The organism is Microbacterium sp. NPDC089987, assembly GCF_044748505.1.
GTDB lineage: Bacteria > Actinomycetota > Actinomycetes > Actinomycetales > Microbacteriaceae > Microbacterium.
Window position 1 is genome coordinate 222,574 of sequence record NZ_JBIVGE010000002.1, and the last position, 56,924, is coordinate 279,497.

Below are 56,924 nucleotides of genomic sequence, written 5' to 3' on the forward strand. Positions count from 1 at the left end.
CGTTGCCGCACTTCAGGCTCCCCAGATCCGGCAGACCGCCCGAGATCCGGACGCCCCAACCGCAGGCATCCGGATCTCGGCACGTCCTCCGGATCTCAGTCAACCGCTCCCCGCGAGCGAACCCCGCGCCGCATACCCGGCAGCGCCGGCCCGGCGAGCATCGCAGGCGTCCATCGTGCCGCACTTCAGGCTCCCCAGATCCGGCAGACCGCCCGAGATCCGGACGCCCCAACCGCAGGCATCCGGATCTCGGCACGTCCTCCGGATCTCAGGCGACGGGATGAGAGCCCGCAGGCCCCGCCCCGCAGCGCAGAACCGCTCGACTCAGTCCTGCTCGATGTTCTTGTACGCCCGCATCGCCGCCTTCTGGGCGTCCTTCAGAGCGTCCTCGGGCGACTTGTCACCGAGCAGCGCCGCGGTGATCGCGTTGTTGAGCTCGTTCTGGATCTCCTGACCGGCGGGCGACGAACCGAACGACTGCCCGTAGTCGACCACGTCGTAGTACGTCGAGATCACCTGATCGAACCCGGCGTTGCCGCTCTCGGTCACCCACTCCTCGCGGATCGCCTTGTCGGCGGCCGGCGAGCCGGTGAACAGGCCGGTGTTCACGCCGCCGTCCTTCTTGCGGGTCTCACCTCGCGCCTTGCCGGCGGCCGCCCACGCGTCGTCCGAGGTGAGGTCGACCATCCAGGCGCACGCCGCGGCCGGGTTCTTCGCACCGGCCGGCACGACGAACGCGGTTCCGGATGCCACCGAGAAGGGGTCGCCGTCCGCACCGCGGAACGGCACGGCCTCGAGCTGCAGCTCGTCCATGTAGGGCGAGAGCACGTTCGGGTACCACTGCGCGTTCACCTGCGCGCCGACCTGCCCTGCGACGAACTGGTTGTTGTCGCCGAAGGTGTCGAACGAATCGGTGAAGCTCTTCACAGCGGCGTAGCCGCCCTGGGCATCCGTGATCTGCTTGAGCATCTCGATGCCGGCGACGTTCTTCGGGTCGTCGAGGGTCGGCTTGCCGTCGTCGTCGTTGAGCTGTCCGCCCATGCCGAGGATCCACAGTCCGCTCTGCCCGGTGGCCTGCGGATCGAAGCCCAGTCGGGTGGGAACGCCGTTCTGCTCCTGGTAGATCTTGCCGACCGCATCGAGCAGCACGTCCGGCTTCGAGGTGTCGATCTGGTCGGCGGTGACCCCGGCCTCGTCGAGCACCTTCTTGTTCACCAGGATCGCCGGCGGCTGGTAGAACTGCGGCACGGCCCAGATCTCATTGTCGTAGGTGACGTCATCGACGACGAAGGGGTACCACTGGTCGCGCGGCGAGACGTCCTGCTCCTTCAGGCACTCGTCGAGCGGCATGATCAGCCCCTGAGCGGCGTAGGTGGTGACGTAGCGACGGTCCATCTGCACGACGTCGGGCACGTTGCCACCGGCCAGTCGCGTGGTGAACTTCTGCGCGTCGAAGGCGGTGGCGTCGAGGTCGACCTTGACGTCCTTCAGCTGTCCCTCGGCGTAGTCGAGGCGGGACTGGCCGACATCGTCGGCGTTCTCGAAGCCCCACGCCTTCAGATCGCCGGTCGCCTTCGCGCCCCAGTCGATGTCTTCAGCCATGTCGGATGCGTCCTTGCCGCCTCCGCAGCCGGTCAGCACGACAGCGGATGCCGCGACGACGGCCGCGACTCCCAGAATGCGCTTGTGCATCTCTCTTCCTCTCGTTCGAGCCGCGACGCCGAAGCGCCGCTGCTGTTCTGTTGTGCAAGTCGTCGATTCCGGATGCCTGGCCCCAGGCATCCGGGATCAGCCCTTCCGCCCCTGGGTGGCGACGCCCTCGATGAAGTACCGCTGCCCGAAGGCGAACAGGATGAGCATCGGCACGGTGACGATGAGCGAGGCGACCATGACGTACTGGTAGTCGCCGTGGCCGCCGGCCGTGGGGCTGTACTTCGTCATGGCGTAGGCGATGCCCAGCGGTGCGGTGAAGTCGTCGACCGACCCGGCGTTCAGGTAGATCAGCGCGGAGTACAGGTTGTTCCAGCTCGCCTGGAACTCGAAGAGGAAGACGATGACGAAAGACGGCACCGACAGCGGCATCGCGATCCGCCAGAAGAGTCCCCAGTAGCTCGCGCCGTCCAGGCGCGCCGCCTCGAACAGCTCCCGCGGCAGTCCGAGATAGAACTGGCGCTGCAGGAAGATGTAGAACGCCGAGCCGAACAGGTTCATGCCCCACAGCGGCACCCACGTGCCGAGCAGCCCGGTCTCCTTCCAGATCAGGTAGATCGGGATCATCGTCACTGCGCCCGGGAGCATCATCGTCGCGAGCACCAGGCCGAAGAGCAGCCCGCGTCCGGGAAACTTGAAGTACGCGAACCCGAACGCGACGATCGAGCTCGACACGGCTACGGCGGTGGCCGCCAGCACGGCGATCGCCACGCTGTTCCAGAGCCAGCTCATGAGCGGCAGCTGGTTCCACACCTCGACGTAGTTCTCGGGCACGAACGTCTTAGGGATGAGCGCGTTGTCGAACACCTCGCCCCGCGGCTTGAAACTCGCCGCCACCAGCCACGCGAAGGGGTAGAGGAAGAGAAGACCGAACCCGATCAGGATGACCGTGAGCACGATCCGCGCGGCGAAGCTGCGCGGCTGGCTGAGAGCCCTACGCCACTTCGAGCGCTTCGGCACGGTGGCGACGACCGTCGACGGGTCGCGGCGCTCAGGATCCTGACGCCGTGGAGTCTGTTGCAGCGACGTCGCCATCAGCGATCTCCCTCGTAGTAGACGAAGCGGTTGCCGAACTTCACCTGGATCACGGTGATCACCATGATGATGACGAACAGCAGCCAGGCCATGGCGGCGGCGAATCCGAAGTTGAACTGGCGGAACGCCTGCTGGAACAGGTAGATCGCGTAGAACAGCGACGCCTCGGGCGACGAGTTGCTCTGATCGCGCCAGAACAGCAGATACGCCTGATCGAAGATCTGGAACGCGGCGATCGAGAGCACGATGACGTTGAAGAACATCGCCCCCGAGATCATCGGCAGGGTGATCGAGAAGAACTTGCGCACGCTGCCCGCGCCGTCGAGCGATGCCACCTCGTAGAGCTCGGTCGGCACGTTCTTCAGCGCCGCGAGGAAGATCACCATGGTGCCCGCGACCGTCCACAGCGTCATGATCACGATGCTCGGCTTCACCCACGCCGGGTCCACCAGCCACTGCGGGCCGTCGATGCCGAACAGGCGAAGGAACTCGTTGATCACTCCGCTGTTGCCGTTCAGCAGCAGGAAGAACACGGCGGCTGTGGCGACGGCCGGCGTCATCTTCGGCAGGTAGTACAGCGTGCGGAAGATGCCGGCGCCCCGGCCGACGCGGTTGAGCAGCATGGCCAGCACGAGCGCGAAGATGATCTCGAGCGGCACGGCCATCACGACGTAGAAGAGCGTGTTGGCCAGAGACACCATCACCCGCGGGTCGTCGAAGAGCTCGGCGTAGTTGTCGAGGCCGACCGGACGTGCGCTGTTGGTGGCGAGGTTGTAGTTGCTGAACGAGATGTACAGGCTGTAGATCATCGCCCCGGCGGTGAACACGAGGAACCCGATGATCCACGGCGTGATGAACAGGTACCCGGCGATCGCCTCGCGCTTGTTGTAGTGGTCACGCGCCGGCTTCGGGCGGCGGCGGAACCATCGCCTCTTCTTCCCGGCCTTCTTCTCGGCCTCCTGCTCGGCGGGCACGAGTGCCTCGGGCGTCGACGTGATGCTCATCTGGCGCCTCCTTCCGGTTGGCGCTCGGGCACCGCGTCGGCGGGACCGTTCGCGTCGACGTGCCTGCGCATCGGTGCAGCGCAGAGAGGGAGCCACTTTCGCATGTCCCTGACACTAGTGACGAAACTCGCCCCGCGAAGCACCCTTGCCAGGGGCCGAGAAGGAGTGCATTATTAGCGGAGTAGCGCCCGGGTGACTTCTTCTCGGGGCTGATCAGACGGCAATACCGTGTCGAGCCCGGTGGCCGGATCAGCAGACGTCAGTCGGTTCGCACCTCGAACCCGGCATCCGCCAGCGCTGCGCGCTGATCTTCCGTGACTGCCGGGTCGGTGATGACGAGCGGGAAGAGGTCGGCGCCGCCCACGTGAGCGAACGCGGTGCAGCCGATCTTCGAGGCATCCGCGACGACCACGGCTTGGTCGGATCGCTGGGCCATCATGCGGTTCACCGCAGCCTCCGCCTCATCGTGCGTGCTGGCGCCGGAATCGGCCGAGAGCCCGTTCACACCGATGAAGGCGACGTCGAGCCGGATGCCGCCGAGCAGCTGCTCGACGAACGGGCCGACCAGCTCGAAGCTGCGCGCGTGGATCACCCCGCCGGTGACGACGACCTTGAACTCGGGGCGCATGGCCAGCTGCGCGGCGATGTTGACGGCGTTGGTGACGACCGTGATGCCCCGGTCGGCGAGGTCGTCGCGGGCCGCGAGCGCCGTGGCGATCGCGTTGGTGGTGGTGCCGCCGGAGAGACCGACGACCTGTCCCGGTTCGACGAGGGACGCGGCGACGGCCGCGATCTGCTCTTTCGCGCCTGTGGCGTGGTGGCTGCGGAAGCGAATCGGCAGCTCGTACGCCACCGACTGCGCCACCGCGCCGCCGTGCGTGCGGGTGAGCAGCCGGCGCTCGGCGAGACTGTCGAGGTCGCGCCGGGTGGTCGCGGCCGATGCGCCGAAGCGCTCGACGAGGTCTTCGACGCTCACCTCGCCCCGAGCGGCCAGCAGGTCGAGGATCGCGGCGAGTCGGGCGGCGCGTTTCATGTCGGGCTCCGTCTGTCAGTCGCGCGGCGGTCAGGCGGATTCGAGGGCGAACAGGCGCAGCATCCGCGCCGCCTCGTCGGCGACCGCTTCGCGGGCGGGAGAGAAGTACTTGCGCGAGTCGACGAGGTTCTCGTCGGCGGCGAGCGTCTCGCGGATCGCGCGTGTGAAGAATCCGTTCAGGTGCGTCGACACGTTGATCTTGGTCATCCCGGCGCGGACCGCCTGCACGATCACGTCGTCGGCGACGCCCGACGAGCCGTGCAGCACGAGCGGGATGTCGCAGCCCGTGCGGCCGATGCCGCGCAGGGCGCTCTTGAGACGGCCGATGAGGTCGATGTCGAGCGATGCCGAGCGGTCGAGCATCGCGTGCGACGAGCCGACGGCCACGGCGAGGGAGTCGACCCCGGTCGCCTCGACGAACGCCCGCGCCTCATCGGGGTCGGTGCGCACACCGGGGGCGTGGGCGCCGTCCTTCCCGCCGATCTCGCCGAGCTCCGCCTCGATGTAGACGCCGGCGGCACGGGCGCGCGATGCGACGTCGGCGGTGAGCTCGACGTTCTGCTCGTAGTCGAGCCTGCCGCCGTCGAACATCACCGAGCCGAAGCCGAGCGCGATGGCCTCGTCGACGAGCTCGGGCCGCTCGGCATGGTCGAGGTGCACCGCGACCGGCGTGCTCGCGCGCCGCGCGATGGCGAGCGTCGCCCAGCCGATGGGCTCGAGACCGCCGTGGTAGTCGGCGCAGTTCTGAGAGATCTGCAGGATGACCGGGAGATTCGCGTGCTCGGACGCGGCGACCAGCGCCTCGGCCGTCTCGAGGTGGATGACGTTGAACGCGCCGATCCCGGTGCCGGCCGACGCGGCCGCCCGCATCAGTTCGCGTGCGGATGCGAGGGTCATCGGGTCTCCTTGGGGTCGGATGCAGGTGAGACATCGGCTTCGACGTGAGAAACCTCGCCGGTGCGGGTGTCTCGTGCCGGAAGTGGTTTCTCGGCGAAGGTCAGTGCGGACTCGAGCTCGGGCCAAGACGGGTGGATCTCGCCGGCGAGGGGCATCAGCACCGCCGCGGCGGACCACGCGGTCGCGCGACGCAGGATCTGCTCGGGGTCGTGGATGCCGGCATCCATCAGCACGGCGCACGCCGCGACCGCGGCATCCCCCGCACCGGTGGGGTTGCCGGCGAGCACCTCGCCCAGCCGTGCGTGGAGGACGTGGACATCTCCGGATGCCGTGGGCGTGACCGCCAGCATCCCGTCGGCTCCGAGCGAGAGCAGCACCAGCTCGGCGCCGCGTCGGATGAGCTCGCGTGCGCCGTCGACGGGGTCATCGAGGCCGGTCGCGTCGCGCAGCTCGTGTTCGTTGGGTTTCAGGACGGATGCCCCGGCATCCGCCGCCGCGAGCAGCGCGGGGCCGGACGTGTCGACGATCACGGTCGCGCCGGCGTTGCGACCGAGTCCGATCAGGGAGGGCAGCACGTCATCCGGGGTGTCCGGCGGGAAGCTGCCGGAGATCACCAGCACACCCGCCCCCGGGACTGCGGTCTTCCCCGATGAGAAACCAGCACCCCCCATCCCGTCGAGTGCACGGTATCTCGCCGGATGCACGGGCTCTTCACGCGAACGAGCCGTGCGCTCGGCGAGGTCCCGTGCTCTCGACGATAAGAGTCGCGCTGGTTTCTCGCCGAGCCCGGCAGCGCGGCCGGCGGCGAGCGCGGCCCGAGTGACACGCCGCAGGACGTCCCACTCCACTTCCTCGAGCGCGGCACCGCGCTCGTTCACGATCGTCGTGTCACCGGCCGTCTCATCCACGAGGGCGATGCTGCGCCGGGTCGCACCGTGCACCGGCACGGTCACGTGGGGGACTCCGGAGGCGACCAGCTCGGCGAAGAACTCCTCGCCGGTCGCACCGCCGTGCGTCACGACCGCGCATGCGGAAGCGCCCTCGGCGTGGGCCACTCGTGCGACGTTCACGCCCTTGCCACCCGCCCGAGCCTGCCCGGTGTCGGCGCGATGCGTGGAACCCGGCTGCAGCGCGGCGACGTGCCAGGTGAGATCCAGCGCCGGGTTCGGCGTGACGGTGACGATCATGCCGGCGCCACCTGCCGTGCGCGCAGCGCCGAGCCCAGGATGCCCGCGTTGCCGGACAGCTCGGCCGGGACCAGGGCCGGGATGCGATGGAAGCTCAGCCGGTCGGCGAGGCGCGCGCGCAGCTCGTCGAACAGCGCGCCGCCCGCGCGCGACAGCCCGCCGCCGATGACCACGGCCTGCGGGGCGATAACGGCGGTGAGCTGGGCGATGGACATCGTCAGCGCATCGAGCGCCTCGTTCCAGACACGCGCCGCGATCTCATCTCCCGCGGCAGCACGGGCGATGACTTCGCGAGCACCGTCGACCACGTCGCCGGTGGCGTCGGTGTAGCGGCGCGAGATGGCGCCGGCCGAGGCGATCGCCTCCAGGCATCCGCGTGCTCCGCACGGGCAGGGCCACTCGCCCAGCGGCGAATGGCCGATCTCGCCGGCGTAGCCACCGGCGGTGTACGGGCGGCCGTCGACCAGCAGCGCACCGGCGATACCGGTGCCGATGATCAGCACGACCGAGTTCGCGTAGTCGCGCGCGCCACCGAGCACGTGCTCGGCCCAGCTGGCCATCCGCACATCGTGGTCGAAGGCCACGGGCATCCCGAATCGGGCGGCCATCAGGTCGCGCATGGGCGCATCGCGCCAGCCGAGGTTGCTGCTGAACACGCCGATACCGCGGTCGGAGTCGACGATGCCGGGCACGACGAGTCCTACGGCCTGCGGTTCCACATCGGGATGCTGGGCACGCAGCTCGGCGGCGAGCTCGGCGAGCCGTTCGATCAGCCGGCCAGGAGTGCCGTCGTCACTGGCCGGGGTCGGAGTGCGGCGCAGCCCGAGGGCGGTGCCGTCGGCGTCGAACAGCGCGGACTTGATGTCGGTGCCGCCCACGTCGAAGGCGAGCACGGGCGCACCGGCGCCGATCGAGACCGCTCGCGCGAGCCGTTCACCGGACTCGTCGCTGACCACCTCGGGGATGTCGCTCTGCTCGGACATGCGCTCTCCGTCGCCCGTCGTCGGTCGTCAGCCGTCAGCCGTCGAGGACCACCGAGCGGGTGAGGTTGCGCGGCTGATCCGGGTCGAGGCCCTTCGCCAGCGCGCGGTCGAGGGCGACACGGTGCAGGCGCACGAGGTCGGCCATCGGGTCGATCGCATGCTGCACGAAGCGAGCGCCGGTGGCCTCCACCTGGGCCTGCAGGCCCTCGGGAGCGGCGCCGAGCTGCCAGGTGATCCGCCCGGGGGCGGCGATCGCGATCGGCCCGTGGCGGTACTCCATCGAGCTGTACGACTCAGTCCACGACTGGGAGGACTCGCGCATCTTCAGGGCCGCCTCGTGGGCGAGGCCCATCGCCCAGCCCATGCCGAGGAAGCTGTACTGCTCGGCCTCGGCGAGGGCGGCGTCATCGTCACCGTCGAGCACGCTCTGGGCGTCGGCGATCGCCGCATCGAGATTCTCGCCGACGGAGGCGCGGAACAGCGCCAGCGCCGTGGTCGCGAAGCGGGTCTGCACCACGGACTGCTCGTCGGCGAACGGGAGGCCGATCACCTCGTCGGCCAGGTCGACGAGCGGCGAGGTCGTGTCGCCCACAACGGCGATCACGGGCGTCGTGCCCTTCACGCGCTCGGTCAGCTCGAGCACCTCGGTGGTCGTGCCGGAGCGGGTGAGGGCGACGATCGCGTCGTAGCCGCGCGCGAAGGGGAACTCGGATGCCGTGAACGCGTCGGTCTCGCCGTGGCCGGCGCTCTCGCGCAGCGCGGCGTACGACTGCGCCATGAACCAGGAGGTGCCGCAGCCGACGACGGCGATGCGGGCGCCGGATGCCGGCAGCACGGCCTGCTCATCGCGCATGGCAGCCGCGCGGGTCCAGGTCTCAGGCTGCGAGGTGAGCTCTGCGCGCATGTGCGCGCCGGCGGTGGTGTGCATGGCAACTCCTGAATGCGTGTTTCTGACGTTTCAAACCGGATATCGCTCACATTCTGGCACATATCCCGGGCATGCTGAAGTCCTCCTCGCCACCCGCCGAGTGGTGAACGCGGCGCTGCGGGCAGAGGCTCAGCGGCCCTCGGCAGCCTCGGTGTGGTGGCGGATGACCTCGGCGACGACGAAGTTGAACCACTTCTCGGCGAACTCCGGGTCGAGGTGCGCCTCTTCGGCCAGCGCCCGCAGCCGTGCGGTCTGCTGCTCTTCGCGCCCCGGGTCCGAGGCGGGCATGTCGTGCTCGGCCTTCAGCCGTCCGACCTGCTGCGTGCAGCGGAAGCGCTCGGCGAGCATGAAGATCAGCGCGGCGTCGATGTTGTCGATGCTGGCGCGCAGGCGCAGCAGTTCAGCGCGCGCATCGCGCGCGTCGGCGTCACTCACGGCGTCAGCTGTGCCGGCGATCGGCGCGCCCTGCATCGCCGTCGTCGGGGTAGCGTCCGTCGGTGTACTCGCCCTCGTCTTCCACGGCGTAAGTCTCTGCTTCCACGGCGTGGGTCTCTGCTTCCACGGCGTGGGCACCGGATGCCTCTGCCCGAGCGCCACCGGAGTGGTCGTCATGACCGCTCCCGTGGTCGGCGTCGGTGTACGTGCCTTCGCCGTGATGCGGCAGATGCTGCTCACGCCCGTCGGCGGAGTAGACACCGTCGGTGTACTCGCCTTCAACCTCGCCGGCATGCCCGGCGTGGTGGCGGCCGGTCGTCGTGCCGTCGCCGTGATCGGCATCCGTGTACTCGCCCTCGGCGGGCTCGGCTGCGTCGTATGCGTGTTCGTCGGGCATGAGATCCTCCAGGGGGTGGTCGCACCTCTCACGATAGTCAAGCCATGGCCGAGAAGGTAGGGTCATGTCAGCGCAGCCGTAGAGTGATCGCCATGAGCACCGAAGACCCCACGTCGCCCGCGCCCTCCGGCCGCGGCGACTCCCGCGCGACAGCCAGGGCGACTCGCGCCGCAGACGCCGCGGAGGCCGCAGAGATCGGTGCGGCCATCCAAGCAGATGCCGCAGCCGACGAGGCCGATGCCGCAGCCGACGAAGCGGATGCCGCGGCCTCATCCGCCGAAGCCGCCGAGGCGGCGGAGCACCCCTCCCCGGCGGATGCCCCCACGCCGCGTCGATCGATGTGGACACGCGTGGACCGTCCGTTCCGGCTCGGCTTCCTGCTCACCCTGGGCGGTCTGTCGGCATTTCTCGTGGCGCTCGCCCTCACCAGCCTCTCCACGGTGCTCATCTACGTCGCCATCGCCCTGTTCGCCGCGCTCGGCCTGAACCCGGCGGTACGGCTGCTCGAACGGCGCGGGCTCTCGCGCGGAATCAGCGTCGCGATCGTCATCGTCGCCCTGGTCGTCGCCGTGGGGCTCGTGCTCGTGATGATCGTGCCGGTGGTCGTCGAGCAGGTGGCGTCGTTCGTGAAGTCGGTGCCCGATGTGGTCGACGACTTCATGCACACCGACCTCTACCTCCTGCTCGAGAAGCAGTTCGGCGACCAGATCAACTCGCTGCTCGCCGACGGGCAGAAGCTGCTCACCGACGGCAAGACGCTCACCGCGCTGGGTGGTGGCGCTCTGAAGGTCGGCACCTCGATCGCGGAAGGGGTCTCTGCCTTCGTCATCGTGTTCGTGCTCACGCTGTACTTCGTGGTGGGCCTGCCCGGCATCATCGCCTCGATGCTGCGCCTGGCCCCGGCCCGCAAGCGCCGGCAGGCCCGCAGCATCATCGATCAGATCGCCGAGTCCGTCGGCGGCTACGTGCAGGGCATGGTCATCCTCGCGTTCGCGAACTCGATGGTGGCACTCGTGCTCTACCTGCTGCTGGGGCTGCCGTTCCCGCCGCTGATGGCGGTCGTCGCTTTCCTCGTGACGCTCATCCCACTGATCGGCCCGCTGCTCTTCCTCGCCATCGGCACGGTCGTCGCGCTGCTCGCCGACCCCCTGCACGCGCTGATCTTCGGCGTCGTCTACCTGATCTACATTCAGATCGAGGCATACGTCCTCACGCCGAAGGTCATGAACCGCACCCTCGAGGTCCCCGGTCTGCTGGTCGTGCTCGGCGCTCTGGCCGGCGGCACCCTGCTCGGGCTGCTCGGTGCGCTCGTGGCGGTGCCGGCCACGGCATCCATCCTCATCATCCTGAACCGGATCTTCATCCCGCGGCAGGACGAGCGGGTCTGAGCCGCCGGGACGCGAACGCGGCCGGGTGGGGGAACCCACCCGGCCGCGCCGGTGTCGCGAGAGGGGTCAGATCAGACCCTTGTCCTTCAGCCACGCCTTGGCGATGTCGGCCGACGACTTCTGGTCGACGGTGCTCTGCACGTTCATGGCGACGAGGTTCTCGGCGCTCAGCTCGGCGCTGATCGAGTCGATGACCTCGCTGACGTCGTCGGCGATGTCGCTCGAGACGAGCGGCACGACGTTCGATGCCAGGATCATGTTCTCGGGATCGTCCAGGGCCACGATGTCCTCGGTCTGGAAGGCGGGGTCGGCGGAGTAGATGTCGGCCACCTGCACCGTGCCGGCCAGCAGCGCGTCGAGCGTGCCCTGCCCGGTGGCCGAGAACTCCAGGTCGATGCCGTATGCGTCCTTCGCACCCGCGGGGCCGTAGGGGCGCTGCTCGAACTCGGGCGCGGCGCCGATCGTGGCCGGCTCGCTGAGCTTCGACAGGTCGGCGATCGAGGTGAGGTCGTTCTCGTCGGCGAACGACTTCAGCACCGTGTAGGTGTCCTGGTCGCTCGCGTCGGCGAACTGCAGCACGGTGAGCCCGTCGGGAAGCGCGTCCTTCAGGGCGGCGTACACGTCGTCGGGGCTGGTGGCCGTGGCCTCCTTGTCGAGGTACTCGAGAAGGTTGCCGGTGTACTCGGGGAAGACGTCGATGCTCCCCGACTCGACCTCGGGCATGTAGGCGTCGCGTTGGCCGATGTTGAACTTGCGGTCGACGGTGAAGCCGGCCTCTTCCAGCCCCTGCGCGTAGATCTCGGCGATGATCTCGTTCGAGTAGTACGCCTGCGAGCCGACGACGATCGTGTCGCCGCCCTTGTCGCCGCTGTCGGCGCTGGGCTTGTCGAGCGGGTTCGAGTCGGATGCGCAGCTGGCCAGCGACAGGGCGGCGACGATGGCGATACCGGCGGTGAGCGCGGTGCGGGTTCTGCTGTGGGTGGACATGGCGGGGCCTTTCGGTGGGGGTCAGGCTGGAGCGGATGCCACGCGGCGAGCGCGCGGCGCAGAGGTCGGTGTTCCGGATGCCGGGGTGCGCAGCCCCCGGGGGACGGCGGCTCGCTGCGCGAGCGCCATCAGCAGGTCGACGACGAGGGCGAGGGCGGCGACGAGGATCGCCCCGCCGAGCACCTGGTCGAAGCGACCGAGCGGGATGCCCTGGATGATGGGCCATCCGAGTCCGCCGAGGTTCACGTAGGCGGCGATCGTGACGGTGGCGATCACCTGCAGCAGAGCCGATCGCAGACCGCCGACGAGCAGCGGCAGACCGAGTCGCAGCTCTACCCTGGTGAAGATCTGCCACTCGGTCATTCCCATCGCCCGCGCCGCATCGATGACCCGGCGGTCGATGGCCTCGAGCCCGGTGTAGGCGCCGGCGAGCAGCGAGGGGATCGCGAGCAGCACGAACGTGATCACCGCGGCGAGTGGCGTCTGCAGGATGCCGAGCACGAGCACCAGAAGCACGAGCAGCCCGAACGAGGGGATCGCGCGCGCGGCGCCCGAGATGGCGACCGCGATCTCGCGCCCGCGCCCGGTGTGTCCGATCAGCCAGCCCGCGGGAAGCGCGATCACTGCGGCGACGGCGACCGAGACGATCGCGTAGATCAGGTGCTGGGCGAGCAGGGTGGGCAGGGCGTAGGTGCCGACCAGCCGGTCGGGCGAGAACAGCCAGGCGAACGCGTCGACGAAGAGGTTCATGCGCTGACCGCCTTGGCCTGTCCCCTGGGTCCCTGAGCCTGCCCCCTGGGTCCCTGAGCCTGCCCCCTGGGTCCCTGAGCCTGTCCCCTGGGTCCCTGAGCCTGCCCCCTGGGTCCCTGAGCCGGTCCCTCCTTGGGTCCCTGAGCCTGCCGAATGGTCGCCCTGCGGGTCCACGGCATGAGCGCCCGCCCCGCGAGGACCAGCAGCACATCGACGAGCAGGGCGATGACGACGACGGCGACGACGCCGGCGAGCACCTCGGGGATGATCCGGCGCTGCTGCCCGTTCGTGAAGAGGTAGCCCAGGTTCTCCACGCCGATCAGGATGCCGACGGTCGCGAGCGAGATCGTCGACACTGCGGTGACCCGCAGCCCCGCGAGGATCACGGGGCCGGCAAGCGGCAGCTCGACGGTGAGGAAGCGCCGCCGAGCGGCGAAGCCCATGGCGGTCGATGCCTGCAGCACATCGGCATCCACCGAGTCGAGTCCGTCGGCGACGGCTCGCACCAGGATGGCGACGGCGTAGATCGTCAGCGCGGCGACGAGGTTCTCCTCGCTGATCACCGAGTACCCGAAGGCCGCGGGCATGAGGATCAGCAGCGCCAGCGAGGGGATCGTGTACAGCAGGCCAGTGAGCACGATGACCGGTCCGCGCACGAGCCGGTAGCGCCAGGCCACCCAGCCGAGCGGCACCGACAGCACGAGGCCGAGCGCGATCGGGATGAGGCTCTGACGCAGGTGGATCACCGTGAGCTCGACGATGAGCCCGAGGTTGTCCACCACCCAGTTCATGCGGTGTCCTCCACGAGGCGGCCCTGCGTGCGGCCCTCCGAGTCGACGAGAACAGCGCCGTTCGGGGTCTGCTTCACGCTCAGGGCCCGGCGGCCGCGCTCAGCGCCGATGAACGCCGCGACGAAGGCATCCGCGGGGTTCTCGATGATCTCGCTGGGGCTGCCGACCTGCACGATCTGCGCTCCGCGATCGAGGATGACGACCTGGTCGCCGAGCAGGAACGCCTCGTCGATGTCGTGCGTCACGAACACGACGGTCTTGTCGAGCTCGTTCTGCAGGCGGATGAGCTCCTGCTGCAGGTCCGCGCGCACGATCGGATCGACGGCGCCGAACGGCTCATCCATGAGCAGGATGTTCGGATCGGCGGCGAGCCCGCGCGCGACGCCCACGCGCTGCTGCTGACCACCCGAGAGCTGGCTCGGGTAGCGATCGGCGAGCGAGTGGTCGAGACCGACCGTGGTGAGCATCTCGCGTGCTCGCGCATGCGCGTCACGACGTGAGACCCCCGTGAGACGCAGCACGGTCGCGACGTTGTCGAGCACGGTGAAATGCGGCATCAGGCCGGAGTTCTGCATGACGTAGCCGATGCGGCGCCGGAGCGTCACCGGGTCGCCGCCCAGCACGCTCTTCCCGTCGATCTCCACCTCTCCGGACGTGGGCTCCACCATGCGGTTGATCATGCGCAGGAGCGTCGTCTTGCCGCATCCGGACGAGCCGACGAAGACCGTCGTCTTCCGTGACGGGATGACCAGGCTGAAATCGTCGACGGCGCGCGTGCCATCGGGGAACGTCTTCGTGACCGACCGGAACTCGATCATCGGCTCACGCCTCCTGCGGGGACAGCTCTCATGCACGTGCCTCCTGGCATCTCTTCGAGGGTAGGCGAGGATCCGGACATTCCGGCGGAATCATCTCACCCACGATCCCGGTTCGGAGCAGCGGCCGCAGCGGATTGGCGGCCGGCGGTCATGCGGACTGCCTGCCGTACTCCTCGAGGAATCGCAGCCAGATCTCGCTCATGGTCGGGTAGGCGGGAACCGCATGCCAGAGCCTGCTGATCGGCACCTCGCCGACGACCGCGATCGTCGCCGCCTGCAGCATCTCGGCGACGTCAGCGCCGACGAAGGTCACCCCGAGGATCACCTCGCGTTCGGTGTCGACCACCATGCGCGCCTGCCCCTGGTAGCCGTCGGCATGCAGCGCCGCGCCGGCCACCGAGCCCAGGTCGTAGTCGACGACGGCGATCTCCCGTCCGGCCTCGCGCGCGGCATCCGCGGTCATCCCCACCGAGGCGACTTCGGGCTCGCTGAACACCACCTGAGGCACCGCGGCGTGATCGGCCGTCGCGACATGGCGACCCCACGCGCCGTCGGCGATCACTTCGCCGCGCGAGCGGGCCGCGATGACGTCGCCGGCAGCACGGGCCTGGTACTTGCCCTGGTGCGTGAGGAGCGCGCGTCCGTTGACGTCGCCGACGGCGTACAGCCAGTCGCTGCCCGGCACGCGCATCGTGTCGTCGACCTCGATGGGGCGACCCGCCGGCAGACCCACCGTCTCGAGGCCGATGTCCGCGCTGCGCGGCGTCCTTCCGGTCGCCACAAGCACCTCGGCCGCCGTGATCTCATGACCGTCGTCGAGCGTCAGCGTCACCCGGTCGCCCTCGCGGCGCACGGCGGTCGTCTGCTTGTTCAGTCGCACCTCGACGCCCAAGCCGCGCAGCCCCTCGACGACCTGCTCGCCGGCGAACGGCTCCATCCGCTCGAGCAGGCCGTGCCTGGCGATCAGCGTGACCGACGAGCCCAGTCCGGCGAAGGCCGTCGCCATCTCGACGCCGACGACTCCGCCGCCGATGACGGCCAGCGAGTCGGGCACCTGCTCGGCGCCGGTCGCCTCGCGGCTGGTCCACGGGCTCACCTCGGCAAGGCCAGGGATGCCGGGGATCGTGGCATCCGATCCGGTCGCCACCGCGACGGCATGCCGTGCCCGCAGCACCCGCTCGCCGTCGCCGGTGGTCACCGTGACCTCACGTTCGCCGGTCAGCCGTCCGTGCCCGCGCACCAGGTCGATGCCGGCGTTCTGCAGCCACGTCACCTGGCCGTCGTCCGACCAGTGCGAGACGAAGTCGTCACGACGGGCGAGCACCTCGGCTTCGGCGATGCTGCCGCCTTCGACTCCCCGCACGTGCTGCGCGGCGCGCAGCGCCTGCATGGGCCGAAGCAGGGCCTTCGACGGCATGCACGCCCAGTACGAGCATTCGCCGCCGACCAGTTCGCTCTCGACGATGACGGCGGTGAGCCCGCCCTGCACCGCTCGGTCGGCCACGTTCTCGCCGACCGGGCCCGCGCCCAGCACGATGACGTCGTATTCGTCGCTCATGCCGTCAGTCTTGCTGAGCGGGGCTCTCGATTCCACTGCTTGACATCGGCGCGCGCCGTGCGCGACGGCGGTCAGGATCAGCGCACGGGCAGGATCACGGTCGGCGTCGGCGCCTCGGTGACGTGGCGCACATCGCGCGGCGCGCCGGTGCGCGCGTCCAGGTCGACGACGCTCACCGTGCCCGACCGCTGGCCGGCCACGAGCAGTGTGCCGTCGTAGACCACGTGGTGGCGCGGCCAGTCGACGCCGGAGTCGGCGAGCGCGAACGGTTCGACCGCGTCGCCGCTTCCGCGCACGCGCAGCGCCGCGAGGGTGTTGCTGCCGCGCAGCGCCGTGTAGAGGGTGTCGCCGTCGCGGGAGACGGCCAGCTCGGCGGGGAAGTCGACACCGACCTGGGCGACGGGCGACGCGATCGTAGCCGAGACGACTCCCCACGCTCCGTCGCGGGCGGATGCCAGGGTGAACACCTCGCAGGAGTACTCGGTGACCACGTGCAGGTGCCCGCTGGGGTGCATCACCATGTGGCGGGGACCCGTGCCGCGCGGCAGCACGACCTCGTGATCCAGCGCCAGGCCCGAGCCCGCCTGGGGCCCTGAGCCCGCCTGGGGCCCTGAGCCCGTCTGGGTCCCTGAGCCCCGCTGGGTCCCTGAGCCCGAGCCCGTCTGGGTCCCTGAGCCCGTCGAAGGGCGCCAGATGCGCACCAGGTCGAACCCGAGGTCGGTGGTGGCGATGCGCCCGTCCGGCAGGAACACCGCGGCGTGGGCGTGCGGTGCGCGTGGCTCCTCGCCCGCCGGGGTCGGGTACGGGTCGCGGGCGGCATGCGGATCGGCGGCCGAGCTCGCATCCTGCTCGCCGAACAGCGCGGCACGGAGAGCTGCGGCCGTGTCGACGCCGGCCGGCACGAGCGCGCCGTCGGCTGCGATGCCGAAGCGCACGACCCGTCCGTCGCCGTAGCAGCTGGCGATCAGCATCCGTCCACCGGGTGCGACGGCGAGGTGACAGACCGAGTCTCCCGCGCGGAGCGGTTCGCCGAGCGGACGCAGCGTCGCCTCCCCTGCGCGGGCGAACGCCTGCACTGCGCCCTGGCCCTCCAGAGCGGCGTAGACGACGTCGAGCGTCGGATGCGCGGCCAGCCAGGACGGGGATGCCACCGGCGCAGCCGTGCCGCGATGGCGCAGTGTCGACGGCCCGCGGCCCTCATCGACGGACAGGAGGCCGATACCCTCGGCATCCCCCTCCATGTCGGCGCCGTAGCCACCCACCCAGAACCGCGTCATGCTGCTTCCTCTCCTCGCCCCCAGATCACCACATCCCGTCGAGTGCACGGGATCTCGCCGGATGCACGGGCTCTTCACGCGAACGAGCCGTGCGCTCGGCGAGGTCCCGTGCTCTCGACGATTAGGAGCCGCGCTCAGTCGATCAGGTCGTGGCGCACGATGACCTGATCACGGGCGGGGCCCACGCCGATCACCGAGATGCGGGTGTTGCTCATCCGCTCGAGGGTGAGCACGTAGTCCTTCGCGGTCTGCGGCAGGTCGTCGAAGGTGCGCGCGGTCGAGATGTCCTCGCTCCAGCCCGGGAAGTACTCGTAGATCGGCTTCGCGTGGTGGAAGTCGGTCTGGTTGACGGGCACCTCGTCGAAGCGGGTGCCGTCGACGTCGTAGGCCACGCACACGGGGATCTGCTCGAGCCCGGTCAGCACGTCGAGCTTGGTGAGCACGAGGTCGGTGATGCCATTCACCCGCGTCGCGTATCGGGTGATCGGGGCGTCGTACCAGCCCGTGCGACGGTCGCGACCGGTCGTGGTGCCGTACTCGAAGCCGGTCTTGCGCAGCCACTCGCCCATCTCGTCCTCGAGCTCCGTGGGGAACGGACCCGAGCCGACGCGAGTGGTGTACGCCTTGACGATGCCGACGATGCGGTCGAGTCGGTTGGGTCCCACACCCGATCCGGATGCCGCACCCGCAGCCGTCGCGGTCGACGACGTCACGAAGGGGTAGGTGCCGTGATCGACGTCGAGCATGGCGGCCTGGCCGGCCTCGAACACGACGACCTCGCCGCGCTTCAGTGCCTCGTCGACGAGGTGGCCGGTGTCGGCGACGAGCGGACGCAGCCGCTCGGTGTACGACAGCAGGTCTTCGACGATCTCGTCGACCGTGATCGAGCGGCGGTTGAACACCTTCACGAGCAGGTGGTTCTTCTGATCGAGAGCGCCCTCGACCTTCTGCCGCAGGATGTTCTCGTCGAACAGATCCTGCACGCGGATGCCGACGCGGTTGATCTTGTCGGCGTAGGCCGGGCCGATGCCGCGACCGGTCGTGCCGATGCGGCGCTTGCCGAGGAAGCGCTCGGTGACCTTGTCGAGCGTGCGGTGGTACGCGGTGATGATGTGCGCGTTGGCGCTGACCTTGAGGCGCGACGTGTCGACGCCGCGGGCCTGCAGCGCGTCGAGCTCCTGGAACAGCACGGCGAGGTCGATGACGACGCCGTTGCCGATCACGGGGTTGACGCCGGGGCTCAGGATGCCGGAGGGGAGCAGGTGCAGGGCGTACTTCTCGTCGCCGATGACGACGGTGTGGCCGGCGTTGTTGCCGCCGTTGAACTTGACCACCCAGTCGGTGCGCTCGCCGAGCAGGTCGGTGGCCTTGCCCTTGCCTTCATCGCCCCACTGGACGCCGACGATCACGATTCCTGGCATGCGTGTACCCCCTGGTGCTGCACGCTTTCGCCGGGTTTGCACCGGCCGATGAGCTGGCCCTGATCGGGCGGCTCCATCCTATCTGAGGCCCTCCGACGCCTTTTCGGATGGACGTCACGCGGCGACGCTCCCCTCCTCGGTCGGCGGCACCTGCGACGATCAGAGGATGCCTGCATCTTCCGAACCTGTGGACGGCGGCCCAGCCGCAGCCACGCCGCCGTCGAGCGGAACGCTCGTGCTGCTCGCAGCCCTCGTGACGGTCGTGCTCTGGGCGTCCGCCTTCATCGGCATCCGCGGCGCAGGACCGCACTACGACCCGGGTGCTCTCGCGCTGCTGCGCATGGCGGTCGGCACCGTCGCGCTCACGCTGATCGCGCTGAGGGCGGGCTTCCGGATGCCGGCCCGCCGTCACCTGCCGCTCGTCGCCCTGTGGGGCGTGGCATGGTTCTGCGTCTACAACCTGGCGCTGAACGCGGCCGAGCTCACACTCGACGCGGGCACCGCGGCGATGGTCGTGAACCTCGCGCCGCTCATGGTGGTGGTGTTCAGCGGGCTCTTCCTGCGCGAGGGCTTCCCCCGCCCGCTGCTCATCGGCGCGCCGATCGCCTTCTTCGGCGTCGTGCTGATCGGGATGACCTCCCGGACGGATGCCGGTCTCGACGTCACCGGGCTGCTGCTGGCGCTGCTCGCCGCCGTCATGTACGCCGGGTGCACCCTGCTGCAGAAGCATCTGCTCAGCGCGGGTGCCGACTCGACCACGCTCACCTGGCTCGGCGCGACGGCAGGGACCGTCGCACTGCTGCCGTGGACCGGGAGCCTCGTCGGAGCGCTGCAGACCGCACCGCTCGACGCGACGCTGTGGGTGGTCTACTTGGGCATCTTCCCCACCGCCATCGCGTTCACGACGTGGGCGTACGTGCTGCAGCGCAGCACGGCCGGTCAGACGTCGGCGACCACCTACGTCGTGCCGGCGATCGCGATCCTGCTGTCGTGGGTGATCCTCGGCGAAGTGCCGACCCCGCTCATGCTGCTCGGCGGTGCGCTGTGCCTGCTGGGAGTGCTGGTCACGCGTACGCGGTGGCGCCGTCAGGGCGCCGTGCGCTGACCCGCTGCCGGTGCAGGCCGGAACCTCGCGAGCACGGGCGAGGCCACATGCTCGGGTGTCGTGGCCACAGCTGCTCGGGCGTCGATGAGCCGCTCGGGCACACGGCCGCCGCGCAGCTCCTCGCGGGCAGACGGCTCGAGACGGTACAGGCGCAGTGCGAGCCAGAGAAGCGTGCCGTCGATTCCCAGCGCGACCGGGTCGACGTCGATCGCGCCCCGCCTGCGGAAGAACGGATGACGCCACTGCTCGCGGTACGACGGGGCGCCGGGCCGTACGCCGATCCGCAGAACCATGACGTTGTTCATGCCGACGCCGTAATCGATGCTGTCGATGTCGTCCCAGCGCACCTCAGCATCGAGATGGAAGGTTGCGGACCCCAGGCCGAGGGGATGCAGGAGAAGACGGCGCGGATGCCGCAGCGAGATGACATGGCTGACGATGGTGCCCAGCAGCAGAAGAGCACCCAGAGCACACACAATCCTCCAGCCGCCGTGGACGGTCACCGCCAACACGGTGAGCGTCAGCGCAGCAGCGACCGCCGCAGCGAGGGTCGTGGAGGGCACCAGCCTCGACCCGCGAAGAAGGATGCCGCCGGGAACCGTCGCGCTCGCTTCGCCGATGCTGGTGGCGCTGGCGCGGCGACGGGACATGGTCGTGAGCAGCAGCGTCAGGGCCATCACCCACCACATCACGGGAACCGCGATCAGCACCCCGAGAAGCGGATGCGGGTGTTCCACGCTCTGCGTCAGAGCTGATGCGCACAGCACTGTCGCCACCGCGGCGAGCAGCAGGTTGAGCACGACGATCGCCACCCACAGCGCACGCCCGAAGCTCTGCTCGGGGAAGCTGCGCGGCATCGTGCTGAGCTTTCTCATCGACGCTCCTGCTGCGGTGTGAACCGGATCGGGAACGGCGAGGTTCTCATGCCGGGAGCATATCCGCGGTCAGAGGACACGCGAGCAGGTGCCGGTCACCTCTCCCGTCACCGCGTTGCCGTCGCCGTTCGCCTGCACGCCGTCGGCGCACTGCAGGTCGCCGCCGACTCTGTTCTTCACCAGCGTCGCGCTGCGCACGCCGGCGATGTCGAGCGAGCCGCCGATCGTGGCGAGCTTGACGACGGCTCCGCCGCGGGCGTCCACGCGGACGCTGCCCCCGACAGTGGCCTCGGTGATCGTCACCTGCTCTGCTCCGGTGACCTCGATGGTCCCGTCGAAGGTGCCGCCGATGATCTTGACGATCCGGAACGATGAGAACGACAGGTCATCAGATGCGGCCGCGCCCTCGAGCACGCAGACATCGCCCTGTCCGGCTGCGGATGCCTGTGCGCAGAGCTCAACGGCAGCCTGCGCAGCGCCCGCCTCGTCGACAGCCTCGGTCGCGTCGGGCTCGTCCGTGGCATCCGGGCTCGCGGTCGCGGCGGACGCCGTCGGCGAGGCGGGCACCGGCGCAGGACCGGTGTCGGATGCCGGGGCCGAGCAGCCGACGAGGCCGAGACCGAGGAGGGCGGTGAGAGCGAGAGCAGCGGTGGTGCGGGACATCCTCCCATCCTCTCGTGCATCGGCTGGGCGGTTACTCTGTACCGGGGGTTCTCGGTCGTGGACGAGCGCCCGACGCGCGCGAGGAGTGAGAGATGTCTGAGTTCCCGAATCCCGGATCGACCTCGCAGGCTCCCCCCGCGGGGGCCGACGATCTGGCTCGAGCGCAGCGCATCCTGCGGGTCATCTCCGACTCCTACGCGACCAAGATGGTCGGGCAGGAGAACCTGCGCGTCAGCCTGCTCATCGCGCTCATCGCCGGTGGGCACATCCTGCTCGAGTCGGTGCCGGGCCTGGCGAAGACGACGGCGGCGAGCACCCTGGCCGACACCGTGAAGGCCAGCTTCAAGCGCATCCAGTGCACTCCCGACCTGCTGCCCAGCGACATCACCGGCAGCCAGATCTACGACGCGGCCACGGGCAGCTTCCGCACCGTCCTGGGGCCCGTGCACGCCCACTTCGTGCTGCTCGACGAGATCAACCGCTCGAGCGCGAAGACGCAGTCGGCGATGCTCGAGGCGATGCAGGAGCGGCAGACCACGATCGGCGGCGAGGTGCATCCGCTGCCGCGCCCATTCCTCGTGATCGCCACGCAGAACCCCATCGAGCAGGAGGGCACCTACGAGCTGCCCGAGGCGCAGATGGACCGCTTCCTGCTCAAGGCGATCGTCGAGTACCCGAGTCCGGCCGAGGAGTTCGAGATCCTCAACCGCATCGACTCCGGTGCGCTCGATCCCGACCGGCACGTGGCGGGAGCGATCAGCCTCGACGACGTGCACGACCTGCAGGACATCGCCTCGCGCGTCTACATCGACCCGGCGATCCGCAACTACATCGTGCAGATCGCCTACGTCACGCGAAATCCTGCGCCGTACATCGGTGAGGAGCGGGCCCGGTTCATCAAGTACGGCGCCAGCCCCCGCGCGAGCATCGCCTTCCTCCAGTCCGCGCGCGCCCTGGCGCTTCTGAACGGCCGCACCCACGTGCTGCCCGAGGACATCCGGTCGCTCCGCCACCTCGTGCTGCGGCACCGGGTGCTGCTGACCTTCGAGGCGGATGCCGAGGGCGTGCGCAGCGAGGACATCATCGACCAGATCTTCGCGTCGGTGCCGACGCCGTAGCGCTTCACTTCGACTCGCTTCGCTCGCTCAGTGCAAGCGACAGCCTCAGAGACCAGGAGATCATGACAAGTCTGATCACCCAGGTGAAGAGCAAGCTCTTCATCCGCTCGTCGCAGAAGTCGATGCACGCGCTGGATGGCGCGTACGCATCGCTGCTGCGCGGGCGCAGCCTCGACTTCGAGGACCTGCGCCCCTACGAGTTCGGCGATCAGGTGCGCGACATCGACTGGCGCGCCACCGCCCGTCACGGCGAGCCGCTGATCAAGCGCACGAAGGCCACCCGCAAGCACACGGTGCTGTTCCTGGTCGACACCGGGCGCGGGATGCGCGCCCTTGCCGAGGACGAGGGCGGCAAACGCGATCTCGCGGTGCTGCTGACCGGCGCCCTCGGCTTCCTCACCGTGCGCCACGGCGATGACTTCTCGGTCGTCTACGGCGACACGGCGCGGGTGCGCCGGCTGCCCCCGGGCAGCAGCGAGGGCGCCCTCGAGCACGCGCTGCGCACGATCAGCGCGGCGATCGACTCGAGCACGGCGGCAGGGGATCGGGATGCCCTGCTGCGCTACACCGCGCGCAACATCGCCCGACGCATGATCGTCGTGCTCGTGACCGACGAGGCGCCGCTGACGCCGGACACCGAGGGGCTGCTGCGCCGGCTCACGGTGCAGCACGATCTGCTGTGGCTGACAGTGCGCGACGCCGACCCGGTCATCCGGCCAGGCAGCGGCGGCACGCGCCGACGCGATGTCGACAGCGGCTGGGCGATCCCCGACTTCGTGCACGGCGATGACGACGTGATGGCCGAACTCGCCGCCGACGAGGCGGCGCACACCGCCGTGCGCGACGCGACGCTGCGGCGGCTGGAGATCACGCACGCCGAGTTCGGCGCGCAGAGCGCTGCGGTGCCGACGCTGCTCGCGATGCTCAACAGGAGGTCGCATGCCCGCTCCTGATGAGCTGTATCCGCCCGCTCAGTACGGCTGGGGGTGGATCGTCCTGGCGATCGGCATCCTGCTGCTGATCGCCGGGGCCGCGTGGCTGCTGATCGCCCTGACCAGGCCGAAGCAGAGCATCACGCTGCCCGGAGAGCCGGCCTACACGCCGCCGACCGCGTCCGTGCTCGATCAGCTGCGCGGCGAGTACCTGGCCGACGTGCAGCGCATCGAAGACGCATACCGTTCCGGGAATGTCTCCCCGCGGCAGGCGAACCTCGAGCTGAGCCGCACCGTGCGCGCGTTCGTCAACGAGTACTCCGGGCTCGAGGCGCCGGTGCTCTCGCTCGACGACCTCGTCGCCCGCGGCGTCGATCCGGCGCTCATCGACGCAATCCGCCGGCACTACTATCCGAGCATCTTCCAGCGGGGGCCCGCAATCGATCCGGTCTATGGCGCAGAGGCCGCGCGCGCCGTCGTCACGAGCTGGCACTGAGGGGTGACGACGTGACACTGAACATCTGGTGGATGCTGCTCGTCGCCGTCGGCGTGCTCGTCCTCGCCGTCGTCATCGGGGTTCTGCTCGGCGTCCGCTCGGGTCGGGGAGGCGAGGCCAGGCCGGCCGCGCTCGTCTCGCGGGCCGAGCGCCTGCGGTCGCTCCCGTCGTTCCGCGCCGCGGTGCGGCGGCGCATGGCGCTGCTGTCCGGCATCGTCGCGCTCGGGGCGATCGCCATGCTGCTCGGCGGTGTCGTCGCCGCGCGCCCGATGGCGCCGAAGACCGTGCAGCCCGTGAACGCCAGCCGCGACATCATGCTCTGCCTCGATGTGTCGGGCTCGATGTCGGACGTCGACGTCGAGGTGCTCGGCGTCTTCGAGAAGCTGCTCGAAGGGTTCGAGGGTGAGCGGATCGGACTGACGATCTTCAACAGCTCGCCCGTGCAGGTGTTCCCCCTCACCGACGACTACGCCTTCGTGAAAGAGCAGCTGCGCAGCGTGCGCAGCAGCTTCGACTTCGAGGACGAGACTCCCGAGCACTGGGTCGGCACGCTCAACGGCCCGGGCGCCTCGCTGATCGGCGACGGTCTCGCCGCATGCACCATGCGCTTCGACCATCACGACGACGAACGCAGCCGCTCGGTCATCCTGGCGACCGACAACGAGCTGGCCGGCGCCTCGATCCTCACGATCCAGGAGGCGGCACAGTACGCGCAGTCGCGGCAGGTTCGGGTGTTCGCCCTGAACCCGGTGGAAGGCAAGGACGCGCAGGTCAGCGCACAGCTGTCGGACGCCGCCGCGCTCACCGGCGGGCAGTCGTACGCGCTGCGCGAGACGACGACCGTGGGCGACATCATCGCCGAGATCCAGAAGCAGGAGGCCAGGACGCTGAAGGGCCAGGCGCAGGTGATCCTGGTCGACAGCCCGACCCTGTGGATCGCGCTGATGCTCATGGCCGTGCTCGGATTCGTGGTGCTGCTGACCGTCATTCGGGATACGGGAAGGGGCCGCTCATGATCTTCCAGCCCGTCCTGCATCCGATCCTGCTCGCACTGCTGTGCGCCGCGCCGGCCTTCTTCGTCGTGCGTGCACTGGTGACAGGGCCGTCCCGCGCGCTCTGGGTGCTGCGCCTGGGGATGATCGTCGTCGTGTTCGCCATGCTGCTGCGGCCCGGCATCCCGGGCGGGACGTCGCGGTCCCTCGCGACCGACACCGATGTCGTGATCGTCGTCGACACCACGGCCAGCATCGTCGCCGAGGACTGGGCGGGCGACCGACCGCGCATCGACGGCGTCCGTGACGACGTGCAGGCCGTCGTCGACGAGTATCCGGGGGCGCGTTTCGCGCTGATCAGCTTCGACGCGGCGGCGCAGCTGCGCCTGCCGCTGACGACGGATGCCACCGCGCTCATCTCGTCGCTCGATGTGATGCGCCCCGAGGTGACCGACCAGTCACGGGGGTCGTCGATCGGCATCGCCAACCGGATGCTCGGCGACACGCTCTCCGCGGCGGCGAAGGCGTCCCCCGAGCGCGCGCGCATGGTGTTCTACCTCGGTGACGGCGAACAGACCGCGTCCAGCGAGCCGGAGTCCTTCGCCTCGAGTGCGAAGTACGTCGACGGTGGCATGGTGCTCGGGTACGGCACCACCCAGGGCGGGCCGATGAGGAAGACGACCGGTCAGGGCAACGAGGGTGACGACTACATCGAGTATCAGGGGCAGCCGGCGATGTCGGTGCTCGATGAGGACAATCTGCGTCGGGTCTCCGAGCAGCTCGGCGTCGAGTATCAGCTGAGAAGCGCGGATGCCGCGATCGACCTGCCCGAGGCGCCGACGAGCACCACCGACTACGCCGCCTCGGGGGAGGTCGGCAACGTCATCGAGCTGTACTGGATCGCGGCGCTCGTGCTGATCGCTCTGTTGGCCGTCGAGGTCGCGCTCGCGACCGCCTCCGTCGTGCGGCTGCGCGGAGTCGCCCGGATCCGGCAGGCCCGAACTCCACGGGCACGGACGAAGCAGACCCGCATGCGGCAGAGCGGAGAGGCCAGATGACCATCCCCTCGCAGGCGGATGCCGCAGCAGCGCTGCTGGCCGTCAACCGCCGGCGCCGCCGCATCCGGCGCTGGGTCGCGATCGCGACCCTCCCTCTCACGCTCGCCGCGCTGCTGTTCGTCGCGAAGCTGCTGAGCATGTACGCGTTCGCGCATACGTCGATCAGCTCGTTCGTCTCGGGCGCGTACGCCGAGTCGGAGTCTGCCGCCCGCGGACAGGATCTGCTCAACTGGTTCGAACCCGTCATCGCGCCGTACAACATCGGCACTGCCCTGGGCGGTGCGGATGAGCTGGCCTCAGCTCGTGCGGAACTCGAGCGCGCGGTTCCGCTCGCCCTGGGTGTGCAGGTCTGCCCTGTGCTGATCAACCTGTCGCTGGTGATGGAGCGCCAGGGCGACGCCGCGCAGGCCGACGGCGATGCGGCGAAAGCCGCCGAGCTCTACGGCGAAGCTCTCGAGATCACCGTCGAGACGCCGGAGGAGTGCCGCAGCGACGAAGCCCAGCAGCAGTCGCCGCAGCCGGACCGCGATATGAGCGACACGCTCGATGAGAACCAGCAGCGTCAGCAGGAGAAGCAGCGCCAGAGCCAGCAGCCGCCTCCCGAACAGCCGCAGCAGCCCGACCAGGGCGAGCAGGGCGAGCAGCCCCAGACCCCGCAGGACAAGCTCGACGATGTCGAGGACCGGCTGAACCAGGGCGCGCAGGAGCGCGAGGACCAGCTCGGGGGCGGACAGGGCGACGACGGCTCCGGCGGCGGAACGGACAAGCCGTGGTAGATCGTCAGCGCAGCAGATACGTGGGCGGCTCCGAGGGAGCGCCTCCCCTTCCCCCGGCCGGCGGCTACGCGGGAGCTGCTCGCGCACGGGGCGGTCTTGATGCCGCGGCCGGCCTGCCCACGGCATCCGGGGTCACCTACACCGATCCGGCGACCGCAGCGAAGCAGGGCGTCAACGGGGTCGGGCTCACCGCCATCTCGGCGACGGTGATCTTCGCCGTGATCCTGCTGCTGCTCATGCTCGCCGGCGGCACGGATGCGCTGTACGGCGTGACGCTGCTCGTGCTGCAGCTGGCGATCGTCGGCGTGATCGTGGCGGCGATGCTGACCCGCCGCGGACGGATGCTGGGAGCGATCGCCCTCGCCGTCTCGCTCGTCTGCAACGTCGCGACCGTGGGCGCCGTGGGCGCCCTGTACTCCTCGGCGACGCAGGCGTACGACGGCACGAAATCTGAGCAGCAGCGGCATGAGGAGGCGTATCCCGGCGTGAAGGACTATTCGCCGCAGGATGCCCTGAGCGGTCCCTCCCTGGAGGGCGTGCAGGCCGAGGGCGACGCCCTGATGGCCGCGATCCGCGAGCGACTGAGCGATCGCTACGGCTACACGTGGGTGCAGAGCGGCGCGGTGGATGTCAGCCCCGAGCGCAACGGGTACGGCGGTGAGTCGATGCTGCGCAAGTACACGTCGACGGTGTGGACGACAGAGCAGCCCGTGCAGGACGACGCGCGCAAGCGGCAGGTCATGCAGGCGATCAGCGAGGTGCTCCTCGAGCGCGGCATGAGTTATCTATACCCGCTGAACGAGATCGACGCCGGCATCTCCCCCGACATGGTCGCGAAGCTGTACGGCTCCACCGAGCCTTCCAGGCAGCACACCTGGGAGTACTACGGCGACACCTACCCCGACCCGATGCGCTTCTACGCGTACGCGTACGACCTCTCCAACGACCCGACGGGGGAGTTCCGCACACAGCGCGAGGCCATCGCCGCGCAGACGGGTGAGCCGCTCGAGGGCATCCAGCTCGTCGTCTTCGCCCGCCGCGTGCTGCCGGACGCCGACCGCGCCGAGTTCGAGGAGCGGCTGCGGGAGTACCCGGGCTTCTGAGCAGCGGCGCCCGTGCCCCGGGCTCCCGGCGCCGGGCCCCGGGCTCCCGGCGCTGCTTCCGGCTCCCGAGATCCGGCGAAGCGCCCGAGATCCGGATGCGCTGGTCGCAGGCATCCGCATCTCGGCGCACCTTCCGGATCTCAGGCGCGCAGGCCGACCTGCAGCTGACCGGCCCTACGGCAGCTCGTCCACCGGCACGTGCTCGTCGCCCGGCAGTTCGGGTTCGTCGATCGCCTTGAGGTCCTCGACCGCGGGGCCCTCGAGCAGCGTGCCGTCGGCGGCGAAGCGCGAGCCGTGCAGCGGGCAGTCCCACGAGCGCTCGGCGCTGTTCCACGAGACGATGCCGCCGAGGTGCGTGCAGACGGCCGAGAGGCGGCATGTGACGCCGTCGACCGTGGAGACGGCGGCCGGCTCCTTCTCCTCGGCGCCCACCACGCCCGTGCCCTCGGCGGGTACGTCCTCCGGCAGCGACCGCAGGCTCGACGCCCATCCGGATGCCAGTTCCCCTGCCACCTGCGCATTCGCGACCACGCTGTTGGCGATGTCCTTCGGCAGGGTGATGCGGTGATGCAGGGTCTTCGCCCACGGGATGTTGCCGTCGAGGATGTCGGCCGTCATGCTCAGCGCCGCGGCGACGCCGTTGGTCATGCCCCACTTGTTGTAGCCCGTCGCGAGCGCGATGTGCTTGCCGGTGCGCGGCATCCATCCGACGAACGGGACCAGATTCATCGACTGGTAGTCCTGCGCCGACCACGCGTGCGTGCGCTCGGCACCGGGGAAGTACCGCTGAGTCCACTGCTCGAGGTCGTCGACGAGGCGCTGCGTGTCGTCCTCCCGGCCGACGACGTGGCCGTTGCCGCCGACGACGAGCAGCTCCTCACCGCCCACCGCCCCGTCGAGGGAGCCGCCCGCCGGTGCGGTGCGCAGCGACCGGCTCGGCGAATCGATCGAGAGGTACATGCCCTGCGGCAGCGCCGCGCCCGGCACGCGATACGCCTGCGCATACGAGCGCATCGGCTTCACCTTGGCGAAGTACAGTCCGCGGTCGAGGATCGGGATGCCCGTGGCCAGCACCACCGTGCCCGCCCACACCTCGCCGAGGGAGGTCGTGACCTTGCTGGGCTCGCCGGTGTCGACGTCCTTGACTCTGGCGCCCTCGATGATCACCCCGCCGCGCTCGCGCAGGTCTGCGGCGAGCGCGCGCAGCACGTCCATCGGGTCGAACTGAGCCTGGTCGGGCAGGCGCAGCGCTCCGTGCGTCTCGAACGGCAGGTCGAGAGTGTCGACCCGCTCGACCTCGAGGCCGGCCTTCCGGCACGCCTCGAACTCGGCATCCAGCTTCTTCACTCCGTCGGCGGTGCCGGCGTACGTGAAGGCGTCGCGGCGCTGCACGGCGACGCCGTGCTCGTCGAGGTAGCGCAGCATCCACGCCTGACCCTCGTGATTGCCCTCGACGTACGCCTTGAGCACGTGGCTCGACCCGCGCGACAGGATGCCCGAGAGCACGCTGCCCTGCAGCAGGCTCAGCTTCGCCGTGGTGTTGCCGGTCGACACCGCCCCCACGAAGCGCGCTTCGAGCACGGCGACCGAGAGTCCCGCTCGCGCCAGCAGAAGGGCGGTTGTGAGCCCGGTGATCCCCGCTCCGGCGACGACCGCGTCGTAGCGCGCGCCGGGTTCGAAGGTGTCGGAGGCGATGCGCTCACGCTGGTCGTCGAGCCATAGGGACGTCACGGTGTTCTCCTTCGCTGGGGGCGGAGTGAGCGACCAGTACATCGTCTTCGCACCTGCGGCGAAGGGGGCTTGACATCTTCGTCTCCCGGACGGGCGGCGGTGTCCTACGCTGGCTTCTGGTCGCGCGGCGCGACCTTCGACGATCAAGGGGACCACTTGCCCGAGCACACGCTTCTCGCCATCGACGCCGGCCAGACGGGTATCAAGACCCGCCTGACCGCGACCGACGCAACGGCCCAGGAGTGGCTGTTCCCGGGTGTGCTCACCGACCGGCCGCTGCTGGCGCAGCTCGCGGCCGTCGTCGCGGAGGTCACGCGCGTGACCTCGCAGGCACCGCACACGGTGACCTTCGGCGTCTCGGGTCTCACCTCCGCCGATGTCGAGGCGGATGCGCTGATGCAGCACCCCGATCTCGCCGAGGTGCACCGCATCGTCGTGACCCACGACTCGGTCACCTCGTTCCTCGGGGTGCTCGGCGACCAGCAGGGCGCTGTCGTCGCGGCGGGCACCGGAGTGGTGACCCTCGGCGTCGGCCCCGAGCACTCGACTCGCGTCGACGGCTGGGGCTACATGATGGGCGATGCCGGCAGCGGTTACTGGATCGGCAGAGCCGCGCTGGATGCCGTGATGCGCGCACACGACGGCCGAGGCCCCTCCACCGCGCTGACCTCGGTCGTGCAGGAGCGCTGGCCCGACCTCGAGACGGCGTACGTCGCGCTGCAGTCGTCCGAGGATCGGGTGCGCACCGTCGCGTCGTTCGCTGCACCGACCGCCGCCCTCGCGGCATCCGGAGACGAGGTCTCGATCCGCATCTGCCGCGACGCCGCCGCCGAGCTCGCGACCGCAGCCCTGGCCGCGCTGCGGGTCACCGACGCGCCTGCCGACGCCGCCATCGGAGCGATCGGCGGCGTGTTCGGCTCCGACGTCATCCGCTCGGCGTTCGAGGACGCCGTGCGCGCCGAGCGCCCGGATGCCCGGTTCGTCCCGCCCGCGGGATCCGGCCTCGACGGCGCCGTGGCCCTGGCAGCGCTCGGCACCGCGCATCCGCTGCACGAGCGCTTCGTCGAGCGCACGCGCTGAGCCCACCATCTGACCACCCGATCGGAGCCGCACCATGACGACCCCCCTGTTCCTCGAGATCGACAACACGCCACGCGACTACGCCTGGGGTCTGGTCGACGGCGTCGCGCACGTGCGCGGCACCGCCCCGACCGGGCGCAAGGAAGCCGAGCTGTGGCTCGGCGCGCACCCCTCCGCGCCGAGCGCGGTCGTCGGCGAGGCACCCTGGCCGACCCTCGACGCGTGGGAGCGCGAGACCGGAGCCGCCCTGCCGTTCCTGCTGAAGGTGCTGTGCGCGGCAGAGCCGCTGTCGCTGCAGGCGCATCCGAGCACCGCGCAGGCGAAGGAGGGCTTCGAGCGCGAGAACGCCCTCGGCGTCCCGGTCGATGCGCCGCACCGCAACTACCGGGACCCTCATGCCAAGCCCGAGATGATCGTGGCGCTGCACGACGGATTCGAGGCGCTGTGCGGGTTCCGCCCCGCCGCCGACGTGCGCGACGACCTGCAGACGCTGGCCGGCCTGATCCACGACTCGGCCGCGTCGGCGGCCCTGTCGACCTGGCAGCAGCATCTGGGGGGAGTCGACGGCATCCGCAGCGCCTTCCTCTGGCTGCTCTCCGGTGATGAGAGCCTGCCCGCGCTGGTCGCCGCGGTGACGGCCGTCGCGGCTCAGGATGCCCGGTTCGCGCTGCTCGCGCGCATCGCCGAGGCCCACCCGGCCGACCCCGGCATCCTCGGTGCGCTCATGCTGCAGCACCTCACGCTGCGCGCCGGTGAGGCGCTGTGGCTGCCTGCGGGCAACATCCACGCCTACCTGCGCGGCTCCGGTATCGAGCTGATGGGTCCGAGCGACAACGTCATGCGCGGCGGGCTCACCGGCAAGCACATCGACACGGTCGAGCTCGACCGCGTGCTCGACGCGCGTGAGGGCGGAGACCCGCGTCTGGTTCCCCAGGTCGTGTCCGACGGCATCCGGGTCCTCCGTCCGACCGAGCGCGACACCGCCGACGATCCCGGGTTCGAGCTCTACACGGTCGAAGCCGACGGCGAGATAGCGCTGGACGGCCCCGCCATCGCCCTCGCGACCGACGGCGAGTTCGAGCTGGCGTCCGGCGATGAGAGCATCTCGGTGCCGCGGGGTCGCGCCGTGCTGATCTCGCGCCCGGCCGCGGTGCGTATCAACGGAGGCGGCCGCCTGTTCATCGCGGCGGGCTGATCATCATGCCTCGCTTCGATCTCTCCCCCGCCGAGCTGCGCTCGTACCGCCCCAGCGTCGCCGAGCCGGACGACTTCGACTCGTTCTGGCAGCGCACCCTCGAGTCGTCGCGCCGGCTGGCCGTGCCTGCCGAGCGCACCCGGATCGATACCCCGCTGACGCTCGTCGACGTGTACGACCTGTCGTTCAGCGGATTCGGCGGCGACCGCGTGCGCGGCTGGCTCGTCGTGCCCGCCGGTGCGACCGGGCCCCTGCCCACCGTCGTGGAGTACAACGGCTACGGCGGCGGGCGCGGTCTGCCGCACGAGCGCCTCGGCTGGGCCGCATCCGGCTACGCCTGGGTGTTCATGGACACGCGCGGTCAGGGCAGCGGGTGGGGCACGGGCGGCGCGACGCCGGACCCGCACGGCACCGGCGCCTCCGCGCCCGGGTTCATGACCCGCGGCATCGACGACCCCGAGCAGTACTACTACCGCCGGGTGTTCACCGACGCGGTGCTGCTGATCGACGCGGTCCGCGCCTTCCCCGAGGTGGATGCCGATCGCATCGCCGTCACCGGCGGCAGCCAGGGCGGCGGCATCGCGCTCGCGGTTGCCGGACTCAGCGAGGGGCTGGTGGGGGTGATGCCCGACGTGCCGTTCCTGTGCCACTTCGAGCGCGCGGTCGGGATGACGGACGCGGATCCGTACCAGGAGATCGTGCGCTACCTCTCGGTGCATCGGGATGCCGTGGCGCAGGCCTTCGAGACCCTGTCGTACTTCGACGGCGTGAACTTCGCCTCTCGCGCCGAGGCGCCCGCGCTGTACTCGGTCGCCCTGATGGATCCGATCTGCCCGCCGTCCACCGTGTACGCCGCCGCCAACCACCACCGAGGCGGGGCCGAGGTGGTCGAGTACCCGTTCAACGAGCACGAGGGCGGTCAGGGCGTGCACTGGCAGCGCCAGGCAGCCTGGCTCGCCGCGCGCCTGGCCTGAGCGCCCACCCGAAAGGGAGGACTTCTCTCGATACGCAGGAGCGATCCGCTGAGATCCTCCTGCGTTTCGAGCGATCTCCTGCGCATCGTGTGCGCCCCCGCCGCGTGCAGAGTCGCGCGACTCAGGCGGCGAGCGCGAGCCAGGCCGCGAACGCGAACCCGATCACCGTCGCGAGTCCGGTCGACTCCGTCGCCTTCTTCTGCGCCTCGGGCACCATCGAGTCCACGAGCATGACAAGGAGGGCTCCCGCCGCGAAGCCATTGGCACCGGCGCGGAAGCCGTCTCCGACGAGGGATGCAAGGGCGAACCCGCCCACGGTCGCGAGCGCGCAGATCACCGTGACTCCCGCCCACAGCAGCACCACGCGGCTGCGCCGCATGCCGCCGGCCAGCAGGTCGGAGGCCGAGCCGATCGACTCGGGCAGGTTCGAGACGAGGATGGCGACGACCAGCGCCACACCGACGCCCTCGCCGGACGCGAGGCCGATGCCCAGCACGAGCTGCTCCGGGATGCCGTCGAGCAGCGCTCCGATCGCGAGCGAGCCGCCACCGGCATCCGTCTTCTTCTTCGCCTGACGCGCATCGAGGATCCGGGCGGCGACGTAGTAGCAGAGCGCGCCCGCTGCGACGCCGATGATCAGCGGCAGATTGCCGGCGAGCTCAACGCCCTGCTCCCACAGCTCGAAGGCGATGGAGGCCATCAGCGCGCCGGCGCCGAAGCCGAGGATGATGCCGAGCAGGCGATCGGGCCATCTGCGCACGAGCGCGAGCAGTGCGCCGACGAGCAGCGGTGATGCCGCCACCGCTCCCCACAGCACCGCCTGACCCATGGCCTCCACGCTACTCGGGTCGCGGGGCCGGCCGAGCGCACGGAACGCAGGAGTCTGCATGGAACGCAGGAGGATCTCGGCAGAATGCTCCTGCGTTCCGCGCGATCTCCTGTGCAGCGCGTGCCTCTGCCACCCGGCAGGGCGACACGCCGCAGCGCCGATAGACTTCAATCCATGTCCAAGGTGCTCCAGTCCCTCCCCGTCGGCGAAAAGGTCGGCATCGCTTTCTCCGGAGGGCTCGACACCTCCGTCGCCGTCGCATGGATGCGCGAGAAGGGCGCCGTGCCCTTCACCTACACCGGCGACCTGGGCCAGTACGACGAGAGCGACATCGCCTCGATCCCCGGCCGCGCGCTCGAGTACGGCGCCGAGGAGTCGCGTCTGGTGGATGCCAGGACCGCACTCGTCGAAGAGGGCTTCGTCGCCCTGCAGTGCGGCGCCTTCCACATCCGCTCGGGCGGCAAGACGTACTTCAACACCACCCCGCTCGGCCGTGCCGTCACCGGCACGCTGCTCGTGCGCGCGATGCGCGACGACGGCGTCGACATCTGGGGTGACGGCTCGACCTACAAGGGCAACGACATCGAGCGGTTCTACCGCTACGGCCTGCTGGCCAACCCCCGGCTGCGCATCTACAAGCCGTGGCTCGACGCCGACTTCGTGACCGAGCTCGGCGGCCGCCAGGAGATGAGCGAGTGGCTCGTCGAGCGCGGATTCCCGTACCGCGATTCGGCCGAGAAGGCGTATTCGACGGATGCCAACATCTGGGGCGCCACGCACGAGGCGAAGACCCTCGAGCACCTGGACGTGTCTCTCGAGACCGTCGACCCGATCATGGGCGTGAAGTTCTGGGACCCGTCGGTCGAGATCGCCACCGAAGACGTGACGATCACGTTCGAGGGCGGGCGCCCGGTCGCCATCAACGGCACCGAGTACAGCGACCCGGTCGCGCTCGTCATGGAGGCGAACACCATCGGTGGGCGCCACGGATTGGGCATGAGCGACCAGATCGAGAACCGCATCATCGAGGCGAAGTCGCGCGGCATCTACGAGGCACCCGGCATGGCGCTGCTGTTCATCGCGTACGAGCGCCTGGTCAACGGCATCCTGAATGAAGACACGCTCGCGACCTATCACGAGCAGGGCCGCCGTCTCGGCCGGCTGATGTATGAGGGCCGCTGGCTCGAGCCGCAGTCGCTCATGCTGCGCGAGTCGATCCAGCGCTGGGTCGGCCTGACGATCTCGGGCACGGTCACGCTGCGTCTGCGCCGCGGCGACGACTGGACCATCCTCGACACCGTGTCGCCGAACCTGTCGTACGGTCCCGAGAAGCTGTCGATGGAGCGCGTGGGCGACGCGGCATTCGGCCCGGTCGATCGCATCGGTCAGCTCACCATGCGCAACCTCGACATCGCCGACTCGCGTTCACGCCTCGAGCAGTACGCGGGCCTCGGCCTGGTCGGCGGCGCCACGGGCGAGCTGGTCGGCAAGGTCACCGCGGGTCAGGCCGCCGAGATCTCCGCGTCCGAGACCGACGACGAGCAGTTCGCCGAGGCGGTCGATCTGGCATCCGAGGGCGCGGCCTTCGACTCCGGCACCGACTGATCCCCACGTCCCCCTCAGACCATCTATGTTGCACACAAGTGTGCAACATAGTTATTCTTGAGGGATGCCCCGCCCTCCTCGTTCTGACGCGCGCGCCAACCGCGCAGGCATCCTCGACGCCGCGCGCAGCACGCTCGCACTCGACCCCTATGCGAGCGTCGACGTCATCGCGCGCAGCGCGGGTCTGAGCCGGCGCACCCTGTACGGTCACTTCGACGACCGCGACGCCCTGATCCGCGAGCTGATCAGCACCGGCGCTCAGCGCTTCAACGCCATCGCCGAGTCGACCGCAGACGCCGACGCCCGCATCGCCCTCGCCCGGCTCACCGCTCGTCTGTGGCAGGAGGCCGCGCACGTGCAGTTCGCCGCCGCGCTCGCCCTCGACGAAGCCCACGTCGAGCACACCGCCGATGCTCTCGCGCCGCTGCGCCGAGCGGTCGCGCAGCTCGTGCAGCGCGGTCAGGATGACGGCAGCTTCCGCACCGACGTCGCGGCCCCGACACTCTCGCGCCTGATCGAAGAGGTTGCTCGCACGGTCGTCTCGCGCACCGACGCCTCCAGCAGCGGGGCCGCGAACCTCGCTGTGCGCACGGTGCTGAGCATCGCCGGACTATCGTGGCGCGAGACCGACGAGCTGCTCACCGCCCACCCCGACATCACGGAGATCCCCGCGTGAGTGATACGAACACCGACGCCAAGCCGAACGCCTGGAGCGTCTACCGCCGCGACCTCGGCCGGCTGGCACGCGTCAGCAAGGCGTGGATCATCATCATCGGCGTCATCGTCACTCCGTCGCTGTACGCGTGGTTCAACATCGTCGCGTTCTGGGATCCCTACTCGAACACGCAGCAGGTGAGCGTCGCGATCGTCAACCAGGACGCGGGGGCGTCCTCCGACCTGACCGGTCACATCGACATCGGCGGCGAGCTCGTCGGCGAGCTGAAGCAGAACGATGAGCTCGGCTGGGACTTCGTCGATGAGGACGAGGCGATGGATGCCGTTCGCAGCGGACGCAGCTACGCGGCGATCATCATCCCGCCCGACTTCAGCCACGACTTCCTCAGCATCACGACCGGCGACTTCACCCGTCCCGAGCTGAAGTACTTCGTGAACGAGAAGGCCAGCGCGATCGCGCCGAAGATCACCGATGTGGGCGCGTCCACCCTCGACAACCAGATCAACAGCACCTTCGTCTCGACGGTCGCCGAGGCGGTCAGCGAGCAGCTGAAGGACGCGGGGCTGGATGCCGAAGACCGCCTCACCGGTGCACGCGACTCCACGGTCAGCGCACTCGACGACGCGGCCGGCAAGGTCTCGACGGCTCGTGATCGTCTCGCGGGTCTGCAGACCGGCTTGGCAGATGCCGCTGGCGGCATAGACCGGGCATCCGCCACTCTCGGCAAGGTCGACCGCACACTCGGCGAGGTGCAGACGGCCGTCGGGCAGGCGCAGCAGATCGCCGCCGAGGCGCAGCAGGAGCTGCTCACCGTCACCGACAGCGTCACCTCGGCGTACGTGTCCGGCTCGACTCTCATCGCCGATGCCGCGGCGAAGATGAACGGGTCGATCGCGACCCTGGCATCCGGGCTGCAGCAGGCGAACGCCGCCGTCGGCACGACGGCCGACGACCTGAACGCGGTGATCAAGACCAACGCCGCAGCCCTCGACGAGCTGCAGGCGGCGCTCGAGAGCGTCGAGCCCGGATCCGACGCCGCGCAGCGCCTCAGCGCGGCGATCGCTGAGCTGCAGCAGCGCAATGCCGCCGATCAGCAGGTGCTCTCGGACCTCACGCAGCTGACCGCCGACGTGTCGAGCACGATCACCGCCGTCACCGGCGCCGCCGACAGTGTGAACGGCGCCGTCGGCCAGGCGGCGAGCTCGGCCACCGCCATCCGCGACGCCCTCACACAGAGCGTCCCGCAGCTGAACCGGGCGATGTCGCAGCTCGCGGCGAGCGCCGACGCGTTCTCGTCGGCCCTCGGCGCGCAGCGCACCCAGGTCGCCCAGGCGCAGAGCCTGCTCGGCGGGTTGAAGACGCAGCTCGCCGGCACCTCCGACGCCCTCACGGCATTCGACGGCAGCCTGGCGTCCGCCGAGACCGCGCTCGGCACCGTGCGCACCGACGTGCTCGCTCTCGGATCGGCGGAGATCTGGAACAAGCTCAGCACGGTCAGCGGCCTCGAGCCCGACGAGATCGCGCGGTTCATGGCCTCACCGGTCGAGGTGAACACGAAGGTGATGTTCCCGACGGCGGCGTACGGCTCGGCCATGGCGGCGCTGTTCACCAATCTCTCGCTCTGGATCGGCGCCTTCGTGCTGATGGTGATCATGCGGGTCGAGGTCGACCGGGAGGGTGTCGAAGGCATCAGCGTGCGCCAGGCGTATGTCGGCCGTTGGCTGCTGTTCGCCACGATCGCCGTGTTCCAGGCGGTGCTGGTGTGCGTCGGCAACCTCGTCATCGGCGTGCAGACGGCGAACGCCTTCGCGTACGTCGGCACCGGGGTGCTGATCGGACTCGCCTACCTCAGCATCATCTACGCCCTGTCGGTGTGCTTCGGCATCGTCGGGAAGGGCCTGTGCATCCTGCTGGTGATCGTGCAGATCCCCGGCGCCTCGGGCCTGTACCCGATCGAGATGATGCCCGACTTCTTCCGCGGGCTGTATCCCTTCCTGCCGTTCACCTACGGCATCGACGCCATGCGCGAGACCATCAGCGGGTTCTACGGCGGCCACTGGTGGGGCTTCATGGGCATGCTGGCGATCTTCGTCGCGCTGGCGTGGGTGCTCGGTCTGTTCCTGCGCGGCCGGCTCGGCAACTTCACCCTCCTCTTCAACCGGCGCCTTGCCGAGACCGAGCTCATGGTCAGCGAAGACGTGCAGATCACCGGACGCCGCCGCACCCCGGAGATCATCCGGGCGCTGACCGACGGCGATGGGTTCCGCGCCGATGTCGCGCAGCGCGCGCGGCGCTTCGGCGAGCACTACACGACGCGTCTGCGCCTCACGCTGCTCGTCGGCGCGGCAGGGCTGGTCGTGCTGGCGCTGTGCGGATGGCTGGTCCCGGATGCCAAGGCGGTCGTGCTCGGTCTCGGCGCGCTCTGGTGCCTGCTGCTGATCGGCTTCGTCGTCGCCCTCGAGTACATCAGGCAGAGCATCGAGCAGGCCGCCGATGTGAGCGAGATGCCGGATGCCGAGCTGCGCCGCGCCCTCGCCGTCGAGAACTCCTCGGAGGGCGAGCTGCTGACCGACTCCGACGGCGACACACACTCATCGGTGGGCCCCGCTGTCTCGGCCGATGCCGCAGCGGCAGCGGTGTCTGCCGACGATGACCCCGCCCCGACGACGCGCACGGCCGTGCTCGAGCATCCGGATGCCCGACCCGACGCACCCCCGGAGCACGACGTCGCCGTCGAGCCCGGTCCGGATGACGACACGATCGTCCTCGACGAGCTGTTCGCCGCGGACGGTCCGGAAACGCCCGGCGACGGTCACGCCTTGGAACCCGAGCGCGCCGATGCAGAGCATCCCGAAACGGTGTCCGATGACCCGGCATCAGATCACTTCGCATCCGATGAACCCGACCAGCCGAACACGACGGAGGACGACAAGTGAGCAACGCCCTCGCCGTCATGCGGCATGACCTTCGACGCGCGATGAGCAGCGTGATGGCCCTCATCGTGCTGTTCGGTCTCGTCGTCATCCCGTCGCTGTTCACCTGGTTCAACGTGATCGCCAGCTGGAACCCGTTCGAGAACACCCGCAACCTCACCGTCGCGGTCGCCAACGTCGACGACGGGTATCAGAGCGACCTCATGCCGCTGAGGATCAACGTCGGCGAACAGGTCGTCTCGACCCTGCGCGCCAATGACGACCTGAACTGGGTCATCACCTCCGAGCACGACGCGATCGACGGCACCCGGTCGGGCGAGTACTACGCGGCGATCGTGCTGCCGACGACCTTCAGCGCCGACATGATGACGTTCTACACGAACGGCGCCGATCGCACGCGCATCGACTACTACCTCAACGAGAAGAAGAACGCGCTGGCGCCGAAGATCACCGGTCAGGGCGCCAGCGAGGTCACGAAGAGGATCAACGAGGTGTTCACCGAGACGCTCAGCGAAGCGGGTCTGAACATCATCACCTCGCTGTCGGACTACCTCGACGACGCCGACACCCAGGCCGCCCTGTCGAGGCTGCAGGCACGGGTCGAATCGGTGGCCGCGCAGCTGCGCGCGGGGTCTGCGACGGCTGACATGTTCACCTCGCTCATCTCCTCGAGCAGACCTCTTGTCGACAGCGCATCGGGGCTGGTCAGCACCTCCGGCGACGCGCTGCGCGACGCCCGCGGCGCGCTCGGTGGCGGGAAAGACGCAGCCGCCTCGCTGAAGGACGTGCTGTCGTCGACCATGTCGTCGCTCGACGCGGCCCTGAAGGGCACGTCCGACAGCTATCAATCGGTGTCCGAGAGCATCGGCCAGGTCTTCGCGACCATGAACTCGCAGTCGGAGAGCGCCGCCCGCACCATCACCGCGCTGGCGGGTCGAGTGCAGACGCAGATCGATCAGCTGCAGACGCTGCGTGACGGGCTGGTCCGCGACGTGCGTCCGCTGCTGCCCGAGAGCGCGCTCGACGCGTTCGACGCGTCGGTGTCCGCCATCGACGCCGCAATCGCCCGGCAAACGGCTCTGCAGCAGCGCCTCGACGCCGCCGCCGCGCAGATCACCGCGTCCAGCACCGTCAGCCAGAGCACCCGCGCCGAGATCGAGCAGCTGACCGCTCAGGCGAAGGCCGCCGTCGACGACGCCCGGCGCTCGTACACCGACAGCCTGCGCCCGAAGCTCGACGCCCTCGCGTCGATGCTCGCGAGCATCAGCGGCGGGGTCGACTCGATCGGCGACGATCTGTCATCGGCCGCGGGGGCGCTCACCGGGTCGTCGTCGACCGGCTCGACGCTGACGGATGCCGAGGGGCTCACGTCCGGCATCTCGGAGTCGCTCACCGAGACCGCCGACCGGTTCGACCAGCTCGCCTCGGCCCTCACGACCGCGATCGACACGGGCGACCTGACCGAGCTGACCGAGCTGATCGGCGCAGATCCCCACGCGCTCGCAGCGCATCTCGCCGAGCCCGTCGAGCTCACGCGGGTGCCGGTGTACTCGGTCGTCAGCTTCGGCGCCGCCATGACTCCGCTCTACACGGTGCTCGCCCTGTGGGTCGGTGCGCTGCTGACCTCGGTCGCGATCCGCGTCGACCCGCCGCGCGGCGGCAGCACCGGGCTTCCCGATCTCTCCCCCACCGAGACCTATCTCGGGCGGTTCGGCATCTTCGCGGTCGTCGGGTTCCTGCAGAGCTCGCTGCTCGGTCTCGGCAGCGTGCTGTTCACGCAGGTGCAGCCCCAGCATCCGTTCCTGCTCATCCTCGCCGGGTGGGTCGCATCGCTCGTGTTCACGCTGATCATCTACACCCTCGTCGTCACCTTCGGCAACGCGGGCAAGGCGCTGGCGGTGCTGCTGCTGGTCATGCAGATCTCCGGATCGGGAGGGGCGTACCCGCTGCAGGTGCTGCCACAGTGGTTCCAGAGCATCAGTCCGTTCCTGCCGGCGACGCACGCGGTGAACGCGATGCGCTCGGCGATCGCCGGCATCTACCAGAACGACTACTGGGTGTCGCTCGGCTGGCTGCTCGCTTTCATCCTGCCGGCGCTGCTGCTGGGACTCGTGCTGCGCCGTCCGTTCATCCGCAGCAACCAGAAGATGCTCGCGGCGCTGGAGTCGACGAAGCTCATGTGATCTCGTTCGGCGAGTGGGTAGGATGCCAGGGCACGCGCTTTCCCGAGACGCGCACCCGGACTACGTGACACGCAGTCCCACCTACCCTTGAGGACTTTCCGCCGATGACGACCGATATCCCCGCTGCTGCGCGACCCCGCAGCCTCGCTGCACGCATCGGAAGGATCGCGTTCCTCGTCGTCGCCGCCATCGTGGTGGTCGCCGTCGCCGCCGCGTTCTTCCTCACCTGGACCATCCAGCGATCGTTCCCCCAGACGTCGGGCGAGCTGTCGATGAAGGGCCTGCAGAAGTCGGTGGTCGTGCAGCGCGACGACCGCGGCATCCCGACCATCACCGCCTCGACAGCAGAGGATCTTCTCTACGCTCAGGGCTTCGTGCACGCGCAGGATCGCTTCTTCGAGATGGACTTCCGCCGGCACGTCACCTCGGGCCGGGTGGCGGAGATGTTCGGCGCCTCTCAGGTCGGCACCGACAAGTTCCTGCGCACCCTGGGCTGGCGCGCGGTCGCCGAGCAGGAGGTCGAGGCGCTCGACGAGAAGACGCTCGGCTACTACCAGGCGTATGCCGACGGCGTGAACGCCTACCTCTCGTCAGGGTCGGGAGCGGAGCTCTCGCTCGAGTATGCCGTCCTCGGCATCCAGACCCCCGGGTACGAGCCCGAGCCGTGGGAGCCCGCCGATTCCGTCGCCTGGCTGAAGGCGATGGCGTGGGACCTCCGCACCAACATCGAGGATGAGACCGACCGCGCCCTGCTCGCGGGCCGTCTCATGGAGGCGGGTGAGACGACCGAGCAGACCGCCGAGCTGGTGAAGAAGCTCTATCCCGACTACCCGTTCGAGAAGAACCCGGTGATCGTGCCCGAGATCTCCGCCGTCGACCCGGTCGCGACCGACGCCGCCCCGGCATCGTTCTCCACCGACGGGGAGGCGGAGATCACCGACGCGCTGCACGCCGTCGAGTGGCGCGAGGCAGACAGCGTAATCGAGGCGGCCAGCATGCTGCTCAGTGGCGCCGGAGAGGGCATCGGCTCGAACTCGTGGGTGGTGTCGGGTGATCTGACTGAGAGCGGGATGCCGCTGCTCGCGAACGACCCGCACCTGGGCGCAGCGCTGCCGTCGGTCTGGTACCAGGTGCAGCTGAAGTGCCGGAAGCTCAGCGAGGCGTGCCCGTTCGACGTCGGCGGATTCTCGTTCTCCGGCATGCCGGGCGTCGTGATCGGGCACAACGCGAAGATCGCGTGGGGCTTCACCAACCTCACCACCGACGTCGCCGATCTGTACGTGGAGAAGCTCGAGGGCGACTCGTACTGGCGCGACGGTGCCCTCGCCCCACTCGAGGTCGAGGAGGACGTCATCAAGGTGGCCGGTGGCGACGATGTGCCGCTGACCATCCGGCGGACCGCGCACGGCCCGATCATCTCCGGCCTCACCGACGACTTCACCGCCATCGGCGAGGATCCTGTGGTCGGCGCCGGCGGCGCCCCACTGCCGCTCGAGGGCGCACCTGGCGCCCCTGCCGGCGACACCGCGGTCAGCCTGCGGTGGACGGCGCTCGACCCCGGAACGACCTCCAGCGCCCTGTTCGCGATGAACCTGGCCGAGGATTTCGCGGGCTTCCGCCGGGCGGCATCCCTCTTCGATGTACCCGCGCAGAACCTGATCTACGCCGATCTCGAGGGCAACATCGGCTACCAGGCGCCGGGTCGCCTGCCGATCCGGGGCGCCGGCGACGGCACCCTGCCGCAGCCGGGCTGGGACAGCAGCTACGACTGGCAGGGCTTCATCCCGTTCGACGAGCTGCCCGTGTCGTACAACCCCCGCGAGGGCTACATCGTCACGGCCAACAACGCGATCGTCGGCGACGACTACGACTACTTCCTCTCGAAGGACTGGGACTACGGGTACCGCGCCGCGCGCATCGCGCATCTGATCGAGCGCCGGGCCGCGGCTGCTCCGCTCACTGCTCAGGACATGCGCGACATTCAGATGGACGACGAGATGTGGATCGGCAAGCAGCTCGCCGCGGTCATGGACGGCGTGCCGGTGCAGCGGAAGGGGCCGAAGGCCGCCGTGGACCTGCTGCGCACCTGGGATGCGCAGAACTCACCGGACTCCCCCGCCGCGGCATACGCGAACGTGCTCTGGTCGAACCTGGTGCACAACGTCTTCATCGACCGGGAGGTCTCGATGCCGGTGGGCGACCAGGGTCGCCTGTTCACGGTCGTCGGCCAGATGCTCGAAGACGAGAACGACCCCCTGTGGCAGAACGAGCGTCTCGATGTCGACGGCATGGAGTCGATGCTCGCGCTGTCGGCGGATCAGGCCTACGACGAGCTCGCGAAGCTGCAGGGCGAAGACGTGACCGCGTGGCGCTGGGGCGACCTGCACGCGCTCTCGCTGACCCACTCGACCCTCGGCACCTCGGGCATCGCCCCGATCGAGATGCTGTTCAACCGCGGACCGTATCCGGTGGGCGGCGGCGCCTCGGTGGTGAACGCCACCGGCTGGCGCCTGGGCGAGTCGTACGCCACGGTCACCGTGCCCTCGATGCGGATGGTCATCGATCTCGACGACTTCGACGCGTCGACGTGGAACCACCTCACCGGCGCGAGCGGTCACGCGTTCAACGCGCACTACACGGACCAGACCGGTGACTGGGCCAAGGGCATCCAGAAGCCCTGGGCGTTCTCGAAGAAGGCGGTGGAGAAGGCGACCGTCGATCGGCTGGTGCTCACCCCTGCCGGGTAGCGGAGAGGATGTCGGTCGGCTTGCGCTCACCCTCGGTTGGGTAGCGTAGAGCGATGCCCGAACGCCTGCTCGCACCCGAGGGCACCGTCGCCGACATCGGCGAGTTCACGTACGCCGGCGCGACGCTGGTCCACGAGGACTTCGGCACCGGCCCGCGCCCGATCGTGCTGGTGCACGGCATCGGCATGGGCCGCAGCGTGTACCTCGACTTCACGCAGCACCTCGACGGGCGCGTGATCGGGCTCGACCTGCCCGGCTTCGGCGAGGCGCCGGAGCCCCCGCGCACCCTCACGATGGAGCGGCACGCCGACCTGATCGCCGCCTACCTGCGCAGTCGTCGCATCGACGACGCCGTGATCATGGGACACTCGATGGGCAGCCAGATCGCGGCTGAGATCGCAGTGCGCCACCCCGATGTCGTCTCCGGGCTCGTGCTCGCCGGCCCGACCGTGAACAGCGCGTCGCGCAGCATCCGGGCCCAAGCCGGCTATCTGCTCTGGGATCTGCTGCGCGAACGACCCGAGGTGCTGTGGCGAGGCGCGCGGGAGTACCTGCGCGGCGGACCGCACCTCGTGCGCAAGATGAAGGCGACGATCGTGCACACACCCGAGAACGCGTACCCGCGCGTGGGCGTGCCGGTGCTCGTCGTGCGCGGGCAGCGCGATCCGCTCGCCCCGATGACCTGGTGCCGGGAGATCGTCGACATGGTTCCGGATGCCCGTTTCGCCGAGATCCCCGATCACGGTCACGGCACGCTGATCAGCGATTCCGGCGGCGCGGCGGACACCATCAAGCGGTTCGTCCGCGGCCTCTGACCCGGGCTTCCCGCGGGCCGACCGGGTCAGCCCGCGGCGGGCGGGGTCTGCTTCGACTCGGCGTACTCGTCGACGACGAGGCTGTGCGCCTGGATCGTGCCGTTGCGGTACGCCTGCCGGCCCACCATGTGCGCCGACAGCGGCGCAGTCGCGAACTGCAGCAGGATCACGGGGATGACGATCAGCAGCCCGAGCAGCATCCCCCCGATCGTGCGCTGCGAGACGGCGATCGCCAGGCAGATCAGCACCAGACCGAGCACCTGCGGCTTGGTGCCCGCATGCAGCCGGCTCGGCACATCGCGGAAGTGCAGCAGGCCCACTGCCGCCGAGAGGCAGAGGATGGCGCCGAGCAGCACGAGGATCAGCGCGATGGTCTCGGCGACCGGCACCGGCACGGCGATCTCGAGGAACGATGTCACGGTCATGGTGTCGTGTTGTCCCTTCGTGCGACGTAGCGGGCGACGGAGATGGATGCGAAGACGCCGACGGCCGCGATGATGAGCATCACCGGGATGTTGCGGGTGTGCCCGTTGAGCGCCATATCGGCGCCGAGCACGCACATCACCTCGGTCAGCAGCACATCGGAGGCGACGGTGCGGTCGAGGATCGACGGGCCGCGGACGATGCGGACCACGCAGAGGATGCCCGCGACACCGAAGAGGACGAAGATCGCGATGAGCAGCGGGTTCATCGTGTGGCTCCACTCTGATCGGCTTTGAGCGCCCGGTACTGCTCGGGTGTGCCGACCGCGCGCACGATGCGCCGCTCCCAGCGCAGCACTCCCTCGCGGAATCGGTCGACCTCGTCGCGGTCGCGCACGCCGATGACATGCAGGTACAGGATGCGCCGGTTGCGGTCGCTCTCGACGACGAGCGATCCGGGGATGAGCGACGCGGTCACGGCGACGTGCGTGGTGAGGATGTCGTCGGCGTAGCGCAGCGGGATCTCGATGATCGCCGCGCCGGGCTGGCGCCGGAAGTCGAACACCTGGATCGTCACGCTGACCGCGCCCATCACCACCGCGCCGAGGAAGAGCGCGATGAACACCAGCGAGTGCCAGACGTTCACGCGGCCGACCAGCTCGACCGTCGGCAGGCGGAAGACGCGGGTGACGAAGATCGCCACCAGGATGCCCGTGACGACCGCGAGCGGCGTGAACTGGTGCCACAGCAGCATCCACAGCAGCACGAGCCAGATCATGAACGGCAGCTGCAGCAGGATGTCGCGGACGATTCGGCGGCGGGTCTCGGTCTTCATCAGCCGGCCCCCTCATCGATCTGCTCGAGGGTCACGGGCTGCAGCAGACCGGTGCCGATGCGGTCGCAGATAGCGTAGAGCGGACCGGCGAAGACGGTGAGCGCGACGGTCACCGTGACCATGCCCGCTGTGGCATACGTCATGATCGGGGGGATCTCGCGCGTCTCACCCTGCTCGTCGGCCGCCGGTGCGTTGCCGAGGTACTCGATGCGTGCGTCGTTCTCGGCGCCCCCGTCGTCTTCGCGCCAGAACGCCAGGTTCCACGCCCGCATCAGTGCGTACAGGGTGAGCAGGGACGTGACGATGCCGCCGAAGATGAGCACGATCATCAGCGGTGTGCCCACCGCGGCCGCGGCCTCGAAGAGCGCGACCTTGCCGATGAACCCCGAGAACGGCGGCAGACCGCCGAGGTTGATGGCGGGCACGAAGTACAGCACAGCCAGCACCGGCGCCGCCTTCATCAGTCCGCTCACCCGCAGGATCGACGTGCTGCCGGCCTTGCGCTCGATGAGCCCGACGGCGAGGAAGAGCGTCGTCTGCACGACGATGTGGTGCACGATGTAGTACACCGTGGCGCCGATGGCATCCTCCGTCGCGATCGCCAGACCGAAGATCATGTAGCCGACGTGGCTGACCAGGGTGAACGACAGGATCCGCTTCAGCTCCGCCTGTGCGACGGCGCCGAGCACTCCGATCACCATGGTGGCGAGCGCGACGATCAGCAGCAGCGTGTTGATGTCGTTGCTCGCGAACAGCTGCGTCTCGGTGCGGATCAGCGCGTACACGCCGACCTTGGTCAGCAGGCCGGCGAACACCGCGGTGACCGGTGCGGGCGCGGTCGGGTACGAGTCGGGCAGCCAGAACGACACCGGGAAGATGGCGGCCTTGATGCCGAAGGCGATCAGCAGGATGAGGTGCAGCACCAGCTGCGTCTCCTGCGGCAGCTGCGCCACGCGCTCGGCGATCTGAGCCATGTTCACCGTGCCCACGGCGCCGTAGATCATCGCGATGGCGGCGAGGAAGAGGATCGACGACACGAGCGAGACGACGATGTACACCGCCCCGGTCCGGATGCGGGACTCGGTGCTGCCCAGGGTGATCAGCACGTATGAGGCGACGAGCAGGATCTCGAACCCGACGTACAGGTTGAACAGGTCGCCGGCGATGAAGGCGTCGAAGATGCCCGCGGCGAGAATCAGGTACGTCGGGTTGAAGATCGAGATCGGCGTCTCCTCGTCGCCGTCCGCGGCGCCCTGGCCGATCGAGAAGAGCAGCACAGCGAGCAGCACGATACTCGAGATGAGCACGAGCAGCGCGGCGAGGCGGTCGACGTAGAGGATGATGCCGAACGGCACGGGCCAGCCGCCCACCGAGACCGCGAGGGGCTGGTCTGAGGCATCCACCGCCACCAGCAGCACCGCGGCGATGATCGAGACCGCCACGAGCGTGGCGGTCGTCACGACGACCTGCAGACGTGGACTGCGGCCGAAGACGAGGGTGATGGCGGCCCCGAGCAGGGGCAGCATCACGATGAGGGGGACGAGCGCGCTCATGAGCGATCCTCGCTCTCGTCGTCCTGCGCCCGTGAGCGGTGCTGTGCCGTTGAGCGCTCTGAAGGGGCATCCGGAACGTTCACCGGGGCGTCGTCGATGATGGCGGGGTGGTCGCGCATGTTCAGCACGGTGATGGGAGCGGTGGTGACGCCGACGAAGTCGGTGGTCGCCTCCTCCTCCTCGACGGTCGACTCGTCGTCGAAGAGGTCCTCCTCGGCATCCGTGCGCTCGCGCACCGCGATGTCGCCGGGGTCGTCCTCGACGGTGTCAGCCTGCCCCAGCTGCCAGGAACGGTAGATGAGGGCGAGCAGGAACGCCGAGACGGCGAAGGTGATCACGATCGCCGTGAGCGTCAGCGCCTGCGGCAGCGGGTCGCTCACCGCCCCCTCCTCGGCATAGAACGGCGCAGACCCCGGCACGCCCATCACTATCAGCAGCAGCAGGTTGGTGGCGTTGCCGAGCAGCAGGAACCCGATGAGCACGCGGGTGAGGCTGCGCTCCATCATCGCGTAGACGCCGGCGGCGAAGAGCACGGCCATGATCACGATGAGGGTGAGGGAGACATCCATCAGATGACCACCCCCCGACTGCGCATCTCCAGGGTCTGACGGTCGACCTCGGCGCCGAGGCTGCGCAGCACGTCGAGCACGAGACCGATGACGACCAGGTAGACGCCGACGTCGAAGACGGTCGAGCTGACGAATTCGAGGTGACCGAGAAGCGGCACCTCCGCCTCCCACACCGCGCTCTGCAGCGGCGCCAGGCCGAAGAACAGCGGCAGCAGGGCGGCTCCCACGGCGAGCACCAGCCCTCCGCCGAGCAGTCGTCCGGCGTCGGCGGGCGCGGCTGCCCCCAGCTCCCAGCGCCCGCCGGCGATGTATCGCATCACCAGCGCCATCCCCGCGACGAGTCCTCCGGCGAAGCCCCCGCCGGGGAGGTTGTGACCGGCGAAGAGCAGATAGATCGACACGAGGATGATCGTGTGGAACAGCACGCGCACGATCACCTCGAGCAGGATCGAGCGGTTCTCGGCCTTCATCTGCTGTCCGCTGACCAGCCAGGCCCGGGGCGCGCCCCGGTTCTCCGCGGTCTGGAAGCGCAGGCCCTCTTCGGTCTCGACCATGGGCCGGCGCGCGGTGGAGCGGAGCTTCGTCTGCGGCAGGTTGCGGGTCGCCGAGAGCAGGTCGGCGCGATGGGTCACGAACACGAGGGATGCCACACCGGTCGCGGCGAGCACGAGCACGCTCAGCTCGCCCATCGTGTCCCACCCTCGGAGGTCGACGAGGGCGACGTTGACGACGTTCCTGCCGTGCCCCAGCTCGTAGGCGAGCTCGGGGAAGTCGATGGAGACGGGGTCGAACATGCGGGCCTGCGTGGCGACGATGGCCACGAAGGCCATCACGACCCCGACGCCCACGGCCAGCACTGCCCGCGGGATCCGCCCGACCGACGCGTTGTGCTCGCCCATGCGCGAGGGCAGCCGGCGCAGCACCAGGGCGAAGGTGACCATCGTGACGGTCTCGACGAGGATCTGCGTGAGCGCGAGGTCGGGCGCGCCGCTCGTCGCGAACAGCACCACCATCCCGAGGCCGGTGACCGAGACGAGCACCACTCCCGTGTAGCGCTTGCGGGCGCGCACGGCGACGATGCCGGCGACCGCCATCACCGGTGCGACGACGATCTGCACTGGAGTGTGCCACGCCGACAGCTCGATCCGATCGGGCATCGCGGCGGCGAGCGCGGTGGCCTCGGCGGCGAGCAGCACGACGAAGATCGTGCCCACGTACAGCGGGAGCGAACCGCGCTGGGTGACGCTCGTGGTCAGCACCGACAGGCGATCCACGCCGCGCATCACGAGGTAGTACGCATCGGCCGCGGTGAAGCGCAGCATGCGGCGGCGCCGGTCCCAGCGGGTGCGGATGCTGAGCACGAACACCCCGATGCCCACGGCGATCGCGCCGAACGAGAGAAGCAGGGCGGGCTCGAGCCCGTGCCAGAGCGCCAGATGACCGGGCTCCTCGGACCCGAGCGTCTTCGCGTACCCCTGCAGGGCGACGTCGAGGGCGGGGGCGCCGATGCCGGCGGTGATCGTGAGGCCGGCGAGCACGATCGGCGCCGACAGGAAGCCCACCGGAGGATCCGGCCATGCCGTTTCGGGAATGTATGCGCCGTCGGCATCCTTCTTCCGCCAGAAGGCACCCCAGAGGAACCGGCAGCCGTAGGCGGCGGTGAGGACCGCACCGATCGTCACGCCCACGAGCGCCACCCATCCCCAGGCCGAGCCGTGCTGGGCATCCTCCAGAAGGGCGGTCAGGGTCGACTCCTTGGCGACGTACCCGATCGTCGGGGCCACGCCCATCATCGACGCCACCGAGATGAATGCGGCGGTGGCCATCACCGGCGCCTGACGTCCGACACCCGACAGCTCGTCGATGTCACGAGTGGACAGCTGGCGGTCGATGACACCGACGATGAGGAACAGCGCCGACTTGAACAGGGCGTGCCCGATGACGAGCGCGAGCCCGGCGAGCGCCGCCGCCGGGGTGCCGTAGCCGACCACCACGGCGAAGAAGCCGAGCTGGCTGACGGTGCCGAAGGCGAGGATGCGCTTCAGGTCGGTCTCGCGCAGCGCCTGGATGCCACCGAGCAGCATCGTGAAGACGCCGAGCGTGATGACGATCGGCCGCCACGGGGCCGAGAGGGCGAAGATCGGCGCGAAGCGCGCGATGAGGTAGATGCCCGCCTTCACCATGGCAGCGGCGTGCAGATATGCGCTGACCGGCGTCGGCGCGGCCATGGCGCCGGGGAGCCAGAAGTGGAACGGGAAGAGAGCCGACTTCGAGATCGCACCGACCAGCAGCATGACGATCGCCGCATCGACGAGCGGTCCGGTCGGGGCGAGCGCGAGCATCTCCCGGATGCTGGCCGTGCCGGCGTCGACGACGAGCAGGATCACCCCGACGAACATGACGAGGCCGCCGAGCGTGGTCACCAGCAGCGCCTGCAGCGCAGAGCGTCGGCTGGCCGCGCGGCGACGGTAGTGGCCGATGAGCAGGTACGACAGGATGCTGGTGATCTCCCAGAACATCACGAGCATCACCAGGTCGTCGGTGAGGACCAGCCCGTACATCGCACCGGCGAAGCCGAGCAGCACGCCGGCGAACTGGCCGACCTCACGCGCTTCGTCGTAGAAGTACCAGCGGCAGTACAGCAGCACGAGCGCTCCGACGCCGGTGACGATCAGCGTGAGCACCCAGCCGAGCACGTCCATGTGCATCGACATGTTCAGCTCGAGCTGCGGGATCCACCGGTAGAGCTCGAAGGGGGCATCCCGACCACCCAGCACGCGCGGCGTCTGCACGAGGGCGTGCACGAAAGCGGCAGCGGGAACGAGAGCTCCGAGCACGAACGCCTGTGCTCCGAGCCAGCGCACCAGGACGGGGAGAAGAAGCGACCCGGCCAGGAACACGGCGAGGAGCAACAGCATAAGCGGCTCCTCAAGCTCGTCGAGGCCTTCCGGCACAGGCGGGCGATGTGACTCTATTCTACGGGGCTGTTGCGCACCGCTGGTCGGGCGGCAGTCTCCCCGGCACGGAATTCGCACGTGAAGTGCACCGATTCACCGGGTTCGCCCTCGAGCATCCGCGTCACCTGCTCCCCTGCCGCGCGACCCTTCTCGAGCGCCGGCTGGGCCATCGTCGTGAGTTCGAGCGAGCCGAGCCCGTCGGCGGCGATGCCGTCGAAGCCGACCACTGTGAGGCCCTCCGGCACGCGCAGCCCGAGCTCTTCGGCTGCGCGGATGGCGCCCACGGCGAGCAGGTCGCTCTGCGCGACGATCGCGGTCGGCCGATCGGCGCGCAGCGCCCCGTCGTCCGTGGCGAGCAGCATGCGGCCGACGAGATAGCCCTCGTCGACGAGGCTGCCTGCCGCCGTGATGGCCACCGCATCGGGGAACGCCGCGCGGAATCCCGCCAGCCGGTCGAGCGTGACGGAGACGGTCGCGCTCGCCTCCCGCGCGGGAGTGATGAGGGCGCGCTCGCGCGCGGAGTCGAGCGGCAGCGTGATCGTCGCCGCGCGTCTGTGTCCGAGCTCGAGCACGTGCCGGGCGATCGTCGCACTCGCCTCGCGGTTGTCGAGAGTGACCTGCGGCACGTCGTCACCTCCGTCGCCCTCGATCACCACCACCGGCAGCCCGCGCTGCCGCACGACGTCGAGCACTTCGCGAGCGCGCGTCGAGCATCCGATCAGGACGACGGCGTCGACGGGCGCCTCGGCGATGGCCGGCGGCTCGTCCTCGCGGGGATCGTCGCGCAGCAGCAGGATGCCTGTGCTGATCGAGGCGAGGGCGTCGGTCAGGCCGTCCATCATCGCCGTGGTGACGGGATCGAGGAAGGCGTGCCGCAGCTCTCCCCCGAGCACGACGCCGACGATGCCGCTGCGACCCGTGCGCAGGGAGGCGGCGCGGGGATCGGGCCCGGTGTAGCCGAGAGCGGCCGCCGCTGCGAGCACCTTCTGACGGGTGGCGTCCGCGACGTTCACCTTGCCGCTGAACACGACGGATGCCGTCGAGGTGGACACCCCGGCTTCCCGCGCGACATCGGCGATGGTCGATCGTCGGATGCCGGTGCTCATGCTCCGAGGATATCCGGCGGCGTCGTCGGCGGTTCTCAGATATCGAATCGTTTCGATACGATGGACGGATGGATACCGCCCTCACTCGCGCGCAGTTCGTCCGCTGGCGCCTCGCGATCTTCGCGATCTTCCTCGCCAGCGGCCTGTCGATCGCGACGTGGGCGTCGCGGGTGCCCAGCATCGCCGCTGCCCTGCAGATCGACAAGGCCCAGATCGGGCTGCTGCTGCTGGGCATGGGCATCTCGTCGATCATCGGCATCTCCACCGGTCCGGTCCTGATGGCCCGCACTGGCGCACGGCTGGGCATGCTCATCGGGATGCTCATGTTCGGCTCGGGTGTCATCCTGATCGGGCTCGGCACGGACGTGTTCGGGTCGGTGCCAGTCGTCATCGCCGGCCTCGTCCTCTTCGGCTTCGGCAACGGCTCGGTCGACGTGATGATGAACGTCGAGGCCACCGCCATCGAGCAGCAGATGGGCAGGACGATCCTGCCGGTGTTCCACGCCTTCTTCAGCTTCGGCACCGTCATCGGCGCCGGTGCGGGAGCAGGGGCCGCCCTGCTGCACCTCAACGTCGCCACTCACGCCGGCATCATCGGGGTCATCATCCTCGCCGGCGCCGTCGCCTGCTTCTTCCAGGTGCCTGTGCGCGAAGCCGCACTCGACCCCGCGCCCGAGGAGAAGCCCTCGGTCCGCCAGCGCATGCACACCGCTCTCGAGGCGTGGCGCGAACCCCGCACGTATGCGCTCGGCATCGTCATGCTCGGCATGTCGTTCGCCGAGGGCGGTGCCAACGACTGGATTGCACTCGGCGTCGTCGAGGGCCACGGCGAGGCAGTCAGCATGGGCGCACTCGCCCTCACGGTGTTCTCCGTGGGCATGACCGTCGTGCGTCTCTTCGGCGGGCCGCTGGTCGACCGCTTCGGTCGCGTCGCGGTGCTGCGCGTGCTCGCCGCGACCGCGGCATCCGGCATCCTGCTGTTCATCCTCGCGCCCAACCTGCCGCTCGTGCTGCTGGGGGCGGCTCTCTGGGGCGTCGGAGCCTCGCTCGGATTCCCGCTGGGCATGTCGGCCGCTGCCGACGACCCCGCGAAGGCAGCCGCCCGGGTGAGCGCTGCGGCGACCATCGGATACGTCGCCTTCCTCGGCGGGCCCCCGGTGCTCGGCCTGATCAGCGAGCACATCGGGCTGCTGAACACCCTGTTCATCCTCGTCGCGCTCGTGGTCATGTCGGGACTGTTCTCGCCGGCTGCGAAGCCGCTGCACGCCGATGAGCCGGCCCTGACGAAGTAGGCTCTTCGGGTGCGTCTCGTCATCGCCCGCTGCTCGGTCGACTACACCGGTCGGCTCAACGCCCATCTGCCCCTCGCCACGCGCCTGCTGGTGCACAAGGGCGACGGCAGTCTGCTCGTGCACTCCGACGGCGGCAGCTACAAGCCGCTGAACTGGATGAGCCCGCCGTGCTCCCTCTCCCCCGAGGTCCCGGGTGAGGAGGAGGCCGGCGCCGGCGTCATCGAGGTGTGGCGCGTCACGCACAAGAAGACCGGAGACGCTCTTCGCGTGCAGATCTACGAGATCATCCACGACTCGCAGCACGAGCTCGGCATCGACCCCGGCCTGCAGAAGGACGGCGTCGAAGCCGACCTGCAGCGGCTGCTGGCCGAGCAGGTCGACCTGATCAGCGAGGGCGCGACCCTCGTGCGTCGCGAGTACCCGACGGCGATCGGTCCCGTCGACCTGATGGTTCGGGATGCCCGCGGCGCCGCCATCGCGGTCGAGGTGAAGCGTCGCGGCGACATCGACGGGGTCGAGCAGCTCACCCGGTACCTCGAGCTGCTGGGGCGCGACCCGCATCTCGCACCGGTGACCGGCGTCTTCGCAGCTCAGGAGATCAAGCCGCAGGCGCGTGTGCTCGCAGAAGACCGCGGCATCCGCTGCGTCGTGCTCGACTACGAGGGCATGAAGGGCATCGAGTCGGGCATCCCCCGCCTGTTCTGACCTCTCGCGACGCGCACCCCCGCCCCCCTGCCCCGTTCCCCGCGTCGAGAGCACGGGACGTCGCCGAGTGCACGGCTCATTCGCGTGAACGTCCCGCTCACTCGCCGAGGTCCCGTGCTCTCGACGCCAGGGGAAAAGGTGGCTCGACGCGACCCGTAGGCTGGTTGCATGCCCGCTTCGCCATACACCTGCATCCTCTGGGACGTCGACGGCACCATCGCCGACGCATCCGCCGGCATCCTTCCGCGACTGCAGCAGGTGTTCGCGTCGTACGACCTGCCAGAGCCGGATGCCGAGGCGCTGTCGCTCTGGATCGGCCCGCCCATGCTCGAGTCGTTCCAGGTGCGCGCGGGAATGGACGCCGCGCAGGCCGAAGAGGCCGTGCAGCGGTACCGCGCCCTCGCCGCAGCAGACCGATACGCCGCCTCGGTCGACCTCTACCCCGGCGTCGCCGATGTGCTGCGCGCCGTTCACGCCGCCGGCATCCCGCAGGCGACGGCCAGCACCAAACCCGAGAACCAGGTGCAGGCCATCCTCGACCACTACGATCTGACGCCGCTGTTCACCGCGGTCTCCGGCGCCAGGGTCGGAAGCATCGGCAACCACGACGGCAAGTCGTTCGTGGTCGGTCAGGCACTCGAACGGCTGCGGGCCGCGGGCGTCGACGTGTCGCGTCCGGTGCTGATCGGCGACCGTCACCACGATGTCGACGGCGCGGCCGAGCACGGCATCCCGGTCATCTTCTCGGAGTGGGGTTTCGGGCAGCCCGATGAGGCCGAGGGTGCGAAGGCGCGCGCTGCCGATGCCGCTGAGCTGCACGACCTGCTGCTCGGCTGAACGGCGCCAGCATCCGCAGACGCAGAACTCCCCGGCGCCGATCGGCACCGGGGAGTTCAGAATCCGCCTCAGAGAGGGCGGATGTTCTCGGCCTGAAGGCCCTTGGGGCCCTGTGCCACATCGAACTCGACGCGCTGGTTCTCGTCGAGTGACCGGTAGCCGCTGGAGGTGATTGCGGAGTAGTGCGCGAACACGTCGGCGCCTCCGTCATCGGGGGAGATGAAGCCGAAGCCCTTCTCCGAGTTGAACCACTTGACCGTGCCCTGGGTGCTCATTTACTGCCGTTCTGCTGATTGCCATGTCGACGCAGGATGCCCCGACTGCGCTAACGCTATCCCAGCGGACCCTTCCGTCAACAGGGCGAAGTGGAAGGTGACCCAAATGTTGCATGAAAACGTGGATGGCCCCCACCGCGGGGGGAGCGGTGAGGGCCGAAGACGACCGGAGGGTGCGTCGGAATTCAGCATACACGCTTTTCGACAGATTTGTCCCCCATATGGGGGACAAATCAGAGAATCAGTGTCATGATGAGAGCGGCGCCCTCGCCTCAGCTTCTGGGGAGATGCAGGCAAGGGACCAACTGCATGCGGAGATCGTCGGAAACTGGGGAGTAGCCGTCACCGAAGGGGAATCGGGAGAACAAGCGATCAGATCCCACCGCATGCACCTCAGGATACGACCTGGGGGATCAGATGGGGATTGCAGGCTCGGAGAGGAATCGTCAGCACAGCGAGGCAGACGTCCTCTCCGAGCCGCTTCATGTCGGCTCGAAGCCGACGGCAGCCTCGAGGGTGACGAGTTCTAACGCGGACAGCTCCGGCTGTCAATCCCTTGGCCGGATTGCCCACCCCGGTGACACGCTGGCATCTCCACGTCAGACAGGGCGGTGACCCCGCCCCGAACGGAGGGAGAACCCATGGGAGCCATGGACGACGCCAAGCACAACACCGAGAAGCTCGTTGGCAAGGCCAAGGAGGGCATCGGTGACGCCACCGACGACCACAGCCTTCAGGCGGAGGGCAAGACCGATCAGGTCAAGGCCGACGCCAAGAAGGTCGGCGACGACGTCAAGGACGCTTTCGACAAGTAACCTTCGCGGCCGTTGCGCCGGACAGCGCGCCGTCGACCCTCGGGTCGGCGGCGCTTGTCGTATCACCGGGGATGAGGAGGAGCCGATGGATGCCACGCGCTTCGGCGTCGAAGAGGAATTCCTGCTGCTCGACGAGTCGGCACTCATCCCGCTGTCGGGCAGCGGGATCGTCGATCGGGTGAAGGGCCCTGCGCCCGGCGGGGGCGTGATCACGTCGGAGTACCTCACCTGCCAGTTCGAGTGCGCCACAGATCCCGTTCGCACACTGGGCGAGGCCGGGTCGCAGCTTGGCGGGATGCGCCGGATGCTCGCAGAGCTGGCCCCCGAGAATTCACTCGTCGCTGCCACCGGCGCTCCGCTCGCGCAATGGAGCGCGCCGCTGATCTCGGCGTCGAAGCACTACGACGACGTGTCGACGCTGCTCGGACAGCTCACCAGGCAGCACGCGGTGAACGGTCTGCACGTGCACGTCGAAGTGGTCGGCGATGAAGAGCGGGTACGCGCACTGCGGCGAGTGCGGGCCTGGCTGCCGGTGCTGCTCGCCCTCAGCGCGAACTCGCCCTTCACGTATGGCGTGGCGTCAGGGCTGGCGAGCTGGCGCAGTGTGCTCATCAGGAGGCTTCCGGTGTCGTGGGCACCTCCGGCCTTCCACGATGCCGACGAGTATCACCGCACCGTCGAGCAGATGGTGACCGTAGGGCTGCTTCCCTCGCGCGGGTCGACGTCATGGGCGGTGCGTCTGTCGGAGAGGTTCGACACCGTCGAGGCCCGCGTCGCCGACGCTCAGTTGCGCGTCGACGACGCGCTGCTGCAGGCCTCGCTGACGCGCGCGATCGCCATCGCCGACGATCTGCCGGATGCCGCTCCCCCGCCCGCCGAGCTCGACGCCGCCATGTGGCTGGCGGCTCGCCACGGCATGGACGCGCGGCTGTTCACCCCCGAGGGCGAGATCGAAGACGCCTGGGCGGCCACCGAGCGGATGCTCGACGGCATCCGCCCCGCACTCGACGCCAACGGCGATGAGACCTTCGTCGACGAGCATCTGGGACGCCTGCGGTCGGAGGGCACTGGCT

At 69.4% G+C, this 56,924-nt stretch carries 51 protein-coding genes and 1 pseudogene (1 of these 52 running past the window's edge); 23 read left to right on the plus strand and 29 right to left on the minus strand.

What is annotated here, in order from left to right:
- Nucleotides 1–324: 324 nt before the first annotated feature.
- The 10 genes from ACIPV2_RS08770 to ACIPV2_RS08815 all read right to left on the minus strand — a co-directional run bounded on the left by ACIPV2_RS08770 (nt 325) and on the right by ACIPV2_RS08815 (nt 9,609).
- Nucleotides 325–1,692: an extracellular solute-binding protein gene (locus ACIPV2_RS08770; RefSeq protein ID WP_400840375.1), complete on the minus strand. Its 1,368-nt coding sequence runs from the start codon at nt 1,690–1,692 to the stop codon at nt 325–327.
- Nucleotides 1,693–1,788: 96 nt separating this feature from the next.
- On the minus strand, nt 1,789–2,745 hold the full coding sequence (locus ACIPV2_RS08775; protein ID WP_400840377.1) for a carbohydrate ABC transporter permease: 957 nt from the start codon (nt 2,743–2,745) through the stop codon (nt 1,789–1,791).
- Nucleotides 2,745–3,749: a carbohydrate ABC transporter permease gene (locus ACIPV2_RS08780; protein WP_400840379.1), complete on the minus strand. Its 1,005-nt coding sequence runs from the start codon at nt 3,747–3,749 to the stop codon at nt 2,745–2,747. Before ACIPV2_RS08780 ends, ACIPV2_RS08775 begins: the two co-directional genes overlap by 1 nt.
- 259 nt (nt 3,750–4,008) lie before the next feature.
- Nucleotides 4,009–4,782, minus strand: a complete 774-nt coding sequence (locus ACIPV2_RS08785; RefSeq protein WP_101187830.1) for a DeoR/GlpR family DNA-binding transcription regulator — start codon at nt 4,780–4,782, stop codon at nt 4,009–4,011.
- A gap of 30 nt (nt 4,783–4,812) precedes the next feature.
- Entirely contained in the window at nt 4,813–5,679 is an 867-nt protein-coding gene (locus ACIPV2_RS08790; protein ID WP_400840382.1) for a ketose-bisphosphate aldolase, read from the minus strand.
- Complete coding sequence (locus tag ACIPV2_RS08795) at nt 5,676–6,866, minus strand: 1-phosphofructokinase family hexose kinase (protein ID WP_400840385.1); 1,191 nt, start codon at nt 6,864–6,866, stop codon at nt 5,676–5,678. Before ACIPV2_RS08795 ends, ACIPV2_RS08790 begins: the two co-directional genes overlap by 4 nt.
- Nucleotides 6,863–7,849, minus strand: a complete 987-nt coding sequence (locus tag ACIPV2_RS08800) for an ROK family protein (protein ID WP_400840387.1) — start codon at nt 7,847–7,849, stop codon at nt 6,863–6,865. The genes ACIPV2_RS08795 and ACIPV2_RS08800 overlap by 4 nt, the downstream gene beginning before the upstream one ends.
- A 34-nt stretch (nt 7,850–7,883) precedes the next feature.
- The gene (locus ACIPV2_RS08805) at nt 7,884–8,777 is read right to left on the minus strand and encodes an SIS domain-containing protein (RefSeq protein ID WP_400840389.1); all 894 of its coding nucleotides are present in this window, start codon (nt 8,775–8,777) and stop codon (nt 7,884–7,886) included.
- Nucleotides 8,778–8,906: 129 nt separating this feature from the next.
- A complete protein-coding gene (locus ACIPV2_RS08810; protein ID WP_400840391.1) occupies nt 8,907–9,212 on the minus strand; it encodes a chorismate mutase in 306 nt (101 codons plus the stop codon).
- Nucleotides 9,213–9,216: 4 nt separating this feature from the next.
- Entirely contained in the window at nt 9,217–9,609 is a 393-nt protein-coding gene (locus tag ACIPV2_RS08815) for a hypothetical protein (RefSeq protein WP_400840394.1), read from the minus strand.
- A 92-nt stretch (nt 9,610–9,701) separates the two neighbouring features.
- Here ACIPV2_RS08815 and ACIPV2_RS08820 point away from each other — a divergent pair, with 92 nt between their 5' ends.
- Nucleotides 9,702–10,997: an AI-2E family transporter gene (locus tag ACIPV2_RS08820; protein ID WP_400840396.1), complete on the plus strand. Its 1,296-nt coding sequence runs from the start codon at nt 9,702–9,704 to the stop codon at nt 10,995–10,997.
- Nucleotides 10,998–11,063: 66 nt separating this feature from the next.
- Here ACIPV2_RS08820 and ACIPV2_RS08825 read toward each other — a convergent pair whose 3' ends face one another.
- From ACIPV2_RS08825 to ACIPV2_RS08855, 7 genes and pseudogenes are all read right to left on the minus strand, one after another.
- Nucleotides 11,064–11,984 carry an ABC transporter substrate-binding protein gene (locus tag ACIPV2_RS08825; RefSeq protein ID WP_400840399.1) on the minus strand — a complete coding sequence of 307 codons (921 nt, stop codon included), beginning with the start codon at nt 11,982–11,984 and terminating at the stop codon, nt 11,064–11,066.
- A gap of 21 nt (nt 11,985–12,005) precedes the next feature.
- On the minus strand, nt 12,006–12,734 hold the full coding sequence (locus ACIPV2_RS08830) for an ABC transporter permease (protein WP_400840401.1): 729 nt from the start codon (nt 12,732–12,734) through the stop codon (nt 12,006–12,008).
- A 158-nt stretch (nt 12,735–12,892) separates the two neighbouring features.
- Nucleotides 12,893–13,525: pseudogene (locus ACIPV2_RS08835) on the minus strand (ABC transporter permease); the annotation flags it as partial.
- On the minus strand, nt 13,522–14,343 hold the full coding sequence (locus ACIPV2_RS08840; protein ID WP_400840403.1) for an ABC transporter ATP-binding protein: 822 nt from the start codon (nt 14,341–14,343) through the stop codon (nt 13,522–13,524). The gene ACIPV2_RS08840 and the pseudogene ACIPV2_RS08835, both read right to left, overlap by 4 nt.
- A 148-nt stretch (nt 14,344–14,491) precedes the next feature.
- Entirely contained in the window at nt 14,492–15,901 is a 1,410-nt protein-coding gene (locus ACIPV2_RS08845) for a dihydrolipoyl dehydrogenase family protein (protein WP_400840405.1), read from the minus strand.
- Between the two features lie 77 nt (nt 15,902–15,978).
- Nucleotides 15,979–17,178: a lactonase family protein gene (locus tag ACIPV2_RS08850; RefSeq protein WP_400840407.1), complete on the minus strand. Its 1,200-nt coding sequence runs from the start codon at nt 17,176–17,178 to the stop codon at nt 15,979–15,981.
- A gap of 134 nt (nt 17,179–17,312) precedes the next feature.
- Entirely contained in the window at nt 17,313–18,599 is a 1,287-nt protein-coding gene (locus ACIPV2_RS08855) for an adenylosuccinate synthase (protein WP_101187819.1), read from the minus strand.
- Between the two features lie 166 nt (nt 18,600–18,765).
- Between ACIPV2_RS08855 and ACIPV2_RS08860 the strand changes: the two genes are divergently transcribed.
- The gene (locus ACIPV2_RS08860; RefSeq protein ID WP_400840411.1) at nt 18,766–19,704 is read left to right on the plus strand and encodes a DMT family transporter; all 939 of its coding nucleotides are present in this window, start codon (nt 18,766–18,768) and stop codon (nt 19,702–19,704) included.
- Here ACIPV2_RS08860 and ACIPV2_RS08865 read toward each other — a convergent pair.
- Nucleotides 19,686–20,579, minus strand: coding sequence for a hypothetical protein (locus ACIPV2_RS08865; protein ID WP_400840413.1), 894 nt, complete (start codon nt 20,577–20,579; stop codon nt 19,686–19,688). The genes ACIPV2_RS08860 and ACIPV2_RS08865 overlap by 19 nt on opposite strands.
- A gap of 69 nt (nt 20,580–20,648) precedes the next feature.
- Complete coding sequence (locus ACIPV2_RS08870; protein ID WP_400840415.1) at nt 20,649–21,242, minus strand: hypothetical protein; 594 nt, start codon at nt 21,240–21,242, stop codon at nt 20,649–20,651.
- A 92-nt stretch (nt 21,243–21,334) separates the two neighbouring features.
- Between ACIPV2_RS08870 and ACIPV2_RS08875 the strand changes: the two genes are divergently transcribed.
- From ACIPV2_RS08875 to ACIPV2_RS08905, 7 genes are all read left to right on the plus strand, one after another.
- Complete coding sequence (locus ACIPV2_RS08875; RefSeq protein WP_400840417.1) at nt 21,335–22,360, plus strand: AAA family ATPase; 1,026 nt, start codon at nt 21,335–21,337, stop codon at nt 22,358–22,360.
- Nucleotides 22,361–22,422: 62 nt separating this feature from the next.
- A complete protein-coding gene (locus ACIPV2_RS08880) occupies nt 22,423–23,313 on the plus strand; it encodes a DUF58 domain-containing protein (RefSeq protein WP_400840420.1) in 891 nt (296 codons plus the stop codon).
- Nucleotides 23,300–23,788 (plus strand): hypothetical protein, encoded by a 489-nt coding sequence (locus tag ACIPV2_RS08885; protein WP_400840422.1) that lies wholly within the window; start codon nt 23,300–23,302, stop codon nt 23,786–23,788. Before ACIPV2_RS08880 ends, ACIPV2_RS08885 begins: the two co-directional genes overlap by 14 nt.
- Nucleotides 23,789–23,799: 11 nt before the next feature.
- Entirely contained in the window at nt 23,800–24,804 is a 1,005-nt protein-coding gene (locus tag ACIPV2_RS08890) for a VWA domain-containing protein (RefSeq protein WP_400840424.1), read from the plus strand.
- Complete coding sequence (locus tag ACIPV2_RS08895; RefSeq protein ID WP_400840427.1) at nt 24,801–25,838, plus strand: VWA domain-containing protein; 1,038 nt, start codon at nt 24,801–24,803, stop codon at nt 25,836–25,838. The genes ACIPV2_RS08890 and ACIPV2_RS08895 overlap by 4 nt, the downstream gene beginning before the upstream one ends.
- Entirely contained in the window at nt 25,835–26,614 is a 780-nt protein-coding gene (locus tag ACIPV2_RS08900; RefSeq protein ID WP_400840429.1) for a hypothetical protein, read from the plus strand. The genes ACIPV2_RS08895 and ACIPV2_RS08900 overlap by 4 nt, the downstream gene beginning before the upstream one ends.
- A 20-nt stretch (nt 26,615–26,634) precedes the next feature.
- The gene (locus ACIPV2_RS08905) at nt 26,635–27,717 is read left to right on the plus strand and encodes a hypothetical protein (RefSeq protein ID WP_400840431.1); all 1,083 of its coding nucleotides are present in this window, start codon (nt 26,635–26,637) and stop codon (nt 27,715–27,717) included.
- A 174-nt stretch (nt 27,718–27,891) separates the two neighbouring features.
- Here the strand turns inward: ACIPV2_RS08905 and ACIPV2_RS08910 are convergent, their stop codons facing one another.
- On the minus strand, nt 27,892–29,490 hold the full coding sequence (locus ACIPV2_RS08910) for an FAD-dependent oxidoreductase (RefSeq protein ID WP_400840433.1): 1,599 nt from the start codon (nt 29,488–29,490) through the stop codon (nt 27,892–27,894).
- Nucleotides 29,491–29,547: 57 nt separating this feature from the next.
- Between ACIPV2_RS08910 and ACIPV2_RS08915 the strand changes: the two genes are divergently transcribed.
- The 3 genes from ACIPV2_RS08915 to ACIPV2_RS08925 are packed head-to-tail and all read left to right on the plus strand — an operon-like array spanning nt 29,548 to nt 32,697.
- Complete coding sequence (locus ACIPV2_RS08915) at nt 29,548–30,528, plus strand: N-acetylglucosamine kinase (protein ID WP_400840435.1); 981 nt, start codon at nt 29,548–29,550, stop codon at nt 30,526–30,528.
- A 34-nt stretch (nt 30,529–30,562) separates the two neighbouring features.
- Entirely contained in the window at nt 30,563–31,723 is a 1,161-nt protein-coding gene (gene manA / locus ACIPV2_RS08920) for a mannose-6-phosphate isomerase, class I (protein ID WP_400840437.1), read from the plus strand.
- Between the two features lie 5 nt (nt 31,724–31,728).
- The gene (locus ACIPV2_RS08925) at nt 31,729–32,697 is read left to right on the plus strand and encodes an acetylxylan esterase (protein WP_400840439.1); all 969 of its coding nucleotides are present in this window, start codon (nt 31,729–31,731) and stop codon (nt 32,695–32,697) included.
- 121 nt (nt 32,698–32,818) lie between these two features.
- Here ACIPV2_RS08925 and ACIPV2_RS08930 read toward each other — a convergent pair whose 3' ends face one another.
- Complete coding sequence (locus ACIPV2_RS08930) at nt 32,819–33,526, minus strand: ZIP family metal transporter (protein WP_400840441.1); 708 nt, start codon at nt 33,524–33,526, stop codon at nt 32,819–32,821.
- Nucleotides 33,527–33,700: 174 nt separating this feature from the next.
- Between ACIPV2_RS08930 and argG the strand changes: the two genes are divergently transcribed.
- From argG to ACIPV2_RS08960, 6 genes are all read left to right on the plus strand, one after another.
- The gene (gene argG / locus ACIPV2_RS08935; protein WP_400840443.1) at nt 33,701–35,131 is read left to right on the plus strand and encodes an argininosuccinate synthase; all 1,431 of its coding nucleotides are present in this window, start codon (nt 33,701–33,703) and stop codon (nt 35,129–35,131) included.
- 64 nt (nt 35,132–35,195) lie between these two features.
- On the plus strand, nt 35,196–35,807 hold the full coding sequence (locus ACIPV2_RS08940; RefSeq protein WP_101187791.1) for a TetR/AcrR family transcriptional regulator: 612 nt from the start codon (nt 35,196–35,198) through the stop codon (nt 35,805–35,807).
- Nucleotides 35,804–38,743 carry a YhgE/Pip family protein gene (locus tag ACIPV2_RS08945; RefSeq protein WP_400840446.1) on the plus strand — a complete coding sequence of 980 codons (2,940 nt, stop codon included), beginning with the start codon at nt 35,804–35,806 and terminating at the stop codon, nt 38,741–38,743. The genes ACIPV2_RS08940 and ACIPV2_RS08945 overlap by 4 nt, the downstream gene beginning before the upstream one ends.
- The gene (locus tag ACIPV2_RS08950) at nt 38,740–40,923 is read left to right on the plus strand and encodes a YhgE/Pip family protein (RefSeq protein WP_400840448.1); all 2,184 of its coding nucleotides are present in this window, start codon (nt 38,740–38,742) and stop codon (nt 40,921–40,923) included. Before ACIPV2_RS08945 ends, ACIPV2_RS08950 begins: the two co-directional genes overlap by 4 nt.
- A 104-nt stretch (nt 40,924–41,027) precedes the next feature.
- Complete coding sequence (locus ACIPV2_RS08955; RefSeq protein ID WP_400840450.1) at nt 41,028–43,670, plus strand: penicillin acylase family protein; 2,643 nt, start codon at nt 41,028–41,030, stop codon at nt 43,668–43,670.
- Between the two features lie 53 nt (nt 43,671–43,723).
- Nucleotides 43,724–44,485, plus strand: coding sequence for an alpha/beta fold hydrolase (locus tag ACIPV2_RS08960; protein ID WP_400840452.1), 762 nt, complete (start codon nt 43,724–43,726; stop codon nt 44,483–44,485).
- 26 nt (nt 44,486–44,511) lie between these two features.
- Here ACIPV2_RS08960 and mnhG read toward each other — a convergent pair whose 3' ends face one another.
- The 7 genes from mnhG to ACIPV2_RS08995 are packed head-to-tail and all read right to left on the minus strand — an operon-like array spanning nt 44,512 to nt 51,927.
- A complete protein-coding gene (gene mnhG, locus ACIPV2_RS08965; protein WP_101187787.1) occupies nt 44,512–44,910 on the minus strand; it encodes a monovalent cation/H(+) antiporter subunit G in 399 nt (132 codons plus the stop codon).
- Nucleotides 44,907–45,176: a monovalent cation/H+ antiporter complex subunit F gene (locus ACIPV2_RS08970; RefSeq protein ID WP_400840455.1), complete on the minus strand. Its 270-nt coding sequence runs from the start codon at nt 45,174–45,176 to the stop codon at nt 44,907–44,909. Before ACIPV2_RS08970 ends, mnhG begins: the two co-directional genes overlap by 4 nt.
- Nucleotides 45,173–45,742 carry a Na+/H+ antiporter subunit E gene (locus tag ACIPV2_RS08975; protein WP_400840456.1) on the minus strand — a complete coding sequence of 190 codons (570 nt, stop codon included), beginning with the start codon at nt 45,740–45,742 and terminating at the stop codon, nt 45,173–45,175. The genes ACIPV2_RS08970 and ACIPV2_RS08975 overlap by 4 nt, the downstream gene beginning before the upstream one ends.
- Nucleotides 45,742–47,295, minus strand: coding sequence for a Na+/H+ antiporter subunit D (locus tag ACIPV2_RS08980; RefSeq protein WP_400840458.1), 1,554 nt, complete (start codon nt 47,293–47,295; stop codon nt 45,742–45,744). The genes ACIPV2_RS08975 and ACIPV2_RS08980 overlap by 1 nt, the downstream gene beginning before the upstream one ends.
- The gene (locus ACIPV2_RS08985; RefSeq protein ID WP_400840460.1) at nt 47,292–47,864 is read right to left on the minus strand and encodes a Na(+)/H(+) antiporter subunit C; all 573 of its coding nucleotides are present in this window, start codon (nt 47,862–47,864) and stop codon (nt 47,292–47,294) included. Before ACIPV2_RS08985 ends, ACIPV2_RS08980 begins: the two co-directional genes overlap by 4 nt.
- Nucleotides 47,864–50,782, minus strand: coding sequence for a Na+/H+ antiporter subunit A (locus ACIPV2_RS08990; RefSeq protein WP_400840462.1), 2,919 nt, complete (start codon nt 50,780–50,782; stop codon nt 47,864–47,866). Before ACIPV2_RS08990 ends, ACIPV2_RS08985 begins: the two co-directional genes overlap by 1 nt.
- A gap of 53 nt (nt 50,783–50,835) precedes the next feature.
- Nucleotides 50,836–51,927, minus strand: a complete 1,092-nt coding sequence (locus tag ACIPV2_RS08995; RefSeq protein WP_400840464.1) for a LacI family DNA-binding transcriptional regulator — start codon at nt 51,925–51,927, stop codon at nt 50,836–50,838.
- Between the two features lie 68 nt (nt 51,928–51,995).
- On the opposite strand from ACIPV2_RS08995, the gene ACIPV2_RS09000 reads away from it, so the two are divergent.
- The 3 genes from ACIPV2_RS09000 (at nt 51,996) to ACIPV2_RS09010 (ending at nt 54,761) form a co-directional block, all read left to right on the plus strand.
- Nucleotides 51,996–53,219 carry an MFS transporter gene (locus ACIPV2_RS09000; RefSeq protein ID WP_400840466.1) on the plus strand — a complete coding sequence of 408 codons (1,224 nt, stop codon included), beginning with the start codon at nt 51,996–51,998 and terminating at the stop codon, nt 53,217–53,219.
- Between the two features lie 9 nt (nt 53,220–53,228).
- Entirely contained in the window at nt 53,229–53,924 is a 696-nt protein-coding gene (gene nucS / locus ACIPV2_RS09005; protein WP_101187778.1) for an endonuclease NucS, read from the plus strand.
- A 168-nt stretch (nt 53,925–54,092) separates the two neighbouring features.
- Nucleotides 54,093–54,761: an HAD hydrolase-like protein gene (locus tag ACIPV2_RS09010; RefSeq protein ID WP_400840468.1), complete on the plus strand. Its 669-nt coding sequence runs from the start codon at nt 54,093–54,095 to the stop codon at nt 54,759–54,761.
- Nucleotides 54,762–54,829: 68 nt separating this feature from the next.
- Here the strand turns inward: ACIPV2_RS09010 and ACIPV2_RS09015 are convergent, their stop codons facing one another.
- On the minus strand, nt 54,830–55,036 hold the full coding sequence (locus tag ACIPV2_RS09015) for a cold-shock protein (RefSeq protein WP_087131957.1): 207 nt from the start codon (nt 55,034–55,036) through the stop codon (nt 54,830–54,832).
- 641 nt (nt 55,037–55,677) lie between these two features.
- On the opposite strand from ACIPV2_RS09015, the gene ACIPV2_RS09020 reads away from it, so the two are divergent.
- On the plus strand, nt 55,678–55,851 hold the full coding sequence (locus ACIPV2_RS09020) for a CsbD family protein (RefSeq protein WP_101188862.1): 174 nt from the start codon (nt 55,678–55,680) through the stop codon (nt 55,849–55,851).
- Between the two features lie 85 nt (nt 55,852–55,936).
- Nucleotides 55,937–56,924 carry the 5' portion of a YbdK family carboxylate-amine ligase gene (locus ACIPV2_RS09025; protein ID WP_400840471.1) on the plus strand. Its footprint extends 71 nt past the window's final position, so the window shows 988 of its 1,059 coding nt (coding positions 1–988); it begins with the start codon at nt 55,937–55,939; its stop codon lies off the right edge, out of view.

Coding starts and splice junctions, on each gene's coding strand:
- ACIPV2_RS08925 (WP_400840439.1), top strand. CDS start 31,729: ATGCCTCGCTTCGATCTCTCCCCCGCCGAGCTGCGCTCGTACCGCCCC.
- mnhG (WP_101187787.1), bottom strand. CDS start 44,910: ATGACCGTGACATCGTTCCTCGAGATCGCCGTGCCGGTGCCGGTCGCC.
- ACIPV2_RS08875 (WP_400840417.1), top strand. CDS start 21,335: ATGTCTGAGTTCCCGAATCCCGGATCGACCTCGCAGGCTCCCCCCGCG.
- ACIPV2_RS08780 (WP_400840379.1), bottom strand. CDS start 3,749: ATGAGCATCACGTCGACGCCCGAGGCACTCGTGCCCGCCGAGCAGGAG.
- ACIPV2_RS08855 (WP_101187819.1), bottom strand. CDS start 18,599: ATGCCAGGAATCGTGATCGTCGGCGTCCAGTGGGGCGATGAAGGCAAG.
- ACIPV2_RS08800 (WP_400840387.1), bottom strand. CDS start 7,849: ATGTCCGAGCAGAGCGACATCCCCGAGGTGGTCAGCGACGAGTCCGGT.
- ACIPV2_RS08885 (WP_400840422.1), top strand. CDS start 23,300: ATGCCCGCTCCTGATGAGCTGTATCCGCCCGCTCAGTACGGCTGGGGG.
- ACIPV2_RS08990 (WP_400840462.1), bottom strand. CDS start 50,782: ATGCTGTTGCTCCTCGCCGTGTTCCTGGCCGGGTCGCTTCTTCTCCCC.
- ACIPV2_RS08930 (WP_400840441.1), bottom strand. CDS start 33,526: ATGGGTCAGGCGGTGCTGTGGGGAGCGGTGGCGGCATCACCGCTGCTC.
- ACIPV2_RS09015 (WP_087131957.1), bottom strand. CDS start 55,036: ATGAGCACCCAGGGCACGGTCAAGTGGTTCAACTCGGAGAAGGGCTTC.
- ACIPV2_RS08850 (WP_400840407.1), bottom strand. CDS start 17,178: ATGACGCGGTTCTGGGTGGGTGGCTACGGCGCCGACATGGAGGGGGAT.
- ACIPV2_RS08860 (WP_400840411.1), top strand. CDS start 18,766: ATGCCTGCATCTTCCGAACCTGTGGACGGCGGCCCAGCCGCAGCCACG.
- ACIPV2_RS08770 (WP_400840375.1), bottom strand. CDS start 1,692: ATGCACAAGCGCATTCTGGGAGTCGCGGCCGTCGTCGCGGCATCCGCT.
- ACIPV2_RS08785 (WP_101187830.1), bottom strand. CDS start 4,782: ATGAAACGCGCCGCCCGACTCGCCGCGATCCTCGACCTGCTGGCCGCT.
- ACIPV2_RS08870 (WP_400840415.1), bottom strand. CDS start 21,242: ATGTCCCGCACCACCGCTGCTCTCGCTCTCACCGCCCTCCTCGGTCTC.
- ACIPV2_RS08940 (WP_101187791.1), top strand. CDS start 35,196: ATGCCCCGCCCTCCTCGTTCTGACGCGCGCGCCAACCGCGCAGGCATC.
- ACIPV2_RS08775 (WP_400840377.1), bottom strand. CDS start 2,745: ATGGCGACGTCGCTGCAACAGACTCCACGGCGTCAGGATCCTGAGCGC.
- ACIPV2_RS08805 (WP_400840389.1), bottom strand. CDS start 8,777: ATGCACACCACCGCCGGCGCGCACATGCGCGCAGAGCTCACCTCGCAG.
- ACIPV2_RS08980 (WP_400840458.1), bottom strand. CDS start 47,295: ATGAGCGCGCTCGTCCCCCTCATCGTGATGCTGCCCCTGCTCGGGGCC.
- ACIPV2_RS09010 (WP_400840468.1), top strand. CDS start 54,093: ATGCCCGCTTCGCCATACACCTGCATCCTCTGGGACGTCGACGGCACC.
- ACIPV2_RS08985 (WP_400840460.1), bottom strand. CDS start 47,864: ATGGATGTCTCCCTCACCCTCATCGTGATCATGGCCGTGCTCTTCGCC.
- ACIPV2_RS08975 (WP_400840456.1), bottom strand. CDS start 45,742: ATGAAGACCGAGACCCGCCGCCGAATCGTCCGCGACATCCTGCTGCAG.
- ACIPV2_RS08840 (WP_400840403.1), bottom strand. CDS start 14,343: ATGATCGAGTTCCGGTCGGTCACGAAGACGTTCCCCGATGGCACGCGC.
- ACIPV2_RS09020 (WP_101188862.1), top strand. CDS start 55,678: ATGGGAGCCATGGACGACGCCAAGCACAACACCGAGAAGCTCGTTGGC.
- ACIPV2_RS08825 (WP_400840399.1), bottom strand. CDS start 11,984: ATGTCCACCCACAGCAGAACCCGCACCGCGCTCACCGCCGGTATCGCC.
- ACIPV2_RS08865 (WP_400840413.1), bottom strand. CDS start 20,579: ATGAGAAAGCTCAGCACGATGCCGCGCAGCTTCCCCGAGCAGAGCTTC.
- ACIPV2_RS08795 (WP_400840385.1), bottom strand. CDS start 6,866: ATGATCGTCACCGTCACGCCGAACCCGGCGCTGGATCTCACCTGGCAC.
- ACIPV2_RS08910 (WP_400840433.1), bottom strand. CDS start 29,490: ATGTACTGGTCGCTCACTCCGCCCCCAGCGAAGGAGAACACCGTGACG.
- ACIPV2_RS09000 (WP_400840466.1), top strand. CDS start 51,996: ATGGATACCGCCCTCACTCGCGCGCAGTTCGTCCGCTGGCGCCTCGCG.
- manA (WP_400840437.1), top strand. CDS start 30,563: ATGACGACCCCCCTGTTCCTCGAGATCGACAACACGCCACGCGACTAC.
- ACIPV2_RS08960 (WP_400840452.1), top strand. CDS start 43,724: ATGCCCGAACGCCTGCTCGCACCCGAGGGCACCGTCGCCGACATCGGC.
- ACIPV2_RS08970 (WP_400840455.1), bottom strand. CDS start 45,176: ATGAACCCGCTGCTCATCGCGATCTTCGTCCTCTTCGGTGTCGCGGGC.
- ACIPV2_RS08955 (WP_400840450.1), top strand. CDS start 41,028: ATGACGACCGATATCCCCGCTGCTGCGCGACCCCGCAGCCTCGCTGCA.
- ACIPV2_RS08895 (WP_400840427.1), top strand. CDS start 24,801: ATGATCTTCCAGCCCGTCCTGCATCCGATCCTGCTCGCACTGCTGTGC.
- ACIPV2_RS08995 (WP_400840464.1), bottom strand. CDS start 51,927: ATGAGCACCGGCATCCGACGATCGACCATCGCCGATGTCGCGCGGGAA.
- ACIPV2_RS08880 (WP_400840420.1), top strand. CDS start 22,423: ATGACAAGTCTGATCACCCAGGTGAAGAGCAAGCTCTTCATCCGCTCG.
- argG (WP_400840443.1), top strand. CDS start 33,701: ATGTCCAAGGTGCTCCAGTCCCTCCCCGTCGGCGAAAAGGTCGGCATC.
- ACIPV2_RS08790 (WP_400840382.1), bottom strand. CDS start 5,679: ATGACCCTCGCATCCGCACGCGAACTGATGCGGGCGGCCGCGTCGGCC.
- ACIPV2_RS08820 (WP_400840396.1), top strand. CDS start 9,702: ATGAGCACCGAAGACCCCACGTCGCCCGCGCCCTCCGGCCGCGGCGAC.
- ACIPV2_RS08830 (WP_400840401.1), bottom strand. CDS start 12,734: ATGAACCTCTTCGTCGACGCGTTCGCCTGGCTGTTCTCGCCCGACCGG.
- ACIPV2_RS08900 (WP_400840429.1), top strand. CDS start 25,835: ATGACCATCCCCTCGCAGGCGGATGCCGCAGCAGCGCTGCTGGCCGTC.
- ACIPV2_RS08845 (WP_400840405.1), bottom strand. CDS start 15,901: ATGAGCGACGAATACGACGTCATCGTGCTGGGCGCGGGCCCGGTCGGC.
- ACIPV2_RS08815 (WP_400840394.1), bottom strand. CDS start 9,609: ATGCCCGACGAACACGCATACGACGCAGCCGAGCCCGCCGAGGGCGAG.